Raw genomic sequence first — 57671 nt, 5'->3', positions numbered from 1 at the left:
GGGCAAGAGACGGTCCTTCGTACCTACGCGAACAATAATCCCATTTGGATTATCAGCGGAAATATTTTGAGTTCCGAGACCACCCGCTAATACATATGGACCATATTCAAACGCTACATAATTAGAATTATCTTTTGTCGACACCATTTTCAAGTAAGGGGCAAACTTAATCATGACGGTTTCATTTTTCCCAACGCGCTGTTTTAGATAAGCAAATCCATTTTTTAATTCATAATCCGCTTGCACACCATTGTGAAGCACTTCAAATTCTCCTGTCCAAGCTGGAATCCGCAATGCTATATAGATTGGCTTCACTTCATTTCCACTTATTGAACTTGTCGTAAACGTAAAAATACTATTCTTCCGATCGGAATGTTGGACAAGCTTCATATTTCGATCGGTTATACTTACTTCATTTGAGAAATAAAGATTAACTAAAACATGATCATTCTCTTGAAAATAATAAGTATCAGCTAGTTTGGCAAAGCTTTCTACCCCCGTTCCTGTACAACACCAAAATTCATCATAAGGACGGTTATATACTTTATTATATCCGGCACCCATTGGTTGAAAGTACATCATCATCCCGTTTTCAGGATTTTGCGAAGCTAGAATAGCATTAATATACGTTCTTTCATAGTAATCTAAATATTTTGGATCCTCGGTGAGAAAGTACAAATTGCGGGTTAGCTTTAGCATATTATGAGTATTGCAAGTTTCACAGGTACAATCTCCATTACGAACCTCTGCATCATAATAAAGCGAATTGGGTTCATGAAAATGTTCACTTTGACTATTTCCGCCCGTACAGTATGTATGATTTTGCACGACAATATCCCAGAAACTCTTTGCAGCTGTAAAATAAACTGTAAGTTTTTCTTTTTCTTCATTAGAAAGGAATGAATAAAAATCCTTGTCTTGAAAAACTTGATATCTCTTTAATGCACCGACTAATTTCGGAATCTGCGTATTAGCATGTTTTCCTGGTAGGACATTTTCACGCTTAGCTAATTTTTTAAATAGCTCATCCTCATCAAAGTAAGTAGCCGCAACCATATGTTCTTTCTTTCTCGTTAATGCAAATAAATGATAGAGCGCATCATTCATCCCGCCATATTCAATTTGTAGCATTTTGTTTTTATCCGCTAATTTCATCATGCGATGATAAATATAATCGCCAAATCGACTAGCGACCTTTAGTGCCACTTGGCTTGTTTCTTCTTCTATTCCTTCTAGAGACTCATGAATAGCTAATAAACCCGCTAAAATTTTATGCAAATTATACCAAGGAACAAGTACATTCTCTTTATCTTCAGGTGAAATAACCTTTCCTTCTACTTCATCAAGTGCTGACTCCCGAAAAGCTGAAATATAACCAGCACTTTCTGGATGATGGAAAGCATAGTTTTCCTGGGCCTGGGCAAGACCTGCTACTGCAACTTGCATTTGTTCTAGTAATTGCTTTTTAAGAGAATTATTTTTCTCTGCATGATAGGCTAAGGCTAAAGCCGACATATAATGTCCAAAGAAATGACCTCTGAAATTAATTTTGTCGCTTCTTTCCCAACCTTGATACCCTTCTTTTGTTAAAGGTTTAAGCTTAGCAACTTTAAAAACTTCAAATAAAAATTTTTCCGATTTCATACTTAAAAGATAATGGACAAGATTTTCTTGAGCTTTTTTTACATAGGAATCTGTAATTGTAATAGCTTTTGTTTTAATTGTTTTCACTCAAAATACTCCTTTATACCATTTAATCAATATGTGTGTAGTAAAAGATTGACTATCGATATAACTATTAAACTTACGTGCCTTTTCCTTGTGATTCCTTAAACATTCCAACAGAGGATTTTCGATGTTCATTCACTATAATAAAAAGTATACAAAAAACAATTATGAGAGGAATCTCCCAACCCAAGCATGGAAAAGTATGAAGCAGTGTCCCTTGTACATAAGGTGGTGTGGGTGATGCCATTTTCGTTTCATGACTGAAGTGTACTTCCCATCATTGTACTTATTATGTTATGAATAAATATCCTCTTGCGTAGCTCCGCCCCTTTACACAGAGAGAGTTAAATAAACAAAAATTTCGGAACTCTATTCCCTTTAAGACTATTCTACCTTACTGGCTTATCGTTTCCAACTATCGATTTTTCATAATGGAAATAATCAAAATCTGCGTAACCACCGGTTTCCTGACTCGCATAATTAAACAAACCAATGCGATACCCCATAAAGTGGTCTAACGTATATTTCATTTCCAAAGTGCACCCTATTTTGTTCCATGTTTCTCCATCAATAGAATAAAAAAAGTGAGCTTTATCTAGACTATTTTCGAAATTGAATTCTATTTTTAAATCAATCCAATTATATACATACGGAACTTTTTCTATCCTTTGCTCGAAGCCCTCACCATTGTTTATACACATTATTACGTTCTTTTCGCCATTCGTATTTACCTGAATACCAACTGTACCAAATGTATTTTGTAAGGCAATTAAACCTGCGTGATCACCTGGTTTCATATTAGACAGATCGATACGCACACTCCCTTTACATGCTGGTCCTTCTGTACGCTGTGTTAGTGTATTACGTGCCTCTAGCACACTATTCACAACATTCCCTGTTGTTAACCTTAAAAATCCCTCTCTAACTGTAACTGACCAAAAGCGGTGGTCAGGATTATGATTCCACTGCCAATTTAAAGCTAATTGATTTTCCTTGTAATCAAAATCATCACTTATCACCAGTGGATTAGATGGCGTATAAGGTAGATCAACCTCAAAATGTTCAGGTGCTTTTCCATCTATTCCCATCATAGGCCAGTCATTTACCCATCTTACGGGCAAAACAAATGGGATCCTCCCAACAGCATCGTGATCTTGGAATAATAAGGCATACCAACTCTGATCTGTGGTATCAATAATTCCTCCTTGCGCCACACCATGATTACAATAATCCATATTATCATCTAACACAATTTTACGTTCATAGGGGCCTAACAACTCTGTAGAACGATAGCAAACCTCTCTTCTCCTTTGATTCCCATGTAAGGGCCATTCTATAAAAAGTAGATAATAATAACCGTTTATTTTATAAGCATGGCAACCTTCACATCGTAAACCAATTCCTTCTCGTTTTGTTTCTAAAAGTAATTGGTTTAGTCCGTCTGGTTTAATTCCCGTTACATCTGCTGTCAGTTCGGTAATAAAGATATCACCATTCCCATAAATAACAAAAACACGTTCTTCATCAAAAAGTAAGCTAGGATCATGAAATATCCCATTAATCACTGATCGTTGCCACTTACCTTTTTCAATATCATCTGTTCTAAAAATATAAAAACGCTGCATATCATTGCTGGAAAAACAAACATAATATAAACCTTTATGTTCTCTAAGGCTTGCAGCCCAAGAACCTTTTCCATATATATTTTTTCCATTCATTAAGTTATGCGAATCATTATCCTCCAGAATGTCATATACGTAATTAACAATTTCCCAATTAAGTAAATCCTTTGACTTCATAATCGGGCAGCCCGGCATAACATGCATACTTGTACTCACCATATAATAGGTATCTCCAACTCGGATTGGATCTACATCTGGTATATCCGCCCAGAGTATTGGATTTTTAATTGTTGTTTTACTCAATCTTTCATCTCCTAACAAAAGTGCTCGTTGTGTATACTAAAAAAACACTGATGATCCTACGGTACTCCTTATTCGTTTGCTTCTCCAGATTTTTAGGAATCCAGTAACCAGTTTTATCAATAATCTATGCATTATCCAACAATTCCCGTTCTTTCAATACTCTCAACAAAGTACCTCTGGACAAATAAGTAAATGATAATAAGAGGCAAGATGGATAGTAATATTCCTGTATCTTGAACCATGCTTAAATAAAATGGATCAACTCCAGATGTATCATCTTCTAACCGAATGGCCAGATTATAAGGTAAAGACGATAGTTGTGTTGACATTACCTTACTGGAAGTTAAATAAGTTGTGGTGTAAAAGCTGTCGTTCCATTGCCAAACAAAGGAAAATAAAGTCGTCGTAATAACTGCTGGTAGAGCGTTTGGTATCATAATTCGAGTAAAGGTTTTTCCAATTCCTGCTCCATCAATATAGGCAGCCTCCTCAATTTCTTTTGGGATTCCTCTAAAAAATTGGCGAAATATAAAAATATACAAACCAGCTTTTAAGGAGTTTCCAGTTATAGAGGTCAGAATAAACGGCCAATATGAATCTAACAAGTTTACTGACTTACCAGTAATGAGCGGAATAATTCCCATTAAAGTAAAATCTTTTAAGTTCATATAGATTGGTATAAGGATTGTCGTTGGCGGTACAAGTATCGTGAGTATAACACCACCAAATAACAAGTTACTGCCTTTGAATCTCAATCTTGCAAAGCCATAACCAGCCAAAGCACAAGAAATTACGGTTAGAATTGTGGTGATGGAAGATAATGAAACTGTGTTCCACAATGTTCCCCAATAATCCATAACCCTAGTAACTTCTTTAAAATTATCTATTGAAAAATTCTCTGGAATCCATATCACATTTGGTGAGTATAGATCACTCTTATGCTTAAAAGCAGTTGATATTTTTTGGAGAATTGGATATAAAATGATAAAGGATAACCCAAGTATCAAAACGAAACGGACTGTCGTCCATAACCATTTTTTCCAATTATCTATTGAAGTAAAGTTATTATAGTTCATGTTTCACACTCCTTGCATTATTCATAATAAAATACACGTTTCGAAATAATGTAAGTGCTTATGGCTAGAATCAGTGCAATGCATAAAAAATATATCCAGGCCATGGCAGAACCAAGTCCAAAATTAAATGATTTAAAACCTGTTTCACGAATTAGCGTCGTTAAGTTATTACGTGAGAACGAATCAATAACCGTATAAACAACATTGACAAGAATTAGTGGACTCACCATCGGAAATGTAATCTTCCAAAAGGCTTCATAGCCTGTGGCACCTTCTATTCTTGATGCTTCATATAACTGGGGGGAAATGGTTTGAATACCAGCTAAAAAGATTAAAATCTGTACACCCGACATACTTATAATTTCGTAGATACGATCCACTGCTCCAGTTAAATAAAGCACGATCGTCTTACTTACTCCTGCCTCTAGCATCAACTTCTGAAGTTCAAAACTGCCGAATGCATTAATTGCTCCCGAATTCCCTACATTTTGTTCATTAACAGCTTGAATTAAGCTAGTACTTTCTAATGAAAAAATTACTCCAGAAGCTAAAATTACAGGGAGGAAAAAAATTGCCCGAGCTAACGACCTCCCAAAAAATCTTTGATTTAACAATACCGCAAGAAATAAACTGAATATAACAATCAATGGAACATTGACAAGTACGTCGATAATAGATTCAACTAAAGTCCGGTTGAAACTAGTATTTACGGTTAGAGCTTGGATGTAATTCTCAAGACCGATAAACTTAATACTCATTCCATTTGCATTTGCTTCAATAGAACTAAAGCTATATCGTAACGAATTTACTAAAGGGACAAAAAAGAATGCAATGAATCCCAATAGCCATGGCAAAACAAAAACAAATCCCCATAACGCTTTTCGTTGATTGTAGGTTTTTGGTATAAAACTAAATCGTTTTGCTATTTTCATATTTGGTCACCGCCTATTATATATCCCTCTGGCATAATCGTTTTTCCATCAATCTTAACCTCTGTAGCATTATAATTTACTATTACATATAATCCGTTAGAATAAGTTGATTGATAGACATTATCTGCAAGCTTTTCATGCTTTACTAGACCTGCACCTTGCACTTTTCTTAAGAATTGATTCACTTCGTGATACAATTCTATCGATTGATCTAGCCATAATTCATAATTTACAGCAAAAAGATTATTATGTTCTGTTTCTTTTAGTAAATAGTTCGGATTATATATCCATTTAAAATGGACACCTGCACCATATTCTAAACATTTCAATACATATTGACGTTCACTGGTATACGGAGATAAATTATATGGAGTTCCCGTATAATCCACATATCCTCTTAATACCATCTGATAGAACGGAATGCTTTCATCCTCAATTTTAAATCCACTATTTGACATTGGTGCATTTTTTATGAGTGAAACGAATGGTAAAGCATATGCATTTGCATCATTAGCCATAATCTTATAATCTAAATCTTTCAGGAGTGAAATAGATTCAACCAATATCTGTTCCGATTCAATTCGATCAATGTTTCGTTTTTTATTAAAGTCACTGTGAACCAAATTCGTTAGATCTTCTAATGCGATCCCCTGCAATGCGTATGACTCTACTTCATCTAAAAATGAAGAAGTATATTCCTTCACCAAATCTGGCTTGACTAGATAAGATGGTTTTTTATCTACATCTCTCTGGTCTAGTGCTAAATCCCTTGGATATACGGCAGCAGGGACCTCCCGTAGATTGCGCGCTGCTTTATTTTTTTTGTCAAATCCTTTTGTAGAGTGAGCTTGAGTCAGCGATACTCCTGGATAGAATTCCACGTTTTTCTCATCGATATACTGAATAAAATCTTTGAGTCCTTTGCTCCCCCCTATGACTTTATCTACCTTCACATTTTTCGGTATTTTTTGATCCAAACCACCATTAAACCATCCTGATAAATTTAATTTTATATTCTGAACACTCTTGTTTTCTAGTGTATCAAGTATTTCCTCTGCTTGTTCAAAAGTAGTCAAGGGCTCAAGTGCATTGTACGGTACACCAAGTAAATATTTTTGACGTGTAATCCCTCCAACTAAATCCAAATAAAATGGACTATTTTCCTCGTTTTGAATCGTTGTTGAAAGCAATTGATTATGTTCTAGTAAATAACTTTGATAGGCTTGCGCTAAACCTTGATAGGATGCCTGTTCAGACGGTAAAAACTGATAACGAATCACAAAGTCTGAGCTCATCTTTTCTCGTTGAAATTTAGGTAAAGAACGACGTTGTCCATTAGCATCTAGGATTACTTCATCCTTATTGACAACATAAAAGCTTGGATAAACATAGTTATAGCTATTTAATCGACCACTAATATCTGCATTGATCGTTGCAGCAGCAGCTCCTTCTTCAATTACACCTAAAAAGGCCGCTTCTTCATAAATCATCCCGAAAATCGGGAGTCTAATATTTTGCTCATCAGTCCCAGTATTAGTTGTTTCCATGGTCTGATCCACACCAAACACGTCTTGTTTGTAAGCAGGATAATTTACTTTTCCATTATTAAAATGGATAAGTGCTCCTGAACCATCTGGTATGAATATAGATCCCTCCTCATCTAGACCTGCTGCACCAAAGAAACTAAGTGGGGTGATCTTATTTACCGGATAGTTTTCTGGGAATTGAATAGAGTCACTCGGAATACGCACAACTAAACTATCTTGGTCTAGTACATATTCAATAGATGCTAGGAAGGCGCGTGTACCAGTCTGTTCCTGTGTAATATTATGTTCTTCAGCATCTTTTAATAAATCCTCTTCCGAATATCCAATGGATTCAAAAGCTTGTAGAGCACGATCAAGTTGTAGTCCCTTCAAGGCATCGTCATTTCGAATGTAAACCTGCTTCTCTTTATCTTCCTTATAACCAATCATAAGGGCACGTTGTCCTGTTTTATCCATTTGGTTCGTTATTTCCTTATATCGTTCATAACTTAGCATCATTGGTAAATCTTCAGCTGGATTTTTATCATTTCCAAATTGATAATTGATACGAATTCCCTTTTCAATATTCTGGAAACTAATCTGTTCATAAGCCACACTATCTGTATAAGAATTAATGGTGCTTAACTGACCATACTGATTATAGTAGTCTAGGCTTAATTGTGCCGATAACACCTCTGCATTTATACCGCTGGCTATTGTATCGAGAGTACGCTCTGGTGGATTTGTATAATACGTTTTACCTGTTGACTTATCAACTACTGCTACATCCCCTGTCTCCTCTCCTACAAACAAACGTAAAGAATCCGACTCTGCGACCCCCTTCATATTAGGGAGGGTCTTTTCTTGAAATAGAGAGGATATGGGTTCACCTTCCGATAATTCAAACCCTTCTTGCTGACTATCAATTGTTGTAATGGATGTCGAAGAACAGCCTGCCATAATAATCAATATTCCGATAACTACTGTCCATTTTTTTATCCGCATTCACATTATCCTCCCTTCCTAGAATCTCATGGTAATCTCCTGATAGATTACGGATACAAAGGAAATCATCTGTTGTACTAAGCTAAAAAAGAGTAGACATAAAAATGCCATAAAACCCATCGCTACTATCGTTAGCACCATCGTTAAAATCGTTTTTGCAGGTTTAAATTGATGCATAGTCATATTTCCTATGAACATTAAATAGACAAACCAGCAGACTGCAAAACTAGTTGTAAAATAATAAAATGTGGCTTCTTCAATGGAAATCACATTACTTAACCATATCCATGGAAAGTGAAGGAGCACCAATGGAATTAAAGCAAAACAAGTAGAATTAAAAATCTCTATAAATCTACCTTTTCCGTCCATTAATGTTGTTAATGACCAATTGGCAATGCACCAAAAGAGCACCGGAATAATGACATATGCTATTTCCATAATGCTGTTCATATCTTTCTCATTATAGATATTAATCACAAATCCACTATATTGATTGTGTAAAATATTAGTTAAGGCTAATAACATTAAAGTAATAACAGAGATTAGAAGATTTAACCTATTATTCCGTTCAAATTTTAATTCCCAATAGCCATTAAAAGGATGGAGTATGACATAAATGGGATACTTCAATAATTCCTTACTCCACAATGTCAATGCTTTTTCCTCCTCTCAGCTTTCCTACTTTTTTCAATATAATCCATAACAGAACAAGTATGAAAATGCTGGTCATAACAACGGGAAAATATTCCCTCATTATTTCTTTACGATGTAGTAAAAAAGCTTTAGAGTAGTTTTTTTGATCTTTCCCTTTTTTGAAAAAACTCATCGCTTCGTTATATAGGCCTTGTCGATATAAAGCTTTTCCAATTCCTATATAGGCAAAATCTAAATTAGCATTCATATTAATTGTTTTTTGGTAAAGATGATAAGCTTTCTCCTCATCTCCACTGTAATAGCTTTTCACAGCTTCATTTAGCGTTCTACCATAATTCGTTTCTTCAAACACTGTGATTTCAGCCAAGGATTTATCCAATACAAGAAAACGGTTCCCAATCCTTTCAATGGCTACTGGAGTAACGAATTCGCCCATCATATTGCCAATACCACCAAATACATACATTAAGTGCCCATCCCCATTGTATGTAAAGATACGCCCCTTTTTTGAATCCAGTACAGAGTAAATTTCACTATCCCAAACATCAATGTCAATTAGACGTGAAGGTCCATCCTTTTGACTGTATCGTTCATCTCCACGCGGATTAAAATATCCTTCCCTTCTTAAAATATCTGTCCCTTGTGCATTTAGTTTCTTAATTGTATCTCCCCACTCATCACCGTTGGTTGCATAAATAAATCCTTCGTCATTAATGTCAAGATTCGTAAACTCAGTTGGGATAAATTGGACCATCCGACTACGTTGTTCCTTTGTAGACAATCTTTTCCACAATAACTCTAATGGACTGACTCTTACTCGATTTGCTCCAATAAAAGTAGTAAATTCTCCATCAGCATTAAATTCCATAAATCCATCAAATACACCACTAGCCATGACATAAATTCTTTGGGCCTTATCTACTGCCAAATGAACAGGAGAAAATTCGAAATCCTCCTTCAATATTTCTGATTGTGGTGAACCCACAATTTTTACGAGCTCATACTTCTCATTCAAATGAACCACACGCTTATTCCCTGTATCCGCAATATATATATGGTTAAGTTCGTCTACAAAAACCCCCTGCGGATTATTAAACTCCTCTTTTTTTTCTTGATCCATATACATATCAATCACATGAATCACCTCTAGTTGTTCATTCAAAACAACAATGCGATTGTTGCCAGTATCCACAACATAGACTTCCCCATCCTGATTTACATAAATATCATCCGGCTCGTTAAACGCCCCAATCTGCAACCTTTCACCATCGACTATCAAAGTGGCCTTATAAGCGGCAGGGGATTCTACTGTTATCCCCGAGTAGGAGTAGTTATACGTATCTGACACCCCCTCAGCAGCTACTTGTTGCACATGTAAACTGCATAATACTAGCCCGCTAATTAATAGGCAAAGAAAGCTCCGTACTGATCTCCTCCAAATCCTCATCATGCGATCTCCTTTCTAATCTTTCAACCCAGAAGTCGCCATGGTTTGCATGACACTACTTTGAGAGATAATAAAGAGTGTAATCGGTACAATCATTAATAACAGGGCGACTGCTGCGCCAACACCAGCCCTTGCAATCCCACCTTCTGAAATCTGACCAAGTGCATAGTGTAACGTTTTTAAATTCTCACTATAAATAAATCTGCCTCCATCTGTCCCCCATAAAGCAGGAAATTGCAAAATTAAAAGTGTTAACCATGCCGGTCTAACATTCGGCATAACAATACTCCAAAAAATCCGATACTCACTTGCTCCATCTATTTTTGCCGCTTCTAGTATTGAATCCGGGATCTGTTCCATAAATTGTTTCATCAAAAACAATCCTAATGGAAACGCCAAAGATGGAACAATGATCGAAGCATGTGTATTAATCCATCCTAACCATGACATCACCATGTAGTTTGGTATTGCCGTAACATGTCCTGAAAACATTAGTGACAGTATCACAATATTAAATAATGTTTTAGATCCATAGAAACGATATTTTGCTAGTGGATATGCAGCAGCAGAAGCTAATAATATATGTCCTACGGTCCCTACTAAAGTAATTAATAATGTATTCACAATATAACGTGATAACGGTACCCATGAATCCCCCATCAAAGCGAAGAGATCAAAGAAATTATCCAAAGTTGGATTTTTGACAAAGAAACGTGGTGGGAATATAAATATCTCATCCAATGGCTTAAATGCATTATTTACGGCATAAATCAATGGTAAAGCCATAAAAGAACCGAATAGAGCTAAGAGTGCAAACAGGAGAAAGCTAACGGCAAAAGAACGATTCAACTTCTTCTGCTTGATAAAAAATCTTTGTAACTTTATCACCAACCTCACTCACCAATCTTTCTTAATAATTTCTGTGTTAGTAGGTTTGTTCCGATCATAAGGCTAAATAATACTGTAGCAATGGCAGATGAGTATCCCATTTCAAAACGAATTGTACCGTAGTCCATCAAGTGAGTAACAATTGTATGGGCAGCATAGTTCACACTTGGAAAACCAGCTAATGCAATCGCTATATCGGCCACAGCAAAGGATTGCGTAATTTGCATAACAGCCCCGAACATTAATTGTGGACGCATAGATGGCAATGTAATAAACCATAATTCCTGCCATCTATTTTTAATTCCATCCACTGCGCCAGCCTCAATAAGTGTCTTATCAATTGTTTGCAATCCTGCAATAAAGGCTAAAAAGCTCGTCCCTAAGCTTAGCCAAAGTTGTACAATGATAACGATGGTTAGAATATACTTTTCATCACTTAACCATTGAATCGGCTCGAGTATAAAACCAAGTTTCATTAGTATCCCATTTAAGTAGCCGTAACTATCACCAGAAAATACAATCAACCAAATAAAAAATATGTTTCCAGAAATTGAAGGTGCATAAAAGATAAGTGTCATAAATGCACGAATTTTTGGGGATAGCTCATTAATAATCCACGCAAATATAAAACAGGCAATATAACTAACTGGTCCGGTAATGGCAGCAAATAAAAAGGTGTTTTTTAACGCAATCAAAAAGATATCGTCATTTAAAAATAGTCTGGAATAGTTTTGCCAACCGACAAATCTTGGAAATTCAAGCATATTAAAATAAAAGAAACTTAAACCCAATGAAATGACCACAGGAATAACCGTAAAGGCAAAAAATATTACCATATATGGCGCCATCAATATATAGTAATGCTTATCTTTCTTAAGTTTTGATATGACGTGAATCCATCTCGATTTTTTCTTCGGTTGGATAGAGCCTTGTACGGTTTGGGTTGTCGATTCAACTTGCATCGGCTTCTACCTCCAAATTAATAGGATAAGTTAAACTCTTTGCGTTTAATTTCGATCTCATCATTAATGTAGATAATATAATCATTTAATGCTTCACGTGGATTTTCATTGTTATTAACTACTTTACGGAAAGCATTATCTAAATGACGCCCAGTAAAATATCCACCTGGCACTTGCGGAATACCTTCTACCCATTGCCACTGACTTTCCAATTTTTGATAGTCTGTTACCGGCCAAGGCAGTTCCTCTAATGCATCAACGTTAGCAGTTGGATAACGAGCGGCCTCCCCCATTAATCCTTCCATTTCACGTCCGTATTGAATTTGCGTTTCCTTAGAAGTCCACCATTTCATATATTCCCATGCCAATTCTTTATTCTCTGAATTCTCTAGCATCACAACTGCAGATGTAGAACTTGCAACTTGATGACTTACACTACCGTCTTTTACCTCCGTTCCTGGAACAACAGTGAAATCCCATTGCTTACGTATTTCAGGTGCCATAACAGTCAATAAATTATATGTTGTATAATCGGCAATTCCAATTGGCATTTCCCCTACTCTAAAACGGTTGGCGAAATCTGCCTGAAGGGGAAATTTGTAATTAGTATAGAATTGTGTCCAAGTCTTAAAAACATCCATTGAAATCTCAGAATCTAGTGCACTTTTCGTATCCTGATCCCGATAAAATTTACCATTTTTCTGATAAAGAAGCATAGCAAACGTAGGATTTGGCTCTAATGTTACATTATCCGCTCCACTTTCTAATGGTAAATAAAACTCCATATTGTGTTTTTGTAGGACAGAAATCATATTGTATACATCTTGCCATGTCTCAGGTGGAGTTAACCCTAATTCTTCTAGAATGTCCTTACGATAGAATAGCATCGGAAAAGTTTGCTGTTCTGGTAGGGCATACACCCCATTGTTATAGCGATATGGAACAAGGGCACTGTCACGAAAACGTGTAATCACTTCCTCATAGTCTGCAAACTGAGTTAAATCTGCTGCGGCATTACGCATCGCATAATTTATTGGAATATCCTCACCTACTTGCATGGCTACATCTGGCCCTTCATTTGCCAAAGTAGCTGGCAAAAGGATATCTCCTGGTACTAGTCGCAAATTAACAGAAATGCCTGTTTGCCTAGTAAACGAATCGTCAATGAGTCGTTTCATAACTTGAGCTTGATCTCGTCCGGTTGTAATCCAAACAGTGATGAATTGATTATTTTCTGCTACATTCCCAATACTGTCATAATCTTCTGTATATGAAGCGAAGAGCCCACCAACTTCGTGCTTCATTTTTGCGAAAAGATTAGCCTGAGTGTTAGGTAATTGTACATCTGGCGAAGATATGACTAAATAATCTAAGGTTAGCGGTTGCTCTTTCACTGTTAATATCCACGTACCAAGACCACCAACATTAACCTTAAATGTATCTAAGCGATTGGCAATGGTATCAGGACGCTTCACCATGTCTTTTAGTTGTCTTACAATCGAGTGTAGGGCAGCTACTTTATCACTACGTTCTCCTGTCATTTCCTCCATATATTTTGCAACACTTTCAATTATTTCAGCCTGCTCTGCAAAATTTTCAATTAGATTTGGGATACGTTTCTCTAGTTGATAGTCACGGTAAGGGTCAGGTGAATTTGAGGTAATCATTAAAATTTGACGGTACATTTCGTTTAACTGAAGCACACTAGATTCAATTGTTCTTAATAGGGGAGCAATTTCTCCCATTGTCACTTGCATCCGAATAGTATGCTTACCTTCACTTAAATGAAAAAGAAATGGTTCTTCCTCACCTAGCACATTCATTTGCCAATCCATACTATAGTTAAATCGCAAGCGTTTCATTTCTTCAAACGGATACTGCCCATCTATCATAAAATCACGTGTTGCATAAATACCTCTCAACTGATCTTGCTTATGTTTTAAAGCAATTTGATAGAGACCTTCTTCCTCAACTTCAAATTCCCATTCAATCCATTGACCAGGTATCTTCCAATTTACTCCACCAATGGTATTAACCCTAAGTTTAGATACATGATAAGGCTCAACTGTTGGACTAGAACGATCCTGCAATGGATAAAGTGTAGGGGAGGATTTAAAAGTTGCTTCTTCAGCTTGAATAAGAATAGATTGACCACTCGTAGCCTTAAACCCTTCTTCTTTATACTGGTTACTAACTTCTTCATACGTTAGCAACTCTTGTTCTTGATATAATTCAATATAATCAATAGCCATTGGCTCACGTAAAGCTTTAAACGTAAGCTCCTGCTCACCACTTTCAAAATAGAACAAATATGGATCCTCATAGTAACCATCACTACTTACAAAAGAAGCTGTTTGCCAAAAGGGCTTTTCCACCTGCCTAGGAGTCATATCATTGCCTCGATCATCTCGCAAGATCTCAGCTTCTGCATTTCCCCATGTTCGGTCAAAAAGTAAAAGATCTGCTCCATCAAAAGGTATCTCTTGATTAATATAAAACTCTCTTTGAATTGCCGAGCTTTTTCCTTCTAATGGGTAATAATGAATGCGTATATTATAAAGACCTGTTTCTGGGATTTCTGCCTTCCAAGTTATGGAACCTGATTCTGGTGTAATGACCGATTCACCTTCTAATCCCTCTAATTGTTTAACAATCTCAAAACCTTCTCCTTCAACATGACTAAAATTTTCTCCTTCAATGCGTATCGTTTTTTTAGGCCTCCCCTTAGAAGCATACATTTCTAAATAATGTTCATAATCGCCTTCATTATTTTGGTTAATTACGGCTTCAAAGTCATTCCCTGCATATGCTCTATTAGATCCTGATGAGTTTAAAAGAGTTGAGGCTAAGATGAACAATAAAATTAAAATAAGGCCCAAGAAAATACTTATATTTTCTTTTTTTAAAATCCTCACTTGTTCTTCCCTCCTTGCAAATCAAGAGTTTAATTATGAACAGTCACCATAAATACCAAACTGGTGACTGTTCCATTAGAGCCTATTGGCCATAAATTTCATCAATTGCTGTCTGAAATGGAGCTTTATATTTTTCAATAACTGTCGATATAGATGTTCCATTATTCAGCTCGCCTAAAAATTCATAGTAAGGTAAAGATGGGAATGTATTATGATCTAGCACCACCATACCATCACTAGCCATTACAGCATTTTCAATGTCAGCTTCATTTGTAAGATTACTTTCAAGGCTTGCCTGCAATGGATAATCATACATGGATTCAATATCATTAATTTTTTCCCATATATACATTAACTGCTCAGGATTTTCGGCAGCTTTAGGAATTGTTAATGCTTGAAATAATGCTTCTCCAGTGTGGTATGTTGTAGCGCTAGGCCCCTTCGGGAATGGCAAGAATCCGATATCATAATCTTCCATATCTGATTTAATACCCTCATATTCATAAAATGCACCCGCATACATTAAAGTGTTCCCTTGGCGAAAAAATTGGGCCGGCTCTGTCCAATCTCCGCCTTCAGTTGGACGAGCTATCTCCTCTGTAGCTAATTGCGAAACAAAATTCAAAACTTCTTTCGTTTTTGGATCATCTAAATTTTGCTGATTTCCTTTTGTTAATTCTGCTTCATTAGAGTATAGGGCTTGATCGAGTAGACCACCTTGTGCAAGCCCCCAAACATCTATCTTTCCATCATTATTTGTATCTCTATTCGCTTCTTTCGCTACTTGCATAAAGGTATCCCAGTTCCAGTTATCTTCATCTACATATTCCTGAAGCTCCTTCATACCGAGCTGACTCATAAGTGTACGATTATACATTACGCCTGCAACAAAATTAGATTGATCTTCTGTAAAGCCATATCCCCGCCCCTCATATTGCATAAACTCATTGGTTACCTTTTGGTTAAAAGCGTTGGGGTTTTTTGTATATTCATCAATTGGCCATAGTAAATCTTGCTTCACTAATACTGGAATACTATATGTTTTACCTAGACGAACAATATCTCCAATCGGCTCACCGGCGGTTAAAGAAGCAACAACCTTTTCTTCATATTCACCGTAATCAATAAACACATACTCAATATCGAAATTATGTTTTGCCATTAAGGCATCTAAGTTTTCTTTTTTCTGAATATTATCTGGATTATCTTCAGGAATAGTCATATCCCACCAAGATACAACTTTAATCGTCCTACCTCCCATGTCAAAATCCATTTCAGGTGTTTGGTAATAGTCAGAGGTTTCAGACTCAACATTTTCGTTCCCAGCATTATTCTCGTTTACAGATTCGTCTTCTTTATTTGAGGTATTTTCTACACTTTCATTACATGCCGCCAAAAGAAGAAGAAGTATAATGGTTAGCATAATGGGCAATATTTTTTTAAATCGCACTTTTTTTCCCCCTTATAATATTGATACTCCATCAAGTATAGCGCTCTCATAATAATAACAACAACCTGTCTATATGTAGTTTTATACCTGCTTAATTATAGGTGCCCTTATATTTTGACAATTTTTAATACTTTATTACAGCATAGAATACAAAAATATTGCTGTATAATAAAAATTACTTCATGACAAAACCCCTTTACATATACCTACATGTAAAGGGGTGACATAATTACATATCTATTTTTCGAATCTCCAATAATCGATTTTAAATAATTCTCTATCTGTTGCTCCCTTAAACACAAGATACAAATCTTGAGTACCAATTGCATCTGTTACTGTTTGTGCAAATTCGACATATCCATTCAACTGAGAATCACCCTGCGCTGGTATAACTAATTGGCCAATTAACACTCCTTCCGGACTATTAAGACGCAACTCAATATAGCCTTCTACGGTACCTGGCAGAACGGAAACTTTAAAGTTTCGCGCACCATCGCTTCCAAAATCAACCTGCGATATAGCACCCCAATCTCCATCATGTAGTTCGGATAGCACTCTATTTGCTAATGAATTCATTGCCATTTCATTAGGTGATAACGGCTCTGTAGTAACCCCTGCCTGCCATCCAATTGTCTCCGCTTCCACACGCTTATAAGGGTTTAATGCATGGATTTGTGAGACTCCTTTATAATCTGCAACTATCTCCTCAATGGTACCATCTTCATTTATATATACGTAATTTAAATGTGTAGATCGATATCCATTTGCTATATTCATTGATTTTGCCAATGTTTGTGCATGATAAGCAATATATAGTTGATTGTGAAATTCAAAAATGACATGATGATTATTGCCGCCAATACCAAAAAAATGACCCGGATTTTTCAAAATCGTCCCCATATATCTCCAAGGGCCCATCGGTGTATCACTAACCATATAAGCAATTTCCCCTGCCGGAGGGCTTCCTTCTGGACGATCTCCGTTAAAGAAGTTGGAACAATAGGTATAGTAATATTTTCCATTTAACCTATTGATTCCAGCATTTTCAAACATAAATGGAGCAGGAATGATGGCAGGATCTCCAACCAAGCTGATCATATCCTCACCTAGTTCAATAACACGTGAAGTATTTGGCATTTCATCTTGTCCATCTGGTACACCGCCTCCATAGTAAAGATAACCCTTTCCATCATCATCTACGAGAACAGCAGGGTCAAACAACCAAGTAACCCCTTCCGCTTCTTTGTCTGTTCTATCTATTAATGCTCGCCCAATGGGGTCAACCCAAGGTCCTAATGGACTATCACTTGTTAGTACACCTATTCCACTTGCGTTATTAGCAAAATATAAAAAGAATTTATCCTCACCATTTATTTTTTTATGTGTTACTGCAGGTGCCCATGATTGCATTGCCCATTTTGCAGCTCCATCTGGACCAGCAGCATGAATAAATCCATGATCTGTCCAATTCATTAAATCAGCAGATGAAATAACAGATAGCTTATTAATCGAGCCATACGTATTATCTACAACATTTCCTTCGCCATCATACTCTAATTGATCAGCAGTCATGTACAAATACACACGATTTTCAAATACAAGTGCATATGGATCCGCACCAAATTTATGTGATACAAGGGGATTTCCATTCGAAACTTCTTTACCAATTGCAGATGTAGGTAGAGTATTCTTTACCGTAAATTCTTTTACCTCATTATTCATCTTATTGCTCAACTCCTGTTTTTGTCCTTCTGCATCAGGCGATATACTAATATTAATTATTAAAAAAAGTATCATTAGCAATATACCTGTAATAAAATAAAAGGTGGTTAAATTTCTTCTTATTTTGCATCCCTCCTTTATCTCTATTAGCTTTACTGCATCTTGAGCCTGGAGCTAGACGAGCGCGAATTTAGCCATTGAACTTTTAACTCACGCCTTCTGGGACCTTGCCATCTCTTACTTCCCGGTCGAAACTTCGTATATGTGGGCTGCTTTGTATCTACAAATAATAAATAGCTGTTAATCCGACAGTTTTTCAATGGCCTTGATGATGGTCTGGGCATGGTCTATTTTTTCAAATTCTAAATAACTACTGTTTCCATACTTCATCAATCGCCGATTGGAATGGCTCTTTGTATTTCTCAACAACAGTCGTAACCGAAGTACCTTCTAGAATTTCTCCCTGAAATTCATAAAAAGGCATGGATGGATATGCCTCCTCTTTATCTACGACATTTATAGTTTCTCCTGCCAGTTTTGCATTTTCAATATCCTCTTCGTTACTGAAAAGCGTTTCAAACGAGTTTTGCTGTGGATAATCATAAATCGATTCGATATCGTTCATTTTTTCATAGATATAAAGCAATTGTTCAGGATGTTCAACAGTTTTAGGGATCGTTAAATAATTCGGAATCGTGTTATGTGAGGAATACCCCTTTGCACTAGGCCCTTTTGGAAATGGTAGAAATCCAATATCATAGTCTGGCATATCCTCTTTAAAAGAATCCATCTCATAGTCACTACCAGCGTACATCAACGTATTGCCTTCGCGAAAAAATTGTGCAGGTTCAGTCCAATCTCCGCCTTCCGTAGGTCTAGCAACGTCCTCTGTTGAGAGTTGAGATAAAAAGTTCAAAGCTTCAATCGTTTTTTGATCCTCTAGATTTTGCTTATTCTCGACAGCTAGATTTGCGTCATTCGCAGCCAAAGCTTGAACCAGAAGCGAAGCAGTAGCAAGCCCCCACGTATCAAGTTTACCATCATTATTCGTGTCTTTATTCGCCTTTTTAGCGACTTCAATAAATGTCTCCCAATTCCAATTATCCTCGTCTACATATCCCTGTAAAGGGCTCATACCCAAACTATCCATTAAGGTACGATTATAAAAAATGCCAGATGAGGCCCCTAAGATACCAGCCCGGAATCCATAGCCTTTACCTTCAAACTGAGAATAATTATCTGTATACTGTTGTAAAAAAACATGGTCATTATCCGTATATTCATCGACTGGCCAAAACAAGTCTTGCTTAGTTAATGTTGGGATCATCCATGGTCTAGCTAGTCGGATAATATCACCAATTGGCTGTCCCGCTAATAATGAAGAAGTTACTTTATCTGCATACTCCGCATAATCGACAATAACGTATTCAATTTGAAAATTGTGTTTCTCCATTAATGCATCAAGTATTTCTTTCTTTTGGATACTATCTGGATTATCTTCCTGAATGGCTTCATCATACCAAGAAACCCACTTGATTGTTTTCCCCCCCATATCAAAATCCATTTCAGGTGTTTGATAATAATCCTTTTCATCTTCCTGATCCTCATTATTTTCTTTACCTGCTTCACTATCTTGATTCTCGCCACTACCGGCTGTTCCATTGTCAGGGCCGCTATTTACAGAATTATTACTGCAAGCGGCAAAAACTAAGAATAAAAAACAAAACAATAAAAACAGGAAATTTCGTTTTTTCAATTATTTCCCTCCTATGATAAATATGATCAACTATAACGTTACCGCTTTCATTAACTGGTAACAACCTGTCTTTATCTAGAAATTCACCTGTTTAATTATAGACTTACTTGTTATCCGCATAGTATGCAGAAGGTGAGCTTTCAATATTTTTGATTTTTTAAATGGTATCGAAGTCACAAAAATGGATTGAACATCTCCCCAACGCCCATAATGAACAAAAGTGCAAGCGCCTGTTCAGCGACGTACAAATTTAAAGACTTCTGACGAGATAAAGGAAACACGGCGACAAAGGAGCCGATGTTGACTTATCGTAGGAAGAAGGCGTAAATTTGCTAGTCGCTAGGCGCTGAGCTGGATGTCAACCGCGACATAAGCAGCTTATCCACAAGCTAGAATTTTATAGTACGCTAAGCTATAAAAAAATCTGACTGCCGAATGTTTCAGCAATCAGAGAAAGAAATTTCATTATCCTTAAGGAGAAAGCTCAATATAAATTGTTACTTTCAAGCCCTTCAACTCACTCCTTTCCAAGTAAAGTCCGCTTCTGTCACCAAAGATTAATTGTAGTCTACGATGAATGTTCATCATACCTGTCATTTCATTCGCTTCTCCTACATTTTTTAAGCGGAATTGCAATTCTTTAAGTTGTCCATTATTAAGAGTCTCACTATTATCCTCAATAATAATAGATATGGCTTGATTAAGAGTTTTAAATGTAACATGTAATAAACCCATCTCACTTTTTTTCTCCAGACCATGCTCATAGGCATTTTCAATGATTGGTTGAATAATAAGTCTGGGGACCTTGATCCGTTCCATTTCCTTAGGCAATTCATCAAACTTCACACGAATACGTCTTGAAAATCTTAGTTCTTGTATATCTGCATATATACGTGAATGTTTGACCTCCTCGGATAATAAAACGAAATCCTCCTTGTCGCGTGTAATGAAACGAAAGTATTCTCCTAGCATAACTGTGAACTGTTCAATTCTTTCTACATCCCCCACTTTAGCAAGAGAATTAAGAATAAAAAAGCTATTATACAAAAAATGAGGGTTAATTTGTGACTGTAGCTGCTTTAATTCTGATTTTTGCATCATCATTTTCTGCTTATAATCCGCATCAATTAAGTTATTCAGTTTTTTTAACATCTGATTATACCGTGTATACAGATAGCCAAATTCATCTTTCTTATCATGTTCAATTAGACTATTTAATTTCCCCGCTCCCATACTCTCAAATCCTCGGACAAGTTGTATTAAAGGTCGATGGATAATCTTATACGTCGTATAATAGACGATAACGATCGCTAAAATTGAAGATAACACAAATAGCCATACCCATTTTGAAAAAAAATTCAATGGTTTCCTAAGTGTTTTTTCTGATAAAAAAGTCATAATACTAGTATCTAATTCTTTCGAATAAACTTGATCAATATGGTAATTGTCGTCCTCCAGTTTTATTAAGGTCATTGTAGCTTTATTTTCTAAATTCTTGTCCAAGTATCGCTCGATAACAGATTGAAAATCTTGATTGCTACTAATAGCCAATTCTAGTGTTTCAAAATAAAGAACAGATTTGCTATCAGAATAAAAATTAAGTTGTTGAAGGGTATCCTTAATATAATTTTTATTCAATTCAATTTGTACAATATATAATGGGTCTCTCTTACTTCCCCCACCATATTTAAATGCAACTAGATTTAATTCCTCATTCATGCAAGATATTCTTTGCTGATTTATGTTCACGCTTATTTTTAAAGCATCATATTCATCATAATCTAAATCAGAGATGGAATCATTTATAGATAATGTTTTTGAATTGGAAGGGATATGCACCTTAACATCCTGAATATATTTACTACTATTTTTCATAATAGAAATCTTATGCAATACATAATTTAAGTTTTCTCTTCTCTCGACACTGTTCATTAGTTCCCATGTTACGGCTAACTTTACTATTTTATTGTCTTTTAGCAAATCATATTGTTGCATCTCTATCCATTCCACTTCTCGATTTAAATCCTTTAAATAATAGGTTAATTGTGTCCTTGTAGCACTTGATATATCATTTCTAGCATTATTATAACTCCAATAATATAAATATAAACCTAGCATTACAATGGGAATATTGACTAGCAAATATGTTATAACTAAACGAAAAAATATCGACTTTCTCCAATGAATATTAGGTAATTTTAGCACGGTTCCTCCTCCGAGCCTCAATGGATTTCACTTATTTTGTATATACCATTCATTAACCTCTCTTGTCATTTGCTCACCACCGAGCTTATTCCACATATCTACGAAAACATCAAACTTATCTATCGAATCACCCAATATAATATTAAGATACGTTTCATGCTGAAGATCATTTAAAAAGGACTCTCGTTCAATCATCGTAGTAGTCGGAGCTCCAGTGAATTTATCATATAGTAACTGTCCATTGCTTTCATACTGATCCAGGATAGAAAATGCGCCATTTTCTCCATAGGAACGTGCCCATCCCCATCCGACTTCTTTATCAGAACCTTCCCGAATGTATTTTTCGATTAACTCATAGATATTCTTCGCTTCATTATTTAATCGGCTTGTATCCCCCTGCATGCAAGCATCAACTATTTGCCGATAAGCTTCTAGGTTTTTCATCGGTGGGAAAGGGGTAACAGGCGATAACTGCCAAACTGGGTAAGGGTTACTATAATAAGTTTCATAGTCTGCAGTTTTCCCCCAGTTTTTTTCTAAATGCAAATTAAATAGCTTCACGATTGATTCCGGATATTGAAAGTTCTTGCTCACAGCGAAAAACTCCCCTGTACTAAATTCTAAAGGCACTTTAACTTGTTTGTCAGAAGCTGAAACAATCGGAAATGCTTGCCAATCCGCATTCGCATTTTTTATTCGACTATCCTGAACGAAAAAAGAACCCCATTGTTCACCATATAGCATACCTACTTTTCCTTCGATTACCTGTTCCTGTACCTTAGAACCATTTTTCAAAGAAAATTCATTATCTATTTCACCTTTTTTATACATATCTTGTAGAATTTGCAAAGCTTCTTTTACTTCTGGCTGAATCCCACCAAACACAAGATTACCTGAAGAATCTTCAATCCATAATTTTGGGAAGGCTTCAAATCCAGCCATAAAACCTTTTACATCTAATATGGGATCCCATAAGTAGTTTGTAAGTGCCAAACCATAGGTGTCATCAAGACCATTTTTATCTGGGTCCTGATTTGTAAACGCTCTAGAAATTTCTCGCAGGTCATTCATTGTTTTTGGAGGATCAAGTTCCAAGTTATCAAGCCAATCTGTCCGAACCCATAAATATGTAGCGTTTTCAATAGAAGAGCTAGTTACTGGGATAGCCATCAGTTTACCATCAATCGTGGCAGTTTCAAATGGCCCTATTCCTTCTTGGCTTAATGTATTCTTTGTCAACGGTGTAGCATAGTCTTCATAAACATCAGATAAATCTTGAATAAAACCCGCGTTGCTCAATACTCTTAGTTGCTCTGCATTTACTTTGACGACGTCAGGTATTTTACCAGAGGAAACGGCGAAATCCAATTTCTGTCGATAGACGTCTCCCTTTGCAGTCCAATCATAGGATATGCGAATTCCTAGGACTTGTTCATATAATTGACTCCACCTGTTATCACTTAATGATTCACCCGGTAAACTAGCTATAAGGCTATCAAAGTCATTCGACAACTCTCTTACAAAGGACACTTCAATTGGCGGATTATACTTCATTAAGCCTAACTCACTGTACACTTGTTTATGGTTCTTAGTTAAGGCATTCATTTCCCCATTATTTTCTTTTTCCTTATTATTTTTACAAGCTGTTATGTTTGATATCATCAATAAAGTCATCAGCACAAGCACAAATCTTTTCCAATTATGCATAATCTAGAATCCACCTGCTTTTGCTTGATTTTTGAAATTAGTGGTGTTTAAAAGAATTGAAAGATTTTATGTAAACCATATTTCTATATTTCTTTCATGGCAATCCAATATATCGCTTTAAGCTACGATGGAGTAGCTCGGAAAATTTCGTCCCTTCATCCATTACAATAAAAACTCTCTTTATATTCTTGAGGAGTCATACCCGTTGTTTTCTTGAAAAAGCGTGTGAAAGAATGGGACGATTCATACCCAACCATAAGTGCCACTTCACGAACTTTTACATCACTGTTGCTAAGTAGTTCCTTCGCTTTTTTTGCTCTACAATGATCTATATATTCAGATATATTCATACCTATTTCCTGTTTAAAGAAGCGGGATAAATAGGAAGGATTAAAATGATGAATTTCCGCAAGCCTAACCAGAGATAAATCCTCATGCAGATGCTCTTGAATAAACTCACAAATTTTCCGCCCAGCTAAAGAGGCACGATCTCTGTCTTCTATTGATTTTACTTTTAATATATCGTGACTGATATCTTGCAAATATTGAAAGCTATCTTCTAAAGTTTTATGAAGTTCTAGCTGCATTAATTTTTCCAGGTTACCAATTTCATTATATAATCCCCTTCGATTTATGTAAGTCAATAGCATTAACGATAAAGAATAATAGATTTCACTTATTTTTTGAACTGACAATTCATTTGTTAATGCATAATTTGTTATTTCTTCAAAGCAAATGGTAAACTCTTTCACTCTACCTGCCTCAAGATATCCATTAAGAATTTCTACTTTTGATGTGATTCGTGTAATATCCTTTTGGTCAATTTCTTGATTGGGAGCTACTCTATCAATTTGAATTAAAGACAAACCATCGCCAACCTTTAATTGTTGTAACTGACATAACCGTTCATACTGGTTTGACACATGTGGCCATTCACACAGATTACCACTCATTGTAAAGGATAGATCAATTCCAAGAGTTTGGCGGCATGTCTCTTGAATCTGCTCTAACGTCCCTTCTAAATAACGAATTAAGTGTTTACCAAATTTCTCATCATTATTTTCGGACGGCTGTAAAAACCATAATAAATCACCTTTTCGATCAACTATCCCTACATCAATAATCTGATCTGTTATAAACGTGTTCCAAATCATTCGTAAGGATGCAAATAGTTTTGTTTGTTTTATATAAGATATCTCATTGGAATGAATGATATGTCCTAGTATGAGAATTACAGGGGAAGTGGCATTAAGATTGATATTTAACCGTTCAAAGTCTATTATCAGTTCAGCCTCTCGCCTGCTATAGAGTTGGCTATCCTGGACAAAATATCTGAAATATTCTCCTTGCGCCATTAATTCATATAATTCAAGTTGCTTTTGAGATTGCTCCATTATAGAATGGGCATGATAATCAAGTTTAATTTCTTCTATAACTTTTAATACCGTTTCCGTTACCTTTGAATAGCCCTCTGTTTTAAGTAAATACTTCACATTCGGCATTTGAATTGCTTGATAAGCATATTCGAACTCACTAAATCCCGTTAAAAAAATCATTCTACATCTAGGCCAATAGTTTAGTATTTTCTTCGATAATTCTAATCCGTCCATACCAGGCATACGTATATCTGTTAGAACAATATCAATTCTAGTTCTTGACAACCAATCGAGCGCTTCCTTTCCGGAAAAGGCTTTACATACATCTAATTGATCAGACTTCAATTCTGAAAATACTTCATATAAAGACTCCGTAATAATTTCCTCATCATCAACAATTAATAGTCTGTACATAGATAACTTCTCCTTCTCTATACCTCTTCTTTATTATCCCTAAAAGTGGAAGCGGTATCAGTATTGGTCATTTTTCATCATTGTTTTCTTAGAAAATCAAAGATTAAGTGAATTTTTAGAATTTCTTTTTACACACACAATTTATGTCACCACTCAAAAGAAAAAGCTGTCACCAGCCAATTATCCTGTATCCAGAAAGTAAAATCTAGTTTTAACTTTCGATATTCAGGATTAAGGAAGCCAAGCATGGTTACCGTTAATAAGATTCCGACCAGTTCATTCAAAATGAACGAATTGGATCTATTGATTAAATTATTTGCCTATAACCTCCTTGAATTGTTTAAAAATGATCACTGCCTGACTTCTGCTAATAATTATACGATTGATAGGTTTCGGAGAGAAATCATTCAATCGGCAGGTGTTCTGATCCATCATGCAAGGTAACTCGTTTTAATAGCGCTTTAAAAGTATTTTCTTAATAAATAGCTTTATTAAATTTAGTTTCTACCCTCTTATTTCGATATTCATTAGGGCTGAGTCCGGTATACTCTTTAAACTTTTTGTAAAACCAATCTATTTCTGTATATCCAACCTTATTAGCGATTTCATATATCTTCATATCCGTATGTACTAGTAGAACCTTTGCTTTTTCCATACGTTTTTGTATTAGGTACTCCTTAAAAGATATATTTTCGTGTTGCTTAAATTTTTGCCCCAAATAAGCACTATTGAAATGTAATAAGCTTGATATTTTTTTTAACGTAATGTTTTGGTGCATTTCAGCGTCTATATACTGCTTTACTTTGTCAATAATGGAAGGAGATGGTTCATAAGTATTTTTTTGTGGTTCTGCATTTATGCAATAGCAATGAGGTTCACATGAAGGGGCTTTCGTTTTAAAATCCAGTTCCAGTGACTTTTTAACAGTTAATAAGCTTTTCTTTAATTCACAAGTTTGAACTGGTTCTGTCAGATAATCGCTAACCTGATAGGTTAAAGCCTTTCTAACAATACGAAAATCGCTCCTTCCCCCGATCAAAATAATTGGTATTTGGCTTTTTTGCCGAATGTGATTGACTAGCAACACACCGCTTGAATTATAGTTTTTTATATTAATAATAAGGAGGGAAAATTCCGACTCTTCTAGCAAAGGTACAACCTCAGTAAACTGATTGGTAGTAGCTTTGATATAGAAACTTACAGATCCCCAATCAAGACATTTTTTTGTATGATTCAAAGAATGTCTATTTTGATCGACGAGTAATAACTTGTACACAGATTACTCCCCCTTTATATTATAAGTATTTTCATAAATGAGATCTATATTAGAAATGAGAAAATGTATGCGCTTTAATTATGTGATTTGTATAACTGATTTGCAATGTGCAATTGTTTACTTTTGTTGCATCTATTTACTACTTTATATTTTCCATCTAGTTAAATTGTATTTTATAGTAAACATTGCTTCAGTGGATGATTTATGAGTAATTGAACTTGTCTTTTTATATTTAGCTCAATGTCAAATTTATTGCCATACACATCCTATCTGTGTTTTCCTATCATTCTTCTTATTCCCTCTTTATCACTTTGTCCCGATAGTGTAATGGATCCTCTTCTTTAGGAAAAAAGCTAAACATCCGTACATACTTACATTCCATAATTTTAGCAATCTCTACAGTATGCTTAAAAAGCTCTAAATAGGGTTCAAAATCATCCGTGATTTTAATCTTTCCAAGTGGAGATCCAATTGCTGAATTTTAAACCCTCGATCATCAATCTGTTTCTTAATTCTTTTGCTTCTTCTAAAGAATGATGAAGAAGTAATTTACCATTAACGCCTCTCATTTCAATATACTTGATATCATGCTGTTCTAAGACATCCATTTGCGTGTTTAGATCAGAATCAATTTCATCTGCAAATGCTGATAACCTAAATTTACTCATACAGTAGCACCTCTTTTTGAGTTTTATAGCGCTACTTTCTATTTTATAGAAAGCATCATTCACAATCATGGGATTTATTGCTAGATATATTGCAAATATTGCTCTTTCAGTCTATACTTTCAATAATGAATATATTAATTATTATGAATAATTGAAAGGTGATTTCGTGGATAAGCAAATTTTACAATACAGTAGTAGTAACTTTTTTATGAGCCATATGGTATCTGATCCACCTTATGACGTTGCGACTCACATACATGATTGCTATGAGTTGTTTTACTTTATTTCAGGAGATCTCACCTACTATATCGAAGGTCAGGCTTACAAACTCTATCCAAATGATTTGATAATAACTAATTCTAAAGAATTACATAGAATTGTGTTTAACTCAGCATCCCGCTATGAAAGAAAATATATTCATTTTCACCCTGAGTATATCTCCTCCTATCAAACGGATGAATATAACATCCTCTCTTATATAGAAAAAAGAAAGTTAGGTTATTTTAACAGAATACCTGCTGAAAAAGTTTTTGAAAGCGGGATAAATGAACTTTGGAATAAAATTGATAAGGCCTCCATAGAATCTTCTCCTGAAAGTCCAATAATGTTGAAAACATTTTTTGTACAAATGCTTATTGCGATAAATAAAAATCTTTCAAATTATAATCCCCCCCTTTCCGAGGGACACAGATATGATCAAAAAATAAATACTATTTTGGATTTCATAAATAAAAATCTAGATGAGAAAATCACACTGGATTTGTTAGAACATAGGTTTTACGTAAGTAAGTATTACTTATGCCATATATTTAAAACGAATACAGGCTTTACTGTTATGGAGTACGTAACCTATAAAAGAATCATGAGAGCGCTAGAGCTTCTTATGTTCGGACATGCGGCACTCGATACAGCTCATAGGGTTGGGTTTAGAGATTATTCAACCTTTTATAAAGCATTTAAAAAGATTACCGGAACATCACCTAATCAGTATTTTAGAAAGTAGTTTTAAACGATTAGCCACCATATACTGGCTTAACTTAGTGGCTCAGATACTATCAGAGCTTTTCTATTTGGCTAAAGATGTTAATACAAAAAAGACTTGGTACACTTTAGTGCCCGCCCAAGTCTTTTTTGCGTCTAAAACTCCATAATTCTCCAGAATGATTGCTTTGGTTGATGCTGTTCATCAAATAGCAGGGGCCAGTTTTTTCTTCCCTTTACCGGAAAATCACTTAACCAAGTGTAATCATCTGCCGCACCCCAAAAGGTCACTCCCGTAATAACATCTGAGTACTCTCGGAATATATTAAAAAATTCTTCATATCGCTCTGCTTGAGCACCCAGCATTTCTTCTGTTGGCTTCTTAAGATCCTTTCTTTTATCTCCAAACTCAAAAACAGATACATCCATTTCCGTCAATTGAATCTGTAATTCTAAGGTGGCATATTTTTCAATGGCTCGCCTAATATCATCATAAGAAGGACTTGATACATTCCAGTGTGCTTGAAGACCAACACCATGGATCGGAACTCCTCGCTCCTTTAACCCTTTTACAAGCGTATAGATTTTATCGCGTTTTGTCGGATCAGACTCATTATAATCATTGTAGAACAATAAGGCATCAGGATCCACTTGATGAGCAAATTCAAAAGCTTTATCAATAAAATCTTCGCCAATCGTCTCAAGCCATTTAGACTCTCGCAATAATTTTGGACCCTCGTCGGTGACCACTTCATTGACAACATCCCAACAATAAAGGTCATCCTTATAGCGTTTAACCACCTCCGAAATATGAGTATTCATTCTTTCTAATACCGTCTTTCGGTCTGCAAAAGAGCCATTTTTATTCGTAAAAACCCAATCAGGAGTTTGATTATGCCAGACCAACGTATGTCCACGAACTTGCTTATGGTTTTCTTTCGCAAAGGAAACCAATTTGTCCGCTACCGCGAACGTAAACTTTCCCTCTTCAGGCTGAAGATTTTCAAATTTCATCTCATTTTCAGCTGTTATACTATTAAAATGCTTTTTTAATAATTCCTGTTGTGTATCAATCGTGTATTGATTCACAGCCGCACCGATAAAAAATTGCTCTCTATATCTTTCACAAAGTGATAAAACCTCATTATAATTTTCTTCCGACATATAAAGACACTCCTCAATTTAAAATGGATCAATCTTTTTCTTGGGCCGTATTGCTGGTATGCCTGTAAATGCAGGCGCGGCCAATTCCTCTGCTTCTTTTAATCTTCCTTCTGATAACAACTTTCTAATGTCAGGCAATTGTATTAAGGAATCAGGGGGTATGACGATCCCGTGGTCTCCCATACAAAACAGAATCCTTATTAAGCTGAATTTGTTCCCGATCGACAAGACCAAAAACCCTTCCCCCAATCTCCCATTCTCTATTGGTAAAGCCTCATTCCAGTTTTGGGCAGGGTGTTCATACAATAGGATATCATTGCTATTCTTCAATTTTCCTTTTCCATCCTAAAAGAAAATATATTGATTAGATTATTTCCGGACAAATTCATCTTGTTGTTAATAATAAAATAGTATAGAGAAGGAGCAGTTCTCCCCCACCTGTGACTTGGCTGGTCCATACTTTCTAAAGGATTTTTAAAATGGAAGCACCTACTTTAACGCGGAACATAATAGTCAAGGAGGATTTGTCTCCTTTCACCTGTTATTTTTATTGTATAGTAAGCGTATTTTATAATCATTGTATTTATTGCTTAATACATTGCAAATATTGTTTTTTTGGAAGTGGATTCAAAATATAAAAGACGTTGTTTTAGGTAGTGGGTAAGGCTTTCTTCCTTTTCAATCATGTTATAAGGTTTTGGCAATAAACAATTTCGTTTTCTAAAACATCAGTTCTATTTTTGACTAGAAGCTTATTTTCATGGGTTCATCTATTAGGTATATAGCTTTTCTCAACTTTTTTAGAACGGTCCATTAGTATTTCTCTGGGTGACAATGATTATAACGACCTTTCGTATTGTGGCATCAACAATAGGAGAAACCAATTTCCGTATGACGAAATTGGTTTCCTTCTTTTATTAATAGAACAACTCTTCCATTGCTTCTTCACGATATTGATTAATTTTATCCGTTAAATCCTGGGCTATATCGTGCGCATTGACTTCTCCGTTTGCTATAGCTGCCTCAACATCTCCATATTCTCCCCCGAAATACACTTCATCCAAGAAAGTTTGGAATCCTGGTTGCGCAGCACCCCCTAGAGGAATTGGCTCTTTTGCTCTTTCAAGGAAATCTGTATAATACTGAGATTCTGGCAATAACTCACGAAGCTCAGCCCAAATTTCCTCATCATCAATTAATGGAAGTCCATCTGGGTGTTTGAAAATAAGGGAACCATCTTCATTTTCTAATGTTTTAAATGCTTCTAGTTTTGCTTGCCATCCTTCTTTGCCCCATCCAAAAAACTTTAATAGTTCATAGGCTTCTCGAGGATGGTCGGACGCAGATGAAATAGCACCAAAGTCAATAAACGCTGGCTTATGATTCGTTTTCGCTTCATCGCCTTTAGGTACAACATATGGAACCCATTTAATTCCTTTATCAATAAATTCTGGTTCTGAGAACAACCCTACTGTCCACCAAGCATCAAGTTGCATGGCGATCTTCCCTGTGCTTGCCGCCCATAGTTGACGGTCTCCAAATGCTGCTTCTGCCTCGTCTGTATCAAAGAATGGAGCATGGACACCACTACGGATAAATTCAGCACGCTGGGTGACAGCATCAGCCCAATCCTTTGTTAAATCATAAGATTCACCATCCCAGCCAAATTCCCCTGTTGCATCTTGATTCACAATCGGAGCCATAGTCACTATTTTCGTAAACGTATTGTATCCAAAAATTCCTTGTTCAGGAACAGTCATTTCCTTCATTAGATCCAACATTTCAGTGTATGTCCAATCTGGTGAAGGCATATCGACATTCATCTTTTTAAATAAATTTTCATCTAAGAATATTGTGTATGGTTGGTAAGCAGCAGGTGCTGCTAGCTTTCTTTCTCCATCAAAATACCCCGGTTCCTTAATTGTTTTTAAAAGAGTATCTGATTCGGGATCATTCTCAAAATACTCGGTCATATCAGCGAACCAAGCATTGCGAATTCCAATATCGACATTTCCTTGATACCAAAACACATCAGGCAATTCACCTGTACTGGCAAGATTAGTTAAATGATCATTCCAGCCATCTTGTTCTAGCTGTACTAATTCTACTTTGATATTTGGGTATACCTCCATAAACTTATCAGCCAAAAATTGATTCAAATCAGCATTGGCCCAAGAGGCATATGTAAGTGTGATTTCTTCATCTGTCACAGGATCTAGCCCTTTAGCTTCCTTCTCTTCACCTGCCTTATTTCCTCCCCCTTTATCCTCACTTTTTCCTGCCTCATCTGAAGAACAACCAGCAACAAATGTTAATACAAGTAAAAACACCACTGACAAAAGGCCAAGCATCGTTTTTTTCTTCACTAATTCTTCCCCCTTTTTTTGATTAAAATATATATTACGGTGCTTTATTCACCGGTAATACCTGTACGATCAACACTTTCAACGAAATAACGCTGTAAAAAGAAATACACAATTAATAATGGTAAAACGCTTAGCATTGTACCAGCCATCTTAATCCCCTCATTGATCTTATTCGGACTATTTTCAGTGACAGGGTACATCGCTTCATAATTTTGTTCAAACTGCTGTAATTGCAGGAGAATCGTTGTCAAACTATTGTCCTTACTAGTTAAGTACAAGGTCGTTAGATAGGTTTCATTCCAATACCACACAAAGGAAAATAAGAAAGAAACGATAAACGCTGGAACCGCCATGGGAATAGCGATCCGAAAAAAGCTTGTCAATTGACTGGCTCCATCCACTTCCGCCGCTTCATATAAAGCTGTCGGTGTTTGTTTGAAAAACTGATAAAAAATCAATATAAAAATAGAACTATTCAGCCCTTGTCCTAAGATAGCCGGTACAATAAAGGCACTAATTGAACCTGTTAGACCTAAACTATTAAATAATCGATAGGTCGGCATCATTAATATTTGCGGAGGAATAATAAAACTAAAAATCATTAGCGCAAATAAGAGATTTTTTAAAGGAAATTTATAGCGTGCAAAACCATAGCCAACAAGAGAAGCCACCACAACTTGACAGATAGTCGGTAATAACGAGAGTAATAAACTTCCTTTAAAAGAGGCTTTTAAATTCATAACAGAATAGGCTTGTTTATAATTTTCTGTATATAAGCTGGATGGGATCCATTTAACAGACTGATCTAATAAATCTGTTAACGATTTCATACTCGTAATGAACATGTGGAGCATTGGATACAAATAAACAAAGCCAATAGAAACTAATAAAGTATAAATGACCAACTTTAATAAAAATCCTTTTCTGTCGTTAAAGCCAAATAAGAATCGAGCCAGTTTCACCTTTATTCGTCTCCATTTTTCTTGTGGGCTGACCGATTGATCCCTAGGAGCTGAAGTAATCTTTTGCGCTTCCATCACGAACCTCCTTTCTAAAATGCTCTATTAGATTTCTTTTCTCTAAAGAGTAGAAACGTAATGACAAGCATAATCGCAATAATAACGGAATACATCCAAGCCATCGCAGAGGCAAAACCATACCCTCTCATCGCGGAAAACATATTTGTATAAATGAGATTAATAATCATATTCTGGCTACTATTAGCCAAGGAAACCAATGTATAAATCAGGTTTATTAAAATGATTGGTTTGATCGTCGGTAATGTAATTTTCCAAAAACATTCCCAGCTAGAACCTCCGTCAATTTTCGCTGCTTCATATAAACTTGGATCAATCTTTTGTAAAACGGCCAAAAAGATTAAAATCTGTACCCCGGAATACCAAAGGATAATAATAATTTGGTTAAATAATTCGCCAATCACCCCTGCAATCCAATCTGGAAAGATTTGTGTCAAAATCCCGAGCACAATATCTTGATTAAGCATAGGGATGGAAGTGGCCCCTTGACTTATAAGCTGATCAATAACAGGACCACTTGCAACTATAATAGGAAGAAAGAAAATTGTTCGAAATCCTCCCTTGAATTTCACATCCTGATTGAGGAGCATCGCAATAATTAAAGCGAAGACCACTATGACTGGAACACGTAATAAAGTGTTGACAGCAAAATTTAATAGTTCCTGAATAAAAAACATGTCTTTCAGCCATACATCTAAATAGTTTTTAAATCCAATATAACGAAACTGAAGTCCAGATGGTGTGATCCTCATATTATTTAAACTATAATAAAAAGATTGAATCATTGGCCATAAGACTAAAAGCAAAAAGCCTATTAACCATGGGAGAATAAATAAATAACCATATATTGTCTGCCTTTTTAACTTCATTGCTTATGCACCACCTTATAAGATAAGCCATCAATCGTTTGATCATCGAATGTCTTCGTTTGCTCTTCATAATTAATGTAAATGATCACGCCATTATCATAGCTAACCTTTGTTATACCATTATCACGTTCATATCCCTGGATCTTGGCATCTCTAGTTTGTTTGTGTATTTTCTCAAATTCCTCGTAATAGTCCTTGATCATTTCTTCGTACCGCTCAAATTTCGAACTATAAATATTGGAAGAATTTGTATACAACAATTTTGATGGATCTTCATGGGTAATATAAAAGGACGGATACAACCCCTGTTCAACTAATTGCAAGAAAAATTCTTGCTGATTTGCTTGGAAATTCGTATACTCTGCATACATTGGAATAATTCCTTTTAACGTTAAAGCGATAAACGGAATATCTTCATCTGTAAAAACATAATCAGATGACTTAGTCGGTAAATCTAAAATCGCATTAGAATAATCCCATAAATAAGAGAAAGGCTGTTCAAGAACTAAATGAAATTGATTCGAGTAATCAGACACAATCGATTCAAAGTAGTCTTTGGTTGTAACACGATCAAATTCCTTACTTCCTTCGCTATATGAAAACAGTTCATTAGAGATCCCGCTAAGCATGATATTCTCAATTGCTTGATCTTCATATTCTCTTGCCATTTTTTTCATAATCGTTGCGGATGAATCTGGATGTAAATAATGGAAGGATCGATACACGTTTCCATAAACATTTTCTTCATACGTGCGTTTATTAAACTTCTTCATAACCTTATAGCGTGTATTTCCTAATTCTTCTAGATTTATTCGTAAAGCATCATGGTAAAGGAATAGATCAATCCCATTTTTCTCTGCCTTATCGGTTAATTCCAATAAGCTCAGACCATCATTTAGCTCAGATTCCGGTTGAAATGAACGAATCGGTAACCCGCCATAATAACCTTTATCCTGCCACCCTTTATAAACAGACAAGATGTTTTCTACACCATTTTCTTGTAGTTTTTCATAGATATCACTTGCCTGGGTAAAGGTCGTCATTGGAACATTCTTTTTAAAAAGCAAACTTTTTTCCAAATCTGTACCCAACAGGTCCACACGAATATGAAAATCATCTTCTTTTTTCGTAATCAGCTTTTCATCTAATAAATAGTCGCGATAGGTCGAAGCCAATCCCATGTAATTAGCTTTGTCCTGAGAAACAAAATCATATCGGACCTTAATATCAAAATTGTTCCGGTTTTTCTGACGGACAACCATGGTACCGGAGTCTTGGCTTGTTGGTTGATTATAAAATTGTCGGTAAATAAATTTCGATGTGATCCAGTTATAAGGAAGAATGGCCCCATTTGGATAGGCCTCAATCTTTGCATTAAATTTCCCTTCTTCGACAATCCCTAGATAACCTATTTCAGAATCCGTTTGAACCATTCCAAACACTGGTGCCAGTATTTTCTCAGGGTTATTAAATGGATCCATATCATTGAATAAGGACAAAACATAAGGATCGTCTATTCCTGCATCCTCCCCATAGACCATTTCAGAATATGGCTGTTTATATTTTCCATTATTATCTTCTAAATGGATTAAACCACCTGACCCGTCCGGAATGAACATATAACCATCACGTTCTCCCAGTTTTGAATAACCGAGGAAAGGGTAGATGTATAGTCCAGCTATTTTAAACTTGTCACTTTTTTCTTCTATTTTATCCTGTGGAACCTCTACTTGAATCCCTTGATCTGTTAAGGTAACTTTTACTTCGTATGAGATTTCCAACTCTGCATAACTAATTTTTGCTTCGAAACCATCACTTGTTATGTCTAGATCTATATCAGGATTACCCGAATACATATCCGCACGGTACACGACAATATTTGTTCCAACTAGATATTCCATCACAAAGGATGATTGCATGAAATTTGTCCATTCTTCATTACTTTTTACCGGTTTTTCAATTGTGGAATACATAACAGCACCAGTATGTTTATCACGAATAATGAAGGATAGGTTTTCTTTCTTTAAATAAAGTTCATAGAAATCATTTTCTATTAAGAACGAATGGCCATCGATCTCCTTTTGTTTGTCTGTAATGATTTTCACCCGATTTTCTGGTGAGTCATCATCAACAGCTACCTGCTCGGGAAGAGTTTCTGCAGGTTGGTCAACACCCTCTTCTGCCCCTTCTTCCGCACCTTCATCATTTGTTGAATCATCTTCCGTTTCCGGTGTAGGAAGACCCGGAGCAGTCGGGATATTTCCCACCTTACTCGAGTCTTCACCAGTAAATATGAAATAGCTCAAGCCACCAACAATGCACACGAAAAGGATGATTTTGATAACGGTTTTGATTTTAACCATTTTCAACACGATACACCCCTTCATTAAATACTGATATGACGAATTGAATCATTTGGGAAATTAGTACATATACGATAAATAGAAGTAAAGCCGTAATTAACATGAGAAATAGGGTTAGAAAAATAATTTTAAACGTCTCTCTAATTGTGTAGTCATTCAATTCCATAATCATCAGAAACAGCAATACCGCTATCCATGTGTAGATTAAAAAGTTTGCTAGATTCAGTAAATAGACTTCGTTAAATGTCAGTACATTGCTAATCAAGATTAAAAAGGGTTTAAAAATAAAGTAAGGGGCAAAAGAGTAAATAAACCCACTATACATATGACTGAATGTACTTTCCCCATCATTGATTGTACAAATGAGATAGTTCGAAATGATCGTTAAAAGAAAAGCAGCAATGACGAAAGCAAAATCAGAACCAATTTCGAACACGCCATCTTTCACAAAGCGGAAGATAAAACCAGAAAAGTACTTTTCAAGTATAAAAATGATAAAGAATAGGAACATCAGCACTGTAGCCGAAAGAACACTTGTCTTATTTTCGTGTTTGATCCGATAAAAACTATCAAGTGGATGGCGCAATAAATTCTTCAAGAAAAGGAGATCTTTTACTAGCTTGAATTCATATTTTTTTGTCACCTTTTGCTTAAAGCGATGCCAAAATTGGTACTTTTTTTCTACCCAGTCTAATATTTTCTTCATAACGACAAGTCCAATGATCAGAACTAAGAAGTGAATAATATATTTGCGCATCCATTCGTTGCGGATTTCCCAGAAGGCGTCTGAATATCCCGTTTTATACTTAGCTAATCGGAAAGACGCTAACGCTTCCTTGTAATTTTCCTCTTTGAAATAGGCTTCTCCCAAGCCAAGATTGGCGAAGTCAAATAGACTATTTAGTTTTATAACTTCTTCCCAAGGAGCTTTACTTGCTTGATAATCCCCATTTTGATATAACCGCAATGCCGTATGTACTAGATTCGCAAACTCGGTCGGTTGAAAAACCTGGATCTGATTTTTCTCTGGATCAAGTGCATAAATTTGATCCTTTTCATCCAGAGCAACAGCCGAAATTTTGCTAAAGAGACCGACACGTTGCCGCCCATCATCCCGTCCACCAAAAACAAATAATAAATTTCCTTCGCTTGTATATTCATAAATAAATCCATTTTCACCAGCGACAAAAATATTCTCTAAGGACCCCGTTTCAATAGAGACCGGAAATGGATCATAGACATCTGTTTCAATGATATTTTTTCCACCTACATTTAGCTTCCGGATCGCTTCAACCTTTTCGCCTTGTGATACCGTATAGACAAGGCCCTTCTCATCCAAGTTAATGTTTTTTGCAGTGGCTGGAATCGAATCAATCATCTTACTTAACTGTTCCTCTGTAAAAATTGCCTTTCTAAAAGCAGTAAGTGGAGAGACGACTGTTTGATTTGGAGCAAAATAACCGATAAAGTCACCATTATTCGCGTTAATCTGAATGATTCCATTCGAATTCCCTCGTGAAATAATATAGATGTTATCGCGTTTATCAACGGCCACCTTTTCTGGCACAAACGGTTCTTTTTTACCAAATAAAATACTATCTGGTTTTCCGAATTCCTTTAATAGTTCACCCTCTAACGAAAAAACAAAGATTTTTGCTGCCACTTCATCAGCAACATAGAGTTTGTCATCATGGGATAAAAATAGTCCATTCGGCTTTTTCAAAATATCTTTCCCGATCACCCTGACAAGCTCTTCGTTCTTATTCCCCACTAGAATTCTTTGGTTTCCACTATCCGCAATATAGAACAATCCATCTTTTCCGATTTTTAAATCGGCTGCTTGTTTGAATAATTCATCATCAAACTTAACGATCGTTTGCTTTACTGTATAGGCAGTTTGAGTTTCTACATATCTACCATAGCCATCTTCTGTAAAAGTCTTATAAGCTGTATTGGCCTCTATTACCTGTTGATCTGTTAACCATAAAAAGAGAAAGGCTAGTAAAATAGGGATAACTTTTTTCATTTTCGACATATTCACACCTACTTTAATCCCGAATGTGACATTGTATTCATAACTTTTCCTTGCAGGATAATAAACAGAATTAAATTCGGGATAAACATAATTAACGATGCAACAGCCGCCATTCCTTGTCCAACTACTACATTCGTTTCTGCAGCAAGAGTATTCATATAGAAAGCTAATGTTCGCATATTTTCACTTGTTGTATATAAGGTAGACGTCTCCAAATCATTCCAAACAAGTTGAAAAGCTAAGATGGCAGCTGTAGCAATGGCAGGCTTAATTAAAGGTAATATAATCTTCCAGTAAATTCGGAAATCACTTGCCCCATCTATTACAGCGGCCTCAATTAAAGAATCGGGAATCTGATCAATGAATTGCTTAATCAAAAACAATCCCACGGGCGCAGCTAATAATGGCAGAATATGAGCTAGAAACGTATCATCAATTCCCAGAAAAGAAACAGTTAAAAATCGGGGAATCGTGACTGCAATCGGTACAAACATTAAGGCGGCATTATTAATCTCAAACAAAACAAATTTTCCTCTGAAGTTTTTCTTTGATAATACAAACCCAGCCAATGAAGAAATGAGTACAGATAAAAATACAACGGCAACCGTCACAATTAAACTATTTAATATATAGCGGCTCAATGGTATACCTGATGCATTAGCGAGCTGGAATAAATTTTGAAAGTTTTCCAGCGTCGGCTTATGTACTAAAAATCTTGGTGGAAACGCATAGAGTTCATCTAATGGTTTAAATGCATGATTAAAAATAAAGACAATGGGGAGCAACATAAAGAATGCAAACGGTATTAAAAATGCATAAAACTTTAGCTGCCCCCTTTGGAATCTTTTCGGATTAATGCTATTACCCTTAAAAGCCATATAATCTCTCCTTTACTAGGATTCGCTAAATAGCTTCTTCGATATATAAGAGAATAGATAAATAATAAGTAGCAATATGACTGATAATGCTGCCGCATATCCCATTTCAAATCGAATAAATCCATAGTCTTCAATATGATTAACAATTAATTGACCGGCATAAGCTGGTGTGGGGTTAGCCCCGGTCAATTCTACTCCAATGGCTCCTGTTGAAAACGTCCCGACAATCGCCATAACTGCTCCAAACAACATTTGTGGTTTCATAGATGGAATCGTAATATAGATAAGCTCTTGAAATCGATTGCGAATGCCATCAATGGCTCCTGCCTCATAGAGCGTTTCATCTATATTCAAAACCCCTGCCAACATCGCCAAGAAACCTACCCCCATACTTCCCCATAAGGCAACAATAATCATAATTGGTAGAATAAAACGGGTATCTTGTAAAAAGATGATCGGCTCTGTAATAATCCCTGAACGGATTAATAAGCTATTGATATAACCCGCCTGATTTCCACTAAATAGGATCTTCCATACAACCGCCATCGCTACTCCTGAAGTCATGGATGGCGAATAGAAAATCAATGCAAGTATCATGCGAGGAACTGGTGTCAACTGAGCAAGGCACCAGGCAAGCAAGAATGATAAGATGTATCCGCCTGGTCCTACAATCACCGCAAACAATACTGTATTCGGTAGTACATATTGCATAAAAATTTCATCTTGTGTTAATAGATTTATATAGTTTAAAAATCCGATAAAATCAGGACTCTCTATCGTATTGAAATTCGTAAAAGATAGATAGATTGCCATCCCAACCGGTATGATAATAAAAAGTGAAAACATGAAAATATATGGGAGCAAAAATATATACGGATTTTGTTTTACTTTATTCACACGATTGCCCTCCATTATTTAAAGTTAGATTCGGGATTTTCATACAGCTCAATGATTTCTTCATTTTTCATGAATCCAAACTCTTCTAATTTCCGGAAAGTTTCACGATTAATTCGCTTACTGGCTAAGTCGATTGCTGTCCGCAAATTCTCTCCATCTAATACAACTGAGTTGTACGCATTACTAAGTTCCCTTTCAAGCATATAGCTGCCCGGAACCCTCGGAACTTCTGTTAACCAATCTGTCTGTGCCAAGATGACATCCTTATGGCTTGTCTTCCATGGCAATCCATTAAAAGCTTCCACATTTGCTGTATTCCAAATATATTCTTCCCCATAAGTGGTCTGGAGAATATTACCAAAGGAAACTTGGATTTCCGTACTAGACCACCACTTTAGAAACTCCCATGACTCATCTTTTTTATTTGTATCTTGAAAAATAATATTACTTTCCGCTCCCCCTGCCGACCATCGTTCAATCTCTCCAGCTTCATTTTCTATCCCTGGCATTAAAGCAATATCCCAAGAGTTAGCAATCTCTGGGGCGGCATTTAAGATGAGATTGTACATAAAATAATCCGAAATGCCGATCGGAATGGAACCATCCCTGAATTGTTGATAAAAGCTTGGTACTTCATATGGTGTATTGTAAATTGTGAATAGATCTGTTAACTGCCGCATTCCTTCAATCGAAGCATTTTCATTCAACTGCGTCCGGCCAATTGATTCACCGTAGAATTCGCCCCCATTTTGGTAGATAATCGGCATTGTCCCTGCGAAAGTTTTCATTCCAGGCATTCCAGCTGTTGGATAGAAGAAATTCATCCCTTTTCTTTGCAGCTCTGGTAAATAAGTTCTCACTTGATCCAATGTATCCGGTACCTTTAAATCCAATGTGTTGAGAATATCCTTTCGATAAAACAGCACCCAAAAATTCATTGTATCTGGTAAGGCATAGACGCCCCCTTGTACAGTTGCAGGAATGTGTAACCCCTTGGGGAATCTGGCACTTACTTCTTCAAAGTCTGCAAATTCGGATAAATCCACTAATGCTCCCCGAATCGCAACCTCAAAGGGCAAAGCATAGTTAACGCCTAATGCCACATCTGGCGCATCCCCTGCTGCATTAGCCAATATTAACTTATTTTGATCAGGCATAAGGGAAAGGTCTACCTTGATCCCTGTTTCAGGAGTAAATTGCTCATCGATTAATTGCTGCATAATTTCTACATACTGTCGCGGTCGATTCACCCATACTTGTAAATGATTTTTATCGACACTCTTAACTGAATAATCTTGATCACCGAATGATTTAAACAGACGCTCTACTTTTAAATATTGCTTGGACAAGAAATTTTTAGATTTCGGGATATCTTTCTTATCTTGATAGAAGTAAAGTTTATCAATCGATAAACCGTTGTTATTTATTTCCTGTAATAAATTCCCTAGATAAGCGGTAATGGAATTGGTCCCTGTTGAAAGCTCGTTTTTCCTTACAATTAATTTATCAACGTCTTTTGCCATGCTCCGCAATTGTTTTTCGGAAATTGTTAAGGATGAAAAAGCCCCGATTTCCGCCACCTCAGGGTTATATATTTTTATATCTTCATACATTCTGTTTAGTTGATCTGCCCATGAAATAAGAAGATCTGTTACTCCAGGAATAAACATTTCCACATCAATATCCCGATTTCGATCCACATTCGGTCCAACTAAATTCGTTAATTCTAAAGATAGCGCTTGAATTTCTCCTAACATTTGTTCAATTTCTTCAATCGTATCTTTAATTGGATCAATGCTTATCGCCAAACTAAGAGTATGTTGGCCTGCTTCCAAATAAACCGGAAGCTCTTCCCCACTCTTCGAATCTAGTAAAGTCGTATTTGTAAAATTTGTCGTATAGTCGATCGGATAATTTTTTAACTCTTGAAAGGGAATTTCTCCATCTATTAAAAAATTCAAAAACACCGGGAAATCCGCTTTTACATTTTGTCGATAATGCATGCCTAAATAATAAAATCCTGACTCTTCTACCTCAAATGTATAAGTAACTTTATGACCAGGGCTTTTAAAAGCATCACCATCTAAATAATTTAGCACTCGCCGATCTGAATGATATGGTGTTAGGTCAGCATCAAATAAAGCATTGGCTCGGATCGAGGAATCGTTTTTATAAGTCATATCCTCGGCCTCGATCAAAACAAATCCATCCCCAGAAACAGGATATTTTTCATAATTTTCCAACTTTAGTTGTGGTGATAAATCGATAGAACGAATAAGTAAATTCCCCTCTGTACTCTTAAAGGTTAATTGATTTGTCCCTTTTTTCAATTCGATCAAAAAAGGGTAACTATTCCTATAACTGGTGTCATTAAGATATTTTTTCTGCCATTCATCTACTTTAACTGGTTGAGGAATAATGTCATTCCCATATTTATCCTTTTTTATCTCTTCAGGATTTTTCCATTTACTCTCAAAGACAAGGTTTCTAAGTTCATAGAATGGAAATTCTCCATTCACTTTCAACTCTATTTGTGTTGGTAATATATTTTTTCCAGTGATCGCATAATCAAAGCCAATTTGATAAAGGGATGTTGCAGGAGCTTGGAGCGTAATGGTCACTTCTTCCCCTTGATCAATTTTGATTACCTTTTCCCCTTCATATTTATCTAGGGATGAGTGATCCTTAACTAATTCGCTTACATTTTTGAAGTTAATTTCCTTACCTGTGTATGGATTAGCTTCGTTTTCTTCTAAATAAGTACTATACTTTGCTTCCAATTCCGATACAGCTCCAACAATTGCAGCTGCATTTTTCACATTGGAAGATGAATCCTCATTCTTCTTATCATCCTCCTTTGCATAGCCTACTAAAGCAAAGGATTGGGAAAAGGTAAGCAAAAATGTAATAAATAAAAGCTGGAATCTTCTATTTTTTAATAAAAGCAAATTTTTCACCCCAAACATATTAAATAAGCAATGCTTAAATTTAAAACACTTCATGTCCATCTTGAACAACCCAGCGACAAAAAACCGAATCGTTTCTTCTTTCTAGGGGGATTTGTGAATAGGTCAGTATTCTATTGTTAACCTCCCTTTGCAAATACATTGAATATTTTTCCAAAGCAAATTCTGGTAGTCTAGTTCTTTTGAAGTAAATATATTATACTTGTTCGTACATGTCAATAACATTTTTCTAGGAAACAGTACATTTTTTATTATTTCCCTTACAAGTCCGAGCTAAATAGCCATATTTCTCAACTATTTTCAAATAATATCTGAATATATGTATGTACAACTTTTGTTAACCTTATAAAGGAAAAAGACTAATTCCCCGTTTCTCGTTAACAAAAAGGTTAGGTATATACTACTTTGCTTCCATTGTAAATACATGTTAAGGCTAGTTATCTATTTACGAGGTAAACAGGTGATGAGTATATAAAAAACGACCCTACTATTTACGTTAGAGTCGTTTTCGGGTTTTAGCCTTTGCTTTTCAAATTATAAGTAATACATCTTAAACACAATATCTTGGTCATGGTTTCCAAATTTTTTCCCGAAAATGGTTGCACCACCAACATGTTCGGCATCCTCTTTTACTTCGATGCGAAATGTCCAGCGATCGCAATCTGTTTCTAAATCCTCTACTACCACGTCGGATAATGGATCTCCATCAATATACGTACCATGATCAGTAATTCTAATTGTTTTCAATAGACCATATTGGTTAATGTTGCTCGGCCACCAATCAGGAGTAAATTTTCCCCGTGTATCCGCAAAATCACCAGGACTTGTCCATGTACCTAGTTCTAAGCCATTCAATGAAAAAGTGATATCAGATGGCCATACATCATTGGCAAAAGGGAATTCTGATGAAATTTCCAAACTAATTTCAAATTGCTGTAGCTGTTCCTCTTTCTTAAGAAAGTTGGCAACATTGTATTGAACAAACCCTTGAGTAAACCATAAGATTTCGGCATCCACCCTTTTAGGGTCCATAAAATATTTTGGATCATCCACCGGACCGATAAAATCCTTTTCTGTTGCAATTCCGCAAGTTGGTTTGAAATCAAAGTCCGTATAATGTCCTATTGGCACAGAGGTTTCATAAGCAGCAAAGGAATGATAGATTTTTTTCGGAAAGTTAATTTCAATATGATCCACTTTTAAAATCGATATTTTTTGTCTTCCTGATTTCCCCGGAACTCTCTCTGTTCGAATCAGACCAGCATCCTCTAACTTTTGAATATGCTTGGTTACAATCGGACTGCTAATCTTCAACTCCTCAGATAATTCTTTAATATTCATTTTGTTTTTAGATAACAATTGAATAATTCTAAGTCTCACCTCACTTGCCAATGCTTGATAAACAATTAGTGAGGACTGATCTATTTCTAATTGCACAGAATTCCCCCTCTTTCATTTTTTATAAGAAAAGCGCAAGCGTCCGTTTAGCGACGTACAAACTTGGATAATAAGGCTGAACGGCTAAAATCGCGCCGTCCTGGCGGCAGACTCAATCGCGACGTCCTGTCGCTTCGTCTGCACTAGTACATCCTTGTACGTCGCAACGCCGTTCTGACCAACATCCTGTTGGCCTGAGATAAAGGAAACACGATGAACCACGAAATGCGGAAGGCGGTTGCTTAGGGGCGACAAGCAAATGTTCCTGAACCTAGGAAGGGCGGTTTTTCCCTTCCTAGGTTCAGGGTTATTTGACCTCGAGCCCCTACCGCCTGTAGCTAGACACCGAAGGGTGGATCGATGTTGACTTACGCAAGCAGGCACCGAAAGTTTGCTAGTCGCTGGGCGCTGGAGCTAGATCCAGCATTACTAAATTTATACTTTCCCACCCTGTAAAAATTAAATCACTCTTCTTTAGGCCAACACGAAGTTGGTTACAAAGGCGGTTGAGCCAGGACGGCGCGAACTTAGCCTTTGAACCTTTGAAAAATTTAAAATAATGAGTACTTATATATCATAATATAATCATTCAAGAAAAGTAAACACAACAATATTTACCCTTATTCTAATTAACCTTTTGATTAATTAAATTGTATATAATTTAAATTAAATTCACAATTTTATTATTGACAGCGTTTCATCTGCGCTATATACTAAATCCAAGTTAATTATTCACGAGATTTATAGTCTTGTTAATAACAACTTAGTAATCTACAAACTGGGAGAGGATAAAATGAGAAAGAGCATTCTTTCAATGTTGTTGGCTGTAGTAGTTATATTGCTAGTCGCTGGATGCAGTAATGATGATAAAAATACAATTACATTCTGGACACCACTAACGGGGGATGATGGAGCGTACATGGATGAAATTGTAAAGAAATACAATGCAACAAACCCTGAAATTAAAGTGAAGCATGTTATTACATCTGATATGTATACGAAATTATCGACCGTCTTGAATTCGGGTAAAGGAGTTCCTGATTTAACCATTATTCATGCGGATCGTGTTCCTTCGTATGTAAAACAAGGGGTTTTAGAACCCATGACAAATGTAATCGCAGAGCAACCTGAATTAAAAGAAGACAACTATCTACCGCAGGCTTGGTCCGTTGGGAATATTGACGGAACTCAATATACAATCCCGCTCGATATCCATAGCAATGCCATGTACTATAACAAAGATTTACTGAAAAAATATAATGTTGAAAACTTTCTCGATGATGATGTCGTCACATTTGATGAAATGTTGTCCTTACAAGGAAAGTTAGATGAAGGCGATTACGTCCTCAATGACGCTTTATTAAGCTGGGTTATCTTAGCACAAGTTCAAAATCTTGGTGGAGATATTCAAGAAAATGGAGAACCAGCAGTAAACACGGATTTCATGAAACAAGCTATTGAGGCAGTGAAGGAATTAAGTGATGCCGGGCTAATGACTCCTTATGGGGAAGATGGTTACTTAATGTTCCAATCTGGGAATGTTTTATTTTCGACGGATGGTACTTGGAGTTCAACTGCCCATGCGGATGTAGAAGGTTTGAATTTTGGTGTCACGAATATTTACGCTTTTGAACCTGATAAGTATACCAATAGAGCTTCCTCCCATTTATTTTCTATGTTAAAAAGTGACTCCAGAACAGAGGAAAAAGAAAAAGGAATCGCTCAATTTTTAGACTTTATTCGCCAGAACTCGATGGAATGGGCAGAAGCTGGACAAATTGTAGCAAGTAAAGAAGTGAATGAAAGTCCGGAATATGAACAATATATGCAATCCTTTTTTACTTCTAATGAAGAGGAAACTGAATCCCTTTATATTTATACGTATGAATATTATGCGTACGTACAAGAGGCATTGGATAAGTATGTACTAGATATTGTTCATGGAGAAATGGATGTAGAGGAAGGCCTGGACACTATGCAAAAATTTGTTGCAGATAAAATTAAAGAAAACGAAGCAGACGAATAAAAACTGTATAGTTGTACATATATGGTTTGAAAAAGAGTAATCGGTGGGGATTTTGTCCAGTTCCCACTGATTGATGTGTAAGTGATTTACTCATTTTTTCTTCAAAGAAGGGCTCCCCCTACTATGAGGTGAAGATACAGATGCTGCATTAGTTGAATTTCAAACCTATTTTCTTTGGGACAGTTCGACACAAGGAGGAATCTCGATGAATAAAAAAATAAATTGGTCACCTCTTTTCTTTGTAGGTCCCCATGTCATTTTATTTGCTGTTTTTATTTTTTTACCAACTATCTATGGAATATATGCTTCCTTTACGAAATGGAATTTAATCAATGATCCCGTTTGGGTCGGGCTACAAAATTATAAAACCATTTTATTGAGTACCGACTCTACCTTTCATTTTCAATTTACCAATGGATTAAAAAACACACTCATTTTTGTTGTCCTGAGTGTTCCATTATTAATTGTCATTCCTTTAATGGTCGCTGTTGCGCTTGAACATAAACAAGTGAAAATGAAGAGTTTTATCCAGTCGATTATTTATATTCCCGGTCTTATTTCTATTTCTGCAGCGGCTTTGATTTGGTCCTTAATTTTTAATAAGCAGTTGGGAATTACAGGCAATGTCTTCGGTTCAGAAACCGTTTGGGCTTCCACCCAACCTTATGCTTGGTTGATCATTATCGTCATCACCGTCTGGGGTGGTGTTGGAGGCAATATGATTATTTATCGTGCATCGATTAATGGTGTCGGGCGAGATTTATATGAATCTGCTGAAATAGATGGAGCTGGAGCGATTCGAAAGTTTTTTAGTATTACATTGCCATCGATTCGCTTTCCATTAATTTATACGTTTGTGATGACAACCGCAGGAGCCTTTAATGTATTTGGTCAACCGTTGATGATGACGGATGGTGGTCCAAAGCAGAGCACAACCGTGTTAATGATGTACATTCGCCAACTTGCCTTTAGTCATGGAGAATCTATCGCTGGAATGGCTTCCGCTATGGCGGTTCTACTTGGTTTAGTCATATTAGTCATTTCTGCCCTACAATATTATGTGATGAACCGAAATGCTTAATGAAATGAGTAATGGGAACAGAAAGGTGTGAGAAGGTGTCAAAAAGTAGAAATTTCTCTAAATATATTGCCTACGCATTTCTAATAATTGTCTGTTTAATTTGGGCGGTACCTATCTTATTTGGGATTACAACTTCATTTCGCTCACAGGCAGAAGTTGTATCTAGCGGTTTTAGATTATTACCTGTTAACTGGATCGTGGATAACTATGTGACGATACTTGAAAATACATCAACTGCTCCAATCCTGCGTTGGTTAATGAATTCCATTTTTATCGCAACAACGCATACACTTTTGGTTATTGTCGTCATATCGATCACGGGATATGGCTACTCAAGATTGAAATTTAAAGGAAGAGATGCCCTCTTCTTTACATTGCTTGGTATTTCCTTTTTTCCCGCGGTCGTCAACCTGATTCCATCCTATAAAATCATTGACGCTCTTGGATGGGTCAACACAGCCTGGGCCATGGTCATTCCAGGTTTAGCAGGGATGGGAAATATCTTCCTTGTGCGCCAATTCATGAAGGGTATCCCAACAGAGTTGGATGAATCAGCGCGCGTTGATGGTGCTAGCGATTTCCGGATCTTTATCTCGATCATCCTACCACTGATCAAACCAGTTTTAATTGTATGTGGATTGTTTTCTTTTACCGGATCATGGAATGATTTCTTATGGCCAGTGATCGTCTATACAGATGTTGATAAAATGCCGGTTACAGCAGGACTCTTATTATTGCAAGATATTTACGGAAATTATCGGATGATCGGTCAATTGATGGGATCCGCTATCTTAGCAATTATTCCCACATTATTGTTTTTGTTCGCCCAAAAATATTTCGTCCAATCGATTAACCTGAATTCTGGAATCAAGGGATAGATGAGATTTCAAAACAAAAGGAGGAAGTACCGTGAAAAGAGGAGCTGAAAGAAAGCTATTAATTGCAGGCTCTATCTGGAATATGTTTACAGCCCTTATCACGATTTTCGGTTATTCCATTTGGTTTAAAAAAACTGGTGTCAAAGGTTTAGAAGAAACAACACTTGATCATGTCTTTGCGACAACAACTGTCATTGATCATGTCACAAAGCTGATTGTCATGTTTGGACTACTTATCTTTGTAGGGGCGATTATTAATTTTATCATTTCGAGAAAAATGAGAGATGGCGAAATCCAACCGAAAATACTGATTTGGATCGCTTGTTGGGGAGTCTTTCTCCTCTTCACCATGGACATCATTGGATTTGTCCTCTATTTAATTGCATTTGTGCTTTATCTTGCCAAAAATAAAGCCATTAAACTATCGGAAAGAGAACAAAAGCGCAAGCGCCTGTTTAGCGGCGTACAAATTTAAAGCCTTCTGACGAGATAAAGGAAACACGGCGAAGCATGAGCCGATGTTGACTTATCGTAGGAAGAAGGCGTAAATTTGCTAGTCGCTAGGCGCTGGAGCTAGATGTCGACTTGCGACATAAGCATGTTATCCACAAGTCAAGATTTTAAAGTATGGCTTAGTACGGCTAAACCAATAGAAAGTCTATCATAATCAGAGAAACTTTTAAAAAAAATATAAATCACAATATATATGGGGGTTGACATCATGTCTACATTCAAAGTAAAAAATCCATTAATCGAACAACGTGCAGATCCTTGGATCTTCAAACATACGGATGATTATTATTATTTCACAGGGTCAGTACCTGAATATAACCGCATTATTTTACGCCGCTCCAAAACGATTCAAGGACTTACAAACGCTGAAGAAAAAGCAATTTGGTGGAAACATGAAACCGGACCAATGAGTGCCAACATTTGGGCTCCTGAAATTCATTATATTGATGGAAAATGGTATATTTACTTTGCGGCTGCCCATACATCTGAAACCAATGAAGGACTATTTGATCATCGGATGTTTGTGCTTGAAAATTCTTCTGCTAATCCACTAGAAGGGGATTGGGTGGAAAAAGGACAAGTGAAAACGCAATGGGAGTCCTTTTCGTTAGATGCTACTTCTTTTGAACATAAAGGAGTCCGCTATTATGTTTGGGCGCAAAAGGATCCTCATATTCCGGGAAATTCCAATCTTTATATTTCAGAAATGGAAAATCCTTGGACCTTAAAAGGAGAACAAGTTTGCATCTCGACACCTGAATATGAATGGGAGAAAATTGGTTATCTCGTTAATGAAGGAGCTGCTGTCCTCAAAAAGAATGGGCGGATTTTTATGACCTTCTCAGGTAGTGCCACCGATGCCAATTATTGCATGGGATTGTTGACAGCCGACGAAAATAGTGATTTACTCGATCCTCAATCTTGGATCAAAACACCGGAACCCGTTTTCCAAACGTCTGAAGAAACAGGCCAATACGGACCTGGTCATAATGGCTTCACCGTTTCTGAAGATGGACAACAAGACATCCTTGTCTACCACGCAAGAAGCTATAAAGAAATTGAAGGAAATCCATTATATGATCCAAATCGTCATGCACGTGTCCAAGTCATTGAATGGAATGAAGATGGAACACCAAACTTTGGGATTCCAAGAGCGGATACAGAGTGAAAATTGAGGCTCCACGGTAGTGGTGGTAAAGGGAAAAACATTAAAATCGCCACGTCCGCATGCCGTTTTAACCGAGACCCAGAGGACCTTCAACAAGCAATGTTCCTAAACCTAGGGAGGATCTATCCCTCCCTAGGTTTAGGTATGTTTGCCCAAGGGAGGCTAGAACTTTTATTTTTATAGGGAAAATAACTGTATTTCCTTTACATATTCTATTGGACGTTGTACTAGCTGCTCCAACACCATATAGTTCCTTTAATATTCCGTTTACACGACACTCTTTGTGTACCAATGCTCAGGAATTACATCCTTCTCTAACTCTAAAAGTTCAGCAATGATTTGATCTCCATCTGCAATCGAATTGACTAAGGGATCAGTCATCATGGCCCTTCTGAGTTTTTCTCTGTCAGCTTCAACAACAGCTTCAGCTGTCAATTCATGTGTATCCAAAACTAGCTCCTGCATACCACGAATCCCCCGTGGCATCTCACCAACTGGTAATGGTCTCACCCCATCCATCGTAACCTCACATAACAGTTCTAGGAATGCATCGTTGTTCATATTTGTTACCGCCCCTTGGTTAAAAGTATTGATGTAGAACGGTTTATCTAATCCTGCTACCATATTTTCAATAATATCGGTTGCATGGTCTGGTCCAAACCTAGTCATATACTCCTCAATAGGTGTTTCACCGCTAAGGAAACTGTCAATCTCCGTCCACATATACTCGTGGCGCTTGTAGCGATCTTCCGTTTCCCAAATGGATAACGGTGGAATTTGATCTTTTAATTTACCAAGACCTTGCCAATAAGGGACATACTCCTTTGTATGGGCAGTACAGGTTGGAATATAGCCAAAGATCTCATACAACTGGTAGCTTATCTTATCATTGAACAGAGCCTTAGCCCCTGTGTCGCCCCCTACTGTCTCTGTCTCAGCTGATCGTTTCATCGATTCGGCTATCGCAGGAACGACATCCTTTCCTTCATACTTTGCTTTTAATAACCAGGTAAAATGGTTTACTCCAGCTATTCGTACATCGAATTGACGATTTATCTCTTCGGTGTACTCACGTTTATCGCCAATTATCCCAGCCCTTTCAGCATAAATGATTTTTTTATGTGGCATATGGTGTGAATCACACAGTGCAAAACTCTTTAGCTTTGGCGCAAAACGTTTTAATGCAATTCCATTAACTGTGGATGGATTAATATAATTAATAACCCATGCATCAGGACAAATTTGTTCAATATCCTGCACACAATCCATAATCACAGGAAGCTCCCTCATCGCCCGGAAAATCCCTCCCGGTCCGATTGTATCTCCAGAGCACATTCTAATTCCATACTTTTCAGAGACTGCACAATCTATTCCTCTATACTTTACTGTGTCCTCTGCAAAACTAAGCACGACAAAATCCGCATCATAAAGGACCTTCCTTCTGTCAACAGACCCCTCAATCTTCAAATCTACTTTATTAGCTTGGACGACCATTTTGGCTAGCTTTACAAGCTTATTCAGCCGCTCTTCGTTTGTATCTACCAAGGCTAGAGTACCTTTGTTTAGATGTTCGGAATGAACCATCTGCCAGATACATTGTCTGCCAAAGAATAAACTTCCTGCTCCTAAAACAACTACCTTTGGATTAATATGAATCTCCTCCAATCTATTTATTATTTTTAATTATAGAAAACTAATGAAAAATAAAAATGCATTCTAGTAAGCTATTCATGTCATATAGTAAGAACGAGTTTAACGATCTATCCCCTTTTGTTATAATCATTAATATTAACTATGTCTAAAGGTACGGAGTTGGTTGCTATAAATAATTTAAATATTTTCAACGAACTTTCAGAGCTTGTCATGCTTAGAATAAATGGGTGCAGTGAAGCTGTTCATTCCCCAAATTGGATAGAAAGTAAAAATCATTTTGATTATGACTTATGGTGCCTTCAAGAGGGACAAATTGAAATACGTGTTGAAGAAGAGGTGTATCTTGCTTCGGCAGGTGATCTTATTCTTTTTAGCCCTAAGGTGGCGTATACAGCAACAAGTATTGGGAATGGGTGCAGGTTTATTTTTACACATTTTGATTTGGGAATTGGGGACCATCTTGGAATACTGGATAACTTTCAGTTGTCAGGTGTTATTACAAATACGTTAGTTAAAGAGGAAATCCGCCTATTTTTAGAAACATATGAACAATATAAACGGAGCGCCCCTATGTCAGGAATCAGATTAAAGGGGTGTCTTACTATTCTGATTTCCAAGATCATGGAACAATATGGGCTTGGACAATATCGAGGGGAATTTACATATCATACTTATCTACGGAAACAAACTATATATTTGGACACATTACAGCCAGTCTTTCATTATATACAAGATCAACTTCATCAATCACTACGTATCAAAGATCTTGCTTTGCTAGCGGGAATGTCAGAAAAATATTTCATCTATTATTTTAAACAAGCCCTTGGTGTTACACCTGGTCAATACATCTATCAGTTGAAGATGAATCGGGCACGAAATCTATTGTATGAAAGACATTATTCAATCCAGGAAATCGCAAGTATGCTCGGATATTCTGATCCATACAGTTTCTCAAAAGCCTTCAAAAAATATTATAAAGTGCCGCCTTCACAGTTCGTTTGATAATATCGCTCTCTTCTTAGCTACATGGATGACAAGGAAATTTCAAAAAAGACATTGAACCAATGAATGACCATCTATTTCACTAAAATACTACATTTGATCTTTCTTAGAATCAGGCTTGTTCCAGTGTTAAAACAAGCCTGTTTTGTTTTTGCCATGGAACAGCTTAAATCTGGTATCATGCTTGTATTCTCATCGCAAAAGTTGATGTGTATACTAATTCACTAGGGAACTTCAAAAAAAACAGGTTCCAAAAGAAATCTCCCCCGGAACCCATTTTTCTTTTTTATTTCACAAATGTTTGCACAATCCCCATTACTTCAGCTTCTAACTTCTCACGTTTTTCAAGACTTTCTTCCATCGTTTCACCTTTAACAGCGAAATAAAATTTAATTTTCGGCTCAGTGCCTGATGGGCGTAGGCAGAACCATGAGCCATCCTCTAGTTTAAATTTAAGCACATTCGATTTCGGTAAGTTGATTTGACTTTTTTCATCTGTTTGTAGATTCATTGCTTCACTGATCGCATAATCTTCCAATACGTCTACGCGCACTTCCCCAATCGATTGTGGAGGGTTCTGACGGAAAAATTCTAAAATGCCAGCGATTTGCACTGCTCCTTCTTTCCCTTTCAATGTTAAAGATTGCAGGGATTCTTGGTAAAACCCATATTTTTCAAAGATTCCAAGTAAGCCATCATAAATAGATTTCCCTTGCATTTTGTAGTATGCAGCAATTTCCGCAGCAAAAATAGCGGCTTGAACAGCGTCTTTATCACGAACGAAATCCCCGATTAAATACCCATAGCTTTCCTCATATCCAAATAGGAATTGATGTTCACTAGTTTCCTCATATTCCTTCATTTTCTCGCCAATGAATTTGAATCCAGTTAAAGTATCGAGGCAAGAAATACCGAATCTTTCCGCGATCGCTCGACCTATTTCCGATGTGACAATCGTTTTTATGATCACACCATTTTCAGGTAAGTCACCATTTTGTTGCTTTTGGGTCAAAATATACTCAGCCATCAAAGCTCCAACTTGATTACCCGTTAAAACGACAAACTCCCCTTGATCATTTTTTACGGCGACCCCAAGACGATCGGCATCAGGATCCGTACCTAGCAAAATATCTGCTTCTAATTTTTCCCCGTATTGAATGGCCAGTTCAAAGGCGGCATGTTCCTCAGGATTCGGAGAAGCAACTGTTGAAAAGTTTGCATCCGGTAATTCCTGCTCCTTCACAACCGTTACATTTTTAAAGCCAAACTCCTTTAGTCCTTCACGCACAGGGAAATTTGCTGTCCCATGAAGTGGCGTAAAGACGATTTTCAAATCTTGTCCCGCTTTTTGCATGGCTTCTTCATTTAAGTGAATGGATTTTAAAGCCTTTTGATAAGCACGATCTACCTTTTCCCCAATAAAAGTGAGGTAACCTTGTTCTTCTAGTTGTTTTTCATCTGCCACATCAATGTTTAATTCATCACCTGCTTGCTGCACATAGTGAATAAGCTCATCAGCAGGCTTTGGCGGGAGTTGTCCCCCATCTTCTCCATACACTTTTAGGCCATTGTATTCAGGTGGATTATGACTAGCCGTAATCATCACTCCAGCAAAAGCATGCAAATAACGAACGGCAAACGACAATAAGGGCGTAGGCCGCAAACTCTCAAAAACATATGCCTGTATTCCATGTTTCCCAACCGTCTTCGCTACTTCTAAGGCAAATTCTGGAGACATATGGCGACAATCATAAGATATGACTACCCCACGACTTTTAGCCTCTTCTCCCTGGTCTTCTATGTATCTCGCTAGCCCTTCTGCCGCTTTACGTACAGTATATATATTCATCCGATTTGTTCCAGGACCGAGCTCTCCACGCATCCCACCTGTTCCGAACTCTAACTCTTTATAAAAACTTTCCTCTATTTGCTTCTCATCCTGCTCAATCTGTTTCAATTGTTCCTTTAGCCTGTGGTCAAGCGTTGAGTTTTCCTTCCATTGGGAAAATTTCTCTCTCCAACCCATTTCCATACCTCCTAGTCCATGTCTAACACTTCTAAATTTTCATCACTAAAAATTACGATTCTCTGTCTTTATTAATCATACCTGTTTCTCATTTTTGACTCAACTCCTTAGTTGCAAGGGAAATGGAAAAGACCCTACGGAATATGCAGGGTTCCCTTATATGTTTATTTAAATTCAGGTAAGGATATGTCAACTTAGATTTAATCATTCATCAATGATAAAAGTTTACACTTTTTCACGGAAAAAATTCCGATCTACCTTAGATAGATCGGAATAATAGTAGGAAGACCTATTAATCAAAATATACTGCTTTACCAGTTTTCGCTGACTCGTAAATCGCTTCGAGAATTTGTGTCACCACAAAGGCTTGTTCTGGTTTTACAAGTGGCTCTGTATCATTGATAATACTCTCAATCCATTGGCGTGCTTCAATATCGGAATCGTTTTCTGCTTTTCCATCAAAAAATGCAACGCCACCAGCACCTAAATCTACTTTCTTCGTATACAATCTGCTAAATTCTTCCCCATTAATACGAAGGCCATCCTTCATATCTGCTCCAGCAAGTGTCCCACTTAAAGAAACCTTCGCTTCATCCACATCTAATGTATTAAGCGCCCAGCTTGACTCCAAAACAATCGTTGCACCGTTTTCCATTGTAATAAAACCAAAAGCAGAATCTTCTACCTTAAATTCTTCAGGATCCCAAGGACCGAAGGCATTTGCAGCGTTTTCCATATGTCCAAGTTTATGATAAGTTGTTCCCAACACCGCTTTTGGTTTATAATTGTCCATCATCCATAATGTAAGGTCCAATGCATGAGTACCAATATCAATTAGCGGACCGCCGCCTTGTTTTTCTTCATCAAGGAAAACACCCCAAGTTGGTACAGCACGGCGACGAATTGCATGAGCTTTCGCATAATAAACCTCACCCAAATCACCACGAGTACAAACATTATGTAAATGAAGGCTGTCAGGTCTGAAGCGATTATTATAGCCAATTGTTAACTTTTTACCCGTACGTTTAGCTGCTTCAACCATTTGCTTTGCTTCTTCTGATGTTTTCGCCATTGGTTTTTCACACATTACATGTTTGCCAGATTCCAATGCAGCAATCGAAATTTCAGCATGCGAGCTGTTAGGTGTACAAACATGTACAATATCGATGGACGAATCCGCTAACAATTCTTTGTAGTCCTCATAAACTTTTGCACCTTCAACACCAAATTTAGCAGCCGCTTCTTCCGCTTTTTCCACAACAATATCGCAAAAAGCAACCATTTCAACCTGCTCTAATTTCGATAAACTTGGCATGTGCTTACCATTCGCAATTCCGCCACAACCAACAATCGCTACTTTCAACTTCTCCGACATCCATCTCATCCCCTTATTTTAAACTTCGTCTATAATTTAAACGTTTCTATCAAAATAGTCAAGAAGATCTTTTGGGAATTTCCGGGTGCCTAGCACGCCCCGCTTTTCTCATATTAAAATAGTGAACCACTTCTCAGTTGAATGGCCTCTTTAATAGCCTCATCTGAAATATTAGTTTGATTTTCTAAATCGGATATCGTCCTTGCAAGGCGGATAATTTTTAGTTTAACCCGGCTACTCCAATGATGGTTTAATGATAAGGAAAATAACCACTGTTCCTGACTTTTTGTCAACGGGCTTGTTTTTAATAATTTTTCGATTGCCACTTTTCCGTTCGTCTGTTCCGTTTGATAACGGGCGTATTGCCGTTCTCTTGCACCCGGCACTTGGTTTAAGACGTCTTCCCGATTTTCGAAAGCCCTTCAGCGTTAAAACAAAAAAGAGGGAAAGGCCTCTATCCCAAGAAACCTTTCCCTCATTCTTTTTTAGCTCAAACCAAGATGTTCTTTTAAATGAGCTTGAATGTTTGTACGTTCTTCATCTGGAACTACATAATACCAAACTCCACCAATGGTCGAACCGCTACCTTTTATTTCTAATTGTTCAATTTTGTGACGGGCACCGGCATAGTTTTTCTGAATATCAACCATGTCATCCATCGACAAATTTGTCTCGACATTATTACTCAACGCTCTTAACACATCATCATATTTCCAAAGAGCTGAAATATTCGCTCCTTTATTCATAACTCCCTCAATCACTTGACGTTGACGCATTTGTCTTCCGAAGTCACCTCGAGCATCTTGCTTACGCATTCTAGCATAACTTAATGCTGCATCTCCGTCTAAATCAAGCTTACCTTTTGCAAAATGGTGACCACCCTGTGAAAAGTCCAAGTCATTATTTACGGTAATTCCACCAACCGCATTGACGATATCTTTAAATCCATCCATATTCATTTTAATATAGTAATCAATGGGAATATCTAGAAATTTCTCCACTGTATTCATCGACATTTCTACATCTCCAAAAGCATAGGCATGGTTAATTTTGTCGACCGTTCCGTGCCCAACAATCTCAACTCGTGTGTCACGGGGAATACTTAACATTTCCATCGAATTTGTTTGTGGATTCACGGTCACCACAACCATAGTATCAGATCGTCCTTTATCACCAGGTCGTTCGTCTACCCCAAGCATTAAGACCGAAAAAGGTTCTTTCTTCTTTAAAGATAACTCAGATGGTCTCTTTACCTCAGGGGTACGATCAATCGGTTTATGAACAGTGTTTACAGCTTTATTCACATTATGAAAAATCGAATATC

The 57671-nt window shown here is 36.6% G+C and carries 40 protein-coding genes and 2 pseudogenes (2 of these 42 cut by a window edge); 8 read left to right on the top strand and 34 right to left on the bottom strand.

What is annotated here, in order from left to right; genetic code table 11:
- The 16 genes from KI363_RS01980 to KI363_RS01905 form a co-directional block, all read right to left on the bottom strand.
- Window positions 1–1731, bottom strand: the 5' portion of a protein-coding gene (locus KI363_RS01980) for a glycoside hydrolase family 127 protein (protein ID WP_212965201.1). It extends 921 nt beyond the left edge of the window; the window shows 1731 of its 2652 coding nt (coding positions 1–1731); its start codon is at window positions 1729–1731; its stop codon lies beyond the left edge, outside the window.
- 386 nt (window positions 1732–2117) lie between these two features.
- On the bottom strand, window positions 2118–3653 hold the full coding sequence (locus KI363_RS01975; protein ID WP_212965199.1) for a glycoside hydrolase family 43 protein: 1536 nt from the start codon (window positions 3651–3653) through the stop codon (window positions 2118–2120).
- A gap of 131 nt (window positions 3654–3784) precedes the next feature.
- Window positions 3785–4729 carry a carbohydrate ABC transporter permease gene (locus KI363_RS01970; RefSeq protein WP_158322263.1) on the bottom strand — a complete coding sequence of 315 codons (945 nt, stop codon included), beginning with the start codon at window positions 4727–4729 and terminating at the stop codon, window positions 3785–3787.
- Window positions 4730–4746: 17 nt separating this feature from the next.
- Window positions 4747–5661, bottom strand: a complete 915-nt coding sequence (locus tag KI363_RS01965) for a carbohydrate ABC transporter permease (RefSeq protein WP_158322264.1) — start codon at window positions 5659–5661, stop codon at window positions 4747–4749.
- Complete coding sequence (locus KI363_RS01960) at window positions 5658–8192, bottom strand: DUF5696 domain-containing protein (protein ID WP_212965197.1); 2535 nt, start codon at window positions 8190–8192, stop codon at window positions 5658–5660. Before KI363_RS01960 ends, KI363_RS01965 begins: the two co-directional genes overlap by 4 nt.
- Before the next feature lie 18 nt (window positions 8193–8210).
- Window positions 8211–8846, bottom strand: a complete 636-nt coding sequence (locus KI363_RS01955; protein WP_158322266.1) for a YIP1 family protein — start codon at window positions 8844–8846, stop codon at window positions 8211–8213.
- Window positions 8830–10293, bottom strand: a complete 1464-nt coding sequence (locus tag KI363_RS01950) for a hypothetical protein (protein ID WP_158322267.1) — start codon at window positions 10291–10293, stop codon at window positions 8830–8832. The genes KI363_RS01955 and KI363_RS01950 overlap by 17 nt, the downstream gene beginning before the upstream one ends.
- Window positions 10294–10308: 15 nt before the next feature.
- On the bottom strand, window positions 10309–11178 hold the full coding sequence (locus tag KI363_RS01945) for a carbohydrate ABC transporter permease (RefSeq protein ID WP_373306700.1): 870 nt from the start codon (window positions 11176–11178) through the stop codon (window positions 10309–10311).
- An 8-nt stretch (window positions 11179–11186) separates the two neighbouring features.
- On the bottom strand, window positions 11187–12143 hold the full coding sequence (locus KI363_RS01940) for a carbohydrate ABC transporter permease (protein WP_158322268.1): 957 nt from the start codon (window positions 12141–12143) through the stop codon (window positions 11187–11189).
- Between the two features lie 17 nt (window positions 12144–12160).
- Window positions 12161–15058, bottom strand: coding sequence for an extracellular solute-binding protein (locus tag KI363_RS01935; RefSeq protein ID WP_373306696.1), 2898 nt, complete (start codon window positions 15056–15058; stop codon window positions 12161–12163).
- 82 nt (window positions 15059–15140) lie between these two features.
- Window positions 15141–16508 carry an ABC transporter substrate-binding protein gene (locus tag KI363_RS01930; protein WP_246516697.1) on the bottom strand — a complete coding sequence of 456 codons (1368 nt, stop codon included), beginning with the start codon at window positions 16506–16508 and terminating at the stop codon, window positions 15141–15143.
- Window positions 16509–16745: 237 nt separating this feature from the next.
- Window positions 16746–18230, bottom strand: coding sequence for a glycoside hydrolase family 43 protein (locus KI363_RS01925; protein ID WP_246516695.1), 1485 nt, complete (start codon window positions 18228–18230; stop codon window positions 16746–16748).
- A 370-nt stretch (window positions 18231–18600) separates the two neighbouring features.
- Window positions 18601–19986 (bottom strand): ABC transporter substrate-binding protein, encoded by a 1386-nt coding sequence (locus KI363_RS01920; RefSeq protein ID WP_158322270.1) that lies wholly within the window; start codon window positions 19984–19986, stop codon window positions 18601–18603.
- Between the two features lie 471 nt (window positions 19987–20457).
- Window positions 20458–22191 (bottom strand): sensor histidine kinase, encoded by a 1734-nt coding sequence (locus tag KI363_RS01915; protein WP_246516693.1) that lies wholly within the window; start codon window positions 22189–22191, stop codon window positions 20458–20460.
- Window positions 22192–22218: 27 nt separating this feature from the next.
- On the bottom strand, window positions 22219–23898 hold the full coding sequence (locus KI363_RS01910; RefSeq protein ID WP_212965193.1) for an extracellular solute-binding protein: 1680 nt from the start codon (window positions 23896–23898) through the stop codon (window positions 22219–22221).
- Between the two features lie 155 nt (window positions 23899–24053).
- Window positions 24054–25688 (bottom strand): helix-turn-helix domain-containing protein, encoded by a 1635-nt coding sequence (locus tag KI363_RS01905; RefSeq protein WP_158322272.1) that lies wholly within the window; start codon window positions 25686–25688, stop codon window positions 24054–24056.
- A gap of 230 nt (window positions 25689–25918) precedes the next feature.
- On the opposite strand from KI363_RS01905, the pseudogene KI363_RS01900 reads away from it, so the two are divergent.
- Window positions 25919–26129, top strand: a pseudogene (locus tag KI363_RS01900) (IS1380 family transposase); the annotation flags it as partial.
- Between the two features lie 34 nt (window positions 26130–26163).
- On the opposite strand, the gene KI363_RS01895 reads toward KI363_RS01900, so the two are convergent.
- Together KI363_RS01895 and KI363_RS01890 are read right to left on the bottom strand one after the other, a co-directional pair.
- On the bottom strand, window positions 26164–26964 hold the full coding sequence (locus tag KI363_RS01895) for a response regulator transcription factor (RefSeq protein WP_212965189.1): 801 nt from the start codon (window positions 26962–26964) through the stop codon (window positions 26164–26166).
- A gap of 446 nt (window positions 26965–27410) precedes the next feature.
- Window positions 27411–27632: a hypothetical protein gene (locus tag KI363_RS01890; RefSeq protein ID WP_158322275.1), complete on the bottom strand. Its 222-nt coding sequence runs from the start codon at window positions 27630–27632 to the stop codon at window positions 27411–27413.
- Between the two features lie 166 nt (window positions 27633–27798).
- On the opposite strand from KI363_RS01890, the gene KI363_RS01885 reads away from it, so the two are divergent.
- Window positions 27799–28635 (top strand): AraC family transcriptional regulator, encoded by an 837-nt coding sequence (locus KI363_RS01885; protein WP_158322276.1) that lies wholly within the window; start codon window positions 27799–27801, stop codon window positions 28633–28635.
- A gap of 134 nt (window positions 28636–28769) precedes the next feature.
- Here KI363_RS01885 and KI363_RS01880 read toward each other — a convergent pair whose 3' ends face one another.
- From KI363_RS01880 to KI363_RS01830, 11 genes are all read right to left on the bottom strand, one after another.
- The gene (locus KI363_RS01880; protein WP_158322277.1) at window positions 28770–29777 is read right to left on the bottom strand and encodes an endo-1,4-beta-xylanase; all 1008 of its coding nucleotides are present in this window, start codon (window positions 29775–29777) and stop codon (window positions 28770–28772) included.
- 18 nt (window positions 29778–29795) lie between these two features.
- On the bottom strand, window positions 29796–30107 hold the full coding sequence (locus KI363_RS01875; protein WP_212965186.1) for a glycoside hydrolase N-terminal domain-containing protein: 312 nt from the start codon (window positions 30105–30107) through the stop codon (window positions 29796–29798).
- 587 nt (window positions 30108–30694) lie between these two features.
- A complete protein-coding gene (locus KI363_RS01870; RefSeq protein WP_212965184.1) occupies window positions 30695–32143 on the bottom strand; it encodes an ABC transporter substrate-binding protein in 1449 nt (482 codons plus the stop codon).
- Between the two features lie 44 nt (window positions 32144–32187).
- Window positions 32188–33180, bottom strand: coding sequence for a carbohydrate ABC transporter permease (locus KI363_RS01865; protein WP_212965182.1), 993 nt, complete (start codon window positions 33178–33180; stop codon window positions 32188–32190).
- Between the two features lie 14 nt (window positions 33181–33194).
- Window positions 33195–34049 carry a carbohydrate ABC transporter permease gene (locus KI363_RS01860; protein WP_212965180.1) on the bottom strand — a complete coding sequence of 285 codons (855 nt, stop codon included), beginning with the start codon at window positions 34047–34049 and terminating at the stop codon, window positions 33195–33197.
- Window positions 34046–36412: a DUF5696 domain-containing protein gene (locus KI363_RS01855; protein ID WP_246516711.1), complete on the bottom strand. Its 2367-nt coding sequence runs from the start codon at window positions 36410–36412 to the stop codon at window positions 34046–34048. Before KI363_RS01855 ends, KI363_RS01860 begins: the two co-directional genes overlap by 4 nt.
- Window positions 36405–38438 (bottom strand): YIP1 family protein, encoded by a 2034-nt coding sequence (locus tag KI363_RS01850; protein ID WP_212965176.1) that lies wholly within the window; start codon window positions 38436–38438, stop codon window positions 36405–36407. Before KI363_RS01850 ends, KI363_RS01855 begins: the two co-directional genes overlap by 8 nt.
- A gap of 17 nt (window positions 38439–38455) precedes the next feature.
- The gene (locus KI363_RS01845; RefSeq protein WP_158322283.1) at window positions 38456–39325 is read right to left on the bottom strand and encodes a carbohydrate ABC transporter permease; all 870 of its coding nucleotides are present in this window, start codon (window positions 39323–39325) and stop codon (window positions 38456–38458) included.
- 15 nt (window positions 39326–39340) lie between these two features.
- Window positions 39341–40222 carry a carbohydrate ABC transporter permease gene (locus tag KI363_RS01840; RefSeq protein WP_246516691.1) on the bottom strand — a complete coding sequence of 294 codons (882 nt, stop codon included), beginning with the start codon at window positions 40220–40222 and terminating at the stop codon, window positions 39341–39343.
- A gap of 14 nt (window positions 40223–40236) precedes the next feature.
- Window positions 40237–43170, bottom strand: coding sequence for an extracellular solute-binding protein (locus KI363_RS01835; RefSeq protein ID WP_212965172.1), 2934 nt, complete (start codon window positions 43168–43170; stop codon window positions 40237–40239).
- Window positions 43171–43722: 552 nt separating this feature from the next.
- Window positions 43723–44625, bottom strand: a complete 903-nt coding sequence (locus KI363_RS01830) for an ArsR/SmtB family transcription factor (protein WP_158322286.1) — start codon at window positions 44623–44625, stop codon at window positions 43723–43725.
- A gap of 793 nt (window positions 44626–45418) precedes the next feature.
- On the opposite strand from KI363_RS01830, the gene KI363_RS01825 reads away from it, so the two are divergent.
- The 5 genes from KI363_RS01825 (at window position 45419) to KI363_RS01805 (ending at window position 50291) form a co-directional block, all read left to right on the top strand.
- Complete coding sequence (locus KI363_RS01825) at window positions 45419–46651, top strand: extracellular solute-binding protein (protein WP_212965170.1); 1233 nt, start codon at window positions 45419–45421, stop codon at window positions 46649–46651.
- Window positions 46652–46856: 205 nt separating this feature from the next.
- Window positions 46857–47732 carry a carbohydrate ABC transporter permease gene (locus tag KI363_RS01820; protein ID WP_158322288.1) on the top strand — a complete coding sequence of 292 codons (876 nt, stop codon included), beginning with the start codon at window positions 46857–46859 and terminating at the stop codon, window positions 47730–47732.
- 35 nt (window positions 47733–47767) lie between these two features.
- Window positions 47768–48610 carry a carbohydrate ABC transporter permease gene (locus KI363_RS01815; RefSeq protein ID WP_373306695.1) on the top strand — a complete coding sequence of 281 codons (843 nt, stop codon included), beginning with the start codon at window positions 47768–47770 and terminating at the stop codon, window positions 48608–48610.
- Window positions 48611–48641: 31 nt separating this feature from the next.
- On the top strand, window positions 48642–49085 hold the full coding sequence (locus KI363_RS01810; protein ID WP_246516689.1) for a hypothetical protein: 444 nt from the start codon (window positions 48642–48644) through the stop codon (window positions 49083–49085).
- Between the two features lie 246 nt (window positions 49086–49331).
- Window positions 49332–50291: a glycoside hydrolase family 43 protein gene (locus tag KI363_RS01805; RefSeq protein WP_212965166.1), complete on the top strand. Its 960-nt coding sequence runs from the start codon at window positions 49332–49334 to the stop codon at window positions 50289–50291.
- A 267-nt stretch (window positions 50292–50558) separates the two neighbouring features.
- On the opposite strand, the gene KI363_RS01800 is transcribed toward KI363_RS01805, so the two are convergent.
- On the bottom strand, window positions 50559–51956 hold the full coding sequence (locus KI363_RS01800; protein WP_212965164.1) for a family 4 glycosyl hydrolase: 1398 nt from the start codon (window positions 51954–51956) through the stop codon (window positions 50559–50561).
- Between the two features lie 147 nt (window positions 51957–52103).
- On the opposite strand from KI363_RS01800, the gene KI363_RS01795 reads away from it, so the two are divergent.
- Window positions 52104–52946, top strand: coding sequence for a helix-turn-helix domain-containing protein (locus tag KI363_RS01795; protein WP_246516687.1), 843 nt, complete (start codon window positions 52104–52106; stop codon window positions 52944–52946).
- A gap of 286 nt (window positions 52947–53232) precedes the next feature.
- Here the strand turns inward: KI363_RS01795 and KI363_RS01790 are convergent, their stop codons facing one another.
- The 4 genes and pseudogenes from KI363_RS01790 to tagU form a co-directional block, all read right to left on the bottom strand.
- Window positions 53233–54978 (bottom strand): phospho-sugar mutase, encoded by a 1746-nt coding sequence (locus KI363_RS01790; RefSeq protein ID WP_281414038.1) that lies wholly within the window; start codon window positions 54976–54978, stop codon window positions 53233–53235.
- 286 nt (window positions 54979–55264) lie between these two features.
- A complete protein-coding gene (locus KI363_RS01785; protein ID WP_158323618.1) occupies window positions 55265–56347 on the bottom strand; it encodes a Gfo/Idh/MocA family protein in 1083 nt (360 codons plus the stop codon).
- Between the two features lie 113 nt (window positions 56348–56460).
- Window positions 56461–56739: pseudogene (locus tag KI363_RS01780) on the bottom strand (magnesium chelatase subunit ChlI family protein); the annotation flags it as partial.
- Between the two features lie 93 nt (window positions 56740–56832).
- Window positions 56833–57671, bottom strand: partial view of a polyisoprenyl-teichoic acid--peptidoglycan teichoic acid transferase TagU gene (gene tagU, locus KI363_RS01775; RefSeq protein WP_158323619.1) — the 3' portion only. Its footprint extends 91 nt past the window's final position; 839 of the gene's 930 nt are visible here — the last part of the coding sequence; its start codon lies beyond the right edge, outside the window — the gene reads right to left on this strand; its stop codon occupies window positions 56833–56835.

Source organism: Lederbergia ruris (assembly GCF_018332955.1).
GTDB classification, from domain to species: Bacteria; Bacillota; Bacilli; order Bacillales; family Bacillaceae_C; genus Lederbergia; species Lederbergia ruris.
Note: the sequence above shows the minus strand (reverse complement) of the source record. Positions and strands in the feature narration are given on the sequence as shown.

Bases quoted from the DNA above. Each gene is read 5' to 3' on its own strand.
- KI363_RS01970 (WP_158322263.1), bottom strand. From the start codon at position 4,729: ATGAACTATAATAACTTTACTTCAATAGATAATTGGAAAAAATGGTTA.
- KI363_RS01965 (WP_158322264.1), bottom strand. From the start codon at position 5,661: ATGAAAATAGCAAAACGATTTAGTTTTATACCAAAAACCTACAATCAA.
- KI363_RS01960 (WP_212965197.1), bottom strand. From the start codon at position 8,192: ATGCGGATAAAAAAATGGACAGTAGTTATCGGAATATTGATTATTATG.
- KI363_RS01950 (WP_158322267.1), bottom strand. From the start codon at position 10,293: ATGAGGATTTGGAGGAGATCAGTACGGAGCTTTCTTTGCCTATTAATT.
- KI363_RS01940 (WP_158322268.1), bottom strand. From the start codon at position 12,143: ATGCAAGTTGAATCGACAACCCAAACCGTACAAGGCTCTATCCAACCG.
- KI363_RS01925 (WP_246516695.1), bottom strand. From the start codon at position 18,230: ATGAATAATGAGGTAAAAGAATTTACGGTAAAGAATACTCTACCTACA.
- KI363_RS01910 (WP_212965193.1), bottom strand. From the start codon at position 23,898: ATGCATAATTGGAAAAGATTTGTGCTTGTGCTGATGACTTTATTGATG.
- KI363_RS01905 (WP_158322272.1), bottom strand. From the start codon at position 25,688: ATGTACAGACTATTAATTGTTGATGATGAGGAAATTATTACGGAGTCT.
- KI363_RS01890 (WP_158322275.1), bottom strand. From the start codon at position 27,632: ATGAGTAAATTTAGGTTATCAGCATTTGCAGATGAAATTGATTCTGAT.
- KI363_RS01880 (WP_158322277.1), bottom strand. From the start codon at position 29,777: ATGTCGGAAGAAAATTATAATGAGGTTTTATCACTTTGTGAAAGATAT.
- KI363_RS01865 (WP_212965182.1), bottom strand. From the start codon at position 33,180: ATGGAAGCGCAAAAGATTACTTCAGCTCCTAGGGATCAATCGGTCAGC.
- KI363_RS01860 (WP_212965180.1), bottom strand. From the start codon at position 34,049: ATGAAGTTAAAAAGGCAGACAATATATGGTTATTTATTTATTCTCCCA.
- KI363_RS01855 (WP_246516711.1), bottom strand. From the start codon at position 36,412: ATGGTTAAAATCAAAACCGTTATCAAAATCATCCTTTTCGTGTGCATT.
- KI363_RS01850 (WP_212965176.1), bottom strand. From the start codon at position 38,438: ATGAAAAAAGTTATCCCTATTTTACTAGCCTTTCTCTTTTTATGGTTA.
- KI363_RS01845 (WP_158322283.1), bottom strand. From the start codon at position 39,325: ATGGCTTTTAAGGGTAATAGCATTAATCCGAAAAGATTCCAAAGGGGG.
- KI363_RS01825 (WP_212965170.1), top strand. From the start codon at position 45,419: ATGAGAAAGAGCATTCTTTCAATGTTGTTGGCTGTAGTAGTTATATTG.
- KI363_RS01820 (WP_158322288.1), top strand. From the start codon at position 46,857: ATGAATAAAAAAATAAATTGGTCACCTCTTTTCTTTGTAGGTCCCCAT.
- KI363_RS01805 (WP_212965166.1), top strand. From the start codon at position 49,332: ATGTCTACATTCAAAGTAAAAAATCCATTAATCGAACAACGTGCAGAT.
- KI363_RS01790 (WP_281414038.1), bottom strand. From the start codon at position 54,978: ATGGAAATGGGTTGGAGAGAGAAATTTTCCCAATGGAAGGAAAACTCA.
- KI363_RS01785 (WP_158323618.1), bottom strand. From the start codon at position 56,347: ATGTCGGAGAAGTTGAAAGTAGCGATTGTTGGTTGTGGCGGAATTGCG.